Here is a 57,277-nt window from a genome sequence, read left to right on the forward strand (position 1 = left end):
TAGCAAAAACAGCTCCAAAAATAAGTAAGCCAGCAATAATTGCGAATTTTATTTGAAAATCAAAGTGTAGTGCTAAAGCAATAGCAGCGGGGATTATGGCAAGGTAACCAGCCCATATAAATGCTGTTTTACCAGTAGGGACTTTACTCTGTTTTTTTCCTGTAAAATGCGGTGCCACGGATTGCACTAAACCATAGCCAACTACCCAACAAGCCATGAATCCGCCTACCCACCAATGATCCCAATTAAAAGTTACTGCCAAAAATACAGGCAAAGCGACAACAAACCAGATATCTCGGGCGCCAAATAAAAATAACCGCGCCGCTGAAAGGATATTTATAGCCGGGCTTTTTGAAAATAAATCTTTAAATTTAGGTTTGTTTTTAGCTTTACCTAAATCCTGCTTTAACGCATATAAACTAAATAACCAAACGAGAGATAGTAGTACCAACATAATGGTAATAGCACCACGAAACTCAAACAGTGTTAACAGTAACCCGCCTAAAAAGAAACCAACGCCTTTTAAGGCATTTTTTGACCCTGTTAAAATTGCTATCCAGTGATATAACTTGCTTTGCGCATCATCAGGAACCAGAAGCTTAATCGAGCTCTTTGCACTCATTTTGTTTAAATCTTTAGCTATTCCAGATAAAGCCTGTGCCAACATGACATACAATATAGTCAGCAGTTCAGCAGGAACCGTGAGCATTGCAAGTGCTATTATTTGAATACCTAAACCAATGTTCATGGTTTTATTCAAACCTAGTCGAGCGCCTAACCAGCCACCAATTAAATTTGTGATCACGCCAAATATTTCATAAAACAAAAATAACATGGCAATATTAAGTGGGCTGTAACCTAATTGATGAAAGTACAACACCACTAACATGCGCAAAGCGCCATCAGTTAAGGTAAAAGCCCAGTAATTGCCTGTAATGACTAAGTATTGCTTTATTTGCGGCGATAGAGTCGCGAACAGCTGTGAAAAATAGCTCAATCTAATTATTCCTGATCTTTACTTCCAACCATGTGAGCTAATTCAGCGGTACGGTTTGCATAGCCCCACTCATTGTCGTACCAAACATAAAGCTTTACTTGAGTGTCGTTCACTACCATTGTTGAAAGAGCATCTATGATGCTTGAACGAGGATCTGTCTTGTAATCAATTGACACTAAAGGGCGCTCTTCAAAGCCCATAATACCGCTAAGTTCATTGTTAGCAGCATCTTTTAGCAGTTCATTTACTTCTTCCACGCTTGTACTGCGTTGAACTTCAAATACACAATCGGTGATAGACGCATTAGCAAGCGGAACTCGAATAGCATGGCCGTTTAATTTACCAGATAGTTCAGGAAAAATATGGGTAATAGCAGTAGCTGAGCCGGTAGTTGTAGGGATCAAGCTCATGCCACAAGCTCGAGCTCGGCGTAAATCTTTGTGTGGCGCATCTAAAATTGTTTGGGTATTAGTAATGTCATGAATGGTGGTCATTGAACCATGTTTGATACCAATTTGTTCATGTATAACCTTCACTACCGGAGCCAAACAATTTGTTGTACAAGACGCCGCTGTAACGATAGGGTGCTCATTTTTATCATAAAGGTGTTCGTTTACGCCTAGTACGATATTAAGAACACCATCTTCTTTTACTGGAGCTGTAACAACAACTCGTTTTACCCCTTGCTCTAAATAAGGCTGCAATAAAGCCTTGGTTTTTATTTTACCTGAAGCTTCAATAACAACATCACAACCTGACCAATCAGTGTCATTTATTGCCGTATTTTGCGTACAGGAAATGGCCTTACCATTGATCATCATATTATTATCTTGATGAGTTGCTTCATGGCGCCAGCGACCATGTACTGAATCGAATGTCATTAAATGCGCCAGAGTTTTAGCGTCTCCGGCAGGATCGTTAATGTGAACAATTTCTACGTCTTTCATGTCAAATGCTGCACGCATTGATAAACGACCCATTCGGCCAAAGCCATTAATACCTATTTTAATTGTCATGTTAGTTCCTAAATGTTTATACCAAGTCGATTAACTAATTGAATTGGTATTATTGCTTGTTAGTCACAACAGTTTTTCATACGTTCAGGGCGGTCACCCATTTTCATAAGATTAGTTAAACTGTTCTGAATGAATTCAGTATTGGCTGACGAGGTATCAGCAATAATTTTTTTTGCCCATTCTGCTAGGTTGGGATTAATTCGATAGTAAACCCATTGGCTTTGTTTTCTATCGACCAAAACGCCCGATTTTTTAAGTTGCGCTAAATGACGTGAAATTTTCGGTTGGCTATCTTCTAATGCAACCATTAGCTCGCAAACACAAAGCTCTTCCTCCAAATGAATAAGCATCAGGCTTTTAGTACGCGTATCATCGGCGAGGTTTTTAAAAAACTCTGTAGGCGACATTTCTATTACTCAGCATTAATATATGAAAATCATTATATATGTTTATACGTATATTAAAACGATAAATTTAAAATTTGTGATCTATTTAGTTTATACCAAGCAATTAAAACCATTCTAAAAATTAGAATGCTTATTATAATTTTTTACGCTTTTCTTTTATTCTATGAAACGTACAATAGCGATATTAGTAATTGAGACACAGCAACATATGACTAAACAAGCGATAAATTCTTACCCTCTGCTCAGCAAACTTGCACATTGGTTAAGTGCGATAACCATTATAGGTTTATTTGCACTGGGCTTCTGGATGGTTGACCTTACGTATTACAGCAGCTGGTATAAAACCGCGCCACATTGGCATAAAAGCATTGGTGTTTTATTACTGTTAGCAACTGCAATTAGATTAATATATAAGCTTAAGCAACCAAAAGTATTACCAATAGTTAGCCATTCCAAATTGGTTAAAAAAGCCTCCGCGCTTACCCATGTTATGCTATATCTAATGATGATAATTTTAATGATCAGCGGGTATTTAATTTCTACAGCCGATGGTAGGGCGATAGAGGTATTTAATTGGTTTTCAGTAGCAAGTGTTGGGGAATTATTTGCAAATCAAGAGGATATTGCTGGATTAGTGCACAAGTATTTAGCATACAGTTTAATTACTTTGGTTGTTGTTCATGCAGGAGCCGCAATTAAACACCATGTTATCGATAAAGATGACACATTAAAAAGAATGACTTCAAAATAACTTTCATATTAAAAGAGAATACAAATGAAAACATTATTAATAACTACAGCACTTCTTGGTTTAGTTGCTGTAATGCCAGCAAAAGCAGCAGATTACGTAGTAGATTATAAGGGAGCGCATGCTTCGGTGAATTTTAAAGTAAAACATTTAGGTTATAGTTGGTTAACAGGACGTTTTAACAAATTTGATGGCAAATTTAGCTATGATGAAAGCAATATAGCAGCGTCAAAAATAAGCATTACTATTGATACTGCATCAGTTGACTCTAACCATGCTGAGCGTGACAAACACTTAAAAACAGATGATTTCTTAGATGTAACTAAATTCTCTACCGCTACGTTTGTAAGTACTAAAGTTGAAGACAAAGGTAATGGCAAGCTTGCTATTACAGGTAACTTTACGTTGCAAGGTATCACCAAAGAGCTTGTAATTGACGCGATTAAAATTGGAGAAGGTGACGATCCATGGGGCGGTTACCGTCTAGGATTCAGCGGAACTACGTCAATTAAAATGAGTGATTTTGGCTATAAGATGGATTTTGGTGAGATCTTATTTGACCTACACATCGAAGGCGTACGCCAGTAAATTAAACTAGGGTCAGAGTCAGGTTTAAATAAACCTGACTCTGACCCTAATTTATTGCCCCTCAGCTTTCTAGCTCTTAACCCACTGCCAAATTAGACCTAAAGTTTCATACCAAAATGATTGGCTTTTTTGTAATTCATTTGCATCGGGAAAATGCTCCTGCCAACTTTTATTTCCAGAAAAGTTTTTTACATAGTAGCCTGTCGGGGCGGCAATTGGCTTAACTCCCTGGTTTTCAAAGTAAGTCATCGAGCGTGGCATATGGTTTGCATTGGTAATTAATACAAAGTTTTTATCTATTAATAATGGCGAAATATAAAGCGCTTCATCTTCCGTATCTTTAGGACGAGATTCGGTTATGATATTGTTGCCATCAAACCCTAGCTCAACTGCTGCTTGTTTTACTTTCTCTGCATTTGAGCTTATATCGTAAATGGCTGCGCCAGAGGTGATCATTATGGCTTCAGGATGCAAATTGGCAATTCTTAACCCTTCGGTCAAACGTTGTAATGAGCATATTTTTAATTCTTGCGTTGCCGCCAGTTTTGTATCGCTCGTATGTCCACAACCTAAAATAACAATGTAATCAAGTTTCTCTGCTATTGGTGTATAAACAGGAAATTGCTGCTCTAAATTTACAATCAATCGATTTGCTACTGGCATATAGGAAAGTAATAGCAGTGCTAGCGTTGCAATACTGAGAACAGCTTTGGCCATAGCCGGTCGGTGTTTAAATAATAATAGGCCAACAAGTAAGGTAATAATTATTATTGGCAGGGGCATTAGTAGCTCGCCAATAATCTTTTTTAAAGTAAACAAATCCACAACAGCATCCCTTTTATATATATTCGCACTATATCTAATCGACTAAATTAATTCCAATAAAGCGTTATTTTTACTGCTTTTTATGGCAAAAACAATCAAACATTAAATATATCTAATTTTTATAAATTTCACTGTTGATTTTGACGTTTAATTACTGTTTAATAGCGGCGTTGATTTAGAGTTATTGCTCAAAAATAACTTTAGACAACACCAGAAGAGGTTGCATTAGCCAGGTAAATAATTTGAGGGGCCACACCCTAAAGACAATTATTGAGGGGGACTAATGCCGAGGATGTTTATTGTAGTGGTAAATAACATTCGGTCATATAAGTTGAATCTTAGTGACTGTCACCATAGTGGTGGAGAGCTTCTGGCTGAAAACGTCAAGATTTCATATCTTTTTCATATCAGTCATGCTCTTCCTGGTACCAAGTTGGTTTATTAACTGCTCATTTTTAATGGTTAAAACGAATAACTACTGCGTTATAAAATTTTAAAGTAGAATAACTACTTACTAAATTTCATGCCTTGTATTTATCCATTTTTCCTCAGGAAAAAGTAGATCATTTAATCAATCAAATTGATACATTATTCATTGTAATGGTAGATTAACCATTGCAAGTTAGGGAGAAGATCCAATGTCAAATATCGCGTTAACTGTAGCCAAGTTCGGTGGAACTAGTGTTGCCGATCATGAAGCTATGCTTCGTTGTGCTCAAATTATTAAATCGCAACCTGAAACTCGTGTTGTGGTAGTGTCTGCTAGTGCCGGTGTTACAAACCATCTAGTAACGTTATCGCAGAAGGTTTTAAGCAATGAAGAGCGCACTGAAATTGTTGAAGCTATTCGACTCATTCAATACAACATTACTCAGAATTTATCAGCAGAAATAGAGTTAAATAGCCAAATTGATGATGTGCTTACGTCATTAACTGAATTAGCAGAACAACAAGATACGCTACAAACGGCAAAAACTGGCGATGCCATTTTAGCTTGTGGTGAACGTATGAGTTCTATCGTATTTGCTGAGGTGCTACGCAGTATAGGTGTAGAAGGCGTTGCCTTTGATGTACGTGATGTCATGCAAACTAACAGTTTATATGGTAAAGCTGTGGTCGATATTGATGCTTTAGCAGCTAATTGTGAGCACAGCTTAACTCCTTTACTTACCGAGCACGTTATTGTTACTCAGGGTTTTATTGGTAAAGATGGCTTAGGTAACACCACAACTTTAGGTCGTGGAGGCTCTGATTACTCTGCGGCATTAATTGCTGAAGCAATTGGTGCAACTGGTTTATCTATTTGGACCGATGTAGTTGGTATTTTTACCACCGATCCTCGTATAGCTAGTTCAGCCCGTGCTATTCCTGAAATTAGTTTTGGTGAAGCTGCGGAAATGGCAACCTTTGGCGCAAAAATATTGCACCCCGCAACCCTAATTCCTGCAATGCGTAGCTCTATTCCTGTCTTTGTTGGTTCAAGCCGAGAGCCAGAAGCCGGCGGAACACAAATTATGCAAGAAGTAGCGTCTAAGCCTACTTACCGCTCAATAGCACTGCGTCGTGAACAAACTCTAGTTACAGTAAAAAGCCCCGCGATGTTACATGCCAGTGGTTTTCTAGCGCAAGTGTTTGGCATATTAGCGAAACATGAGCTGAGTGTTGACTTGATCACTACTTCTGAAATTTCAGTAGCATTAACGTTCGATAACCCGACGGGATCAACGCAAGCATTGATCAATCAAGCGGTTGTCGAAGAATTAGAGCAACTTTGTGAAGTTTCTGTTGAACATGACCTCTGTCTAGTCGCCATTGTTGGTAATGGTTTAGATGCATCGTCAGGCTTAGGAAGTAGCATTTTTAATAATATTGAAGACACAAACATCCGCATGATTTGTCATGGTGCTAGTTCGAATAATTTATGTTTCTTGGTGAATGAAGCAGACGGTAATAACGTAGTAGAAACTCTGCACGATAAGTTATTTGTTTAATTTTTAGAAACGAGAAACGAAGACTGTATTTTCTCCAGTTCTCTGGAATATTCAAAAAGCCAATATCATTGATATTGGCTTTTGATTTTTAATGAAGTTGCTTTATTTAATTGGGTATACGTATTTAAGCCAAGCCATCATTCTAAGTAGAATTCTGCGTACTAATGATACATGCAAAATATCATGCTTATGGTTGATCACTACCGCTTGCCCTTGTACGCCTAATGGCAAGTTATAATTATTCAAATCTTCATCCAACTCAATGATACCAATAACAAAACCACCTTGGCTTATCATACTTGCAGGAATTAGAGTGCCAAAGGCCTGAATTTGCCCCTCAGCCATTGCCGGTAACACAGTAACTAACTTTCCAGTAAATACATGCCCAGGTACAGCATCAAGAATTACTTCTGCAGCTAAACCTTCTTCTAAACGGGGTAAAGAGTTTTGAAAAAACAATCCCGCGATACGGCGTTTCTCTGTTGGAATAAAGCTCATTACAGGAGCAATAGGCAAAGATGATGCCCTAGTGCCGGGCCTTATGCCTACTTGTGTTGGTGTGCCATCAACAGGGGCTTTTACAAAGGTACGGTCATAATCTAATTTAGCTTTATCTTTTGCCGCATGAAGTTGTGCAACCTGAGTATTTTCACCAAGGATTTTAGATTCAGTAATTAAGCGTAATCGGCGTTCTTCAGATTTAGCCGTTGTTAAGGTTGCAAGTGCAGATTGATAAAAACCAAGTTTATTATCAATTTCTTGTTGGGTAAAAGGTGAGTTTGCGCCAGCACTTTCATGACCTTCTTTTACTCGGTCGTATTGTGCCTTTGTTCTGTCATGTTCTGCCTGTGCTTTATTTACTTGAGAAATAGCAGCTATCAACGACTCATCTTTTTGCAATACTGCATTTTGAGCTTCAGCTAAAGCAGCTTCTGCCTGCTTTAATGCAATACTTTGTTGAGTATTTTCAAGGGTGAATAAAACAGTGCCTTTTTTTACTTCTACATTAGGCAGTACATCAACAGTTGCCACTGTACCGGTAACTTCAGGCACAATTGGAATGGATACAAATAAATCTTTCGCATATTTTGCATATGGGTGGTTATAGTTCATCATCAATAAAATTGCAGATAAAATCACTACTCCGCCAAGTACTGCGGTGGGAACTGTCCATTTATTAAGCGGTAAATTAAATATTTTGAAAATAGTGATACAAATTGCGGTGTACGTTAAAATAATAAGTAAGTCCATATTAGTCTTCCTTATTTAATTGTTGTTTTAATTCATTAAATTCAACTTTTAGTGAGTCTACTTGCGTGGTTAGAGCATCAATTTCTTTATTGCTGGAAAGATCTTTACCATGGATCGCGTCTCTATTTAGCGTTGCCCAAATCCATAAAAATGGCCATATCGCCCCTAAAGTAAATAAGCTTATCCAACCCGCGACATGAATCGCATCCTGCTGGGGGTGATTTCGATGCACGGCTATTTCATAGGGAATATCATGAATGACAATGATTCCATAAAAAACGACCAGAAAAACAAAGAAAACAAGGAATAATGCAAAATACTCAAGCATAGATAAGACCCTAAATTTATTGATGATTTTATTTATTAAGACTAGTATTACTAGGGGAAGATATCCACAATTATTTGTTTTATAATTTACTTAAATTATGACAATTTATTCTTTTTCACTAATTTCATTGCCATTAATCACTTACACATCTTTGCTTTAAACAGTTAATACTCTGAAACAGCATTTACTTCAACAAAATAATCTGACTCTGACCCTAATATTTATTGTTCAAAATAACAATTGCTATACTTGATATATCTTTATTAAAATAGCGATATATTATTTTAACTTGATGGCTATAATGCGCGTTTTACTTTTCTGTTTATCAATTTTCTCTTGCCTGTCTTGGGCTAACACTCCTCATTTTAAAATTGACTTAGTAAAAGTCGACAAATCAACCCGCACTATGTTTCTCTATGCTGGTGATACTATTGTGAAGGAATATCATATTGCGTTAGGAGAAAGCCCTAAAGGTCATAAAGAGCAAGAGGGGGATAATAAAACCCCTGAGGGCAGTTACAACTTAGATTATAAAAAAGAAGACTCACAATTTTACCGAGCAATGCACATTAGTTACCCGAACGAATTTGATATTGAACAGGCCCAACAAAAAGGTATTAACCCTGGTGGATATATAATGATCCATGGCCAAAAAAATGGCGATACTAAAAACCCAAAAATAACTCAACGGTTTAATTGGACTAATGGTTGTATTGCGTTAACGAATAATGAAATGGACGAATTTCTTAACCTAGTAGATTCAGGTACTCAAATTAAAATTCAGTGGTAGAGCTACTGAGGATAAATTAAAAACAGCCGGAGGCTGTTTTTAATTTAGTTAGGTTACTGTTTTGGTGGTAGCAAATGTTCAGGTAGGTTCTTTCTTCTTCCACTTTCCGTTGGACTATAGTGCTTTTCTAAATAGTCCAAAATAATAGCTTCATTTTGCATCAAAGGCCAAAGCCCTTGTTTCTCTTGCATCCAACGGATCGTGTCTAGCCAAGTTTCTCTCGACATCCTATTTTGAGTAACAAGCGCAGCACTATGACAAGCTGTACAGTTTGCTTTAACAATATCGAATCCGGCGTCTATAACTAAGCCAGTCTCTTTATCTAAGGCTTGGCCAGCATGGCTTAAGGCACTGAATGATAGTAGGCTAGATAAAGTTAAGAATACTAAGATTTTAGAGTTAATCATCATTGATTACACCACTTTAACGGCAATTCTGTGACATGCATTATTTAAATACCCTTTAGGATTCCAACCAGGCAAGATCATTGGCTGAGCAGTATCGTCAGAGTCGGTTGCTTTTGCCCATACTTCATAGTAACCAGCTTTAGGAAACTCTACTTTAGTTTGCCAATGCTGCCAGGCGTTACGATTAACCGGTTTAGAAATAGGAATGTCTTGCCATGTTTGGCCAAAATCTATTGATATTTGCATACCAGTGACTTCTTTATCACCAGCCCAAGCATGGCCATTAACTGAAAATTCTTTACCTAAGGTATGCAAAGTTCCTGATTTAGGGAAAGTGATCAATGATTTAACTGGCATACTATGAATAATGCACATATCTTCATCGGCAACTTTAGTTCCGGGTGCAACTGCTTCACATGGCACTCTATAGGCTGTCCCCGTCATTTTTGCACCGTCATGAACTTTATTACGAATATCGATACCTTTAAGCCATTTACCGCCAGTTGATGCAGGCCATCCACCAAACACTAACCGCAATGGAAACCCATTCATTACTGGTAAGTCTTCACCATTCATCGCCCAAGCGATTAATGATTCATCTTCTAAGGCTTTACGCATCGGTACGCCGCGAGATATAGCTGCTTTATTTGGATCGCCACTTAAATGTGAATCGGCGCCATGATAGCCAATATACACAGCATCATCTTTAATACCGCAATCAAGCAATACGTCTTTTAATCTAATACCAGTCCATTTAGGGCAACCAACTGCACCAGTTGTCCATTGGTTACCTTTGGCTGGAGGGTTAAACTCTGAACGACCGTTGCCGCCACATTCTAAGGTTAACTGATAAGTGTGATGCTTAAACTTTTGTTTTAGCTCGGCTAAGGTGTAGGTTTTGGAGTTTTTAACCGACTCACCACCAATGGTGAGAGTCCAATTTTCAATATTTACATTTTTTGGGGGAATACCGTTATTGCGAACAAATAACTTATCTGCTGGAGTAACGGCATCATTTAATAAGTGTGGTGGTGTTTCCGCATTAACTGGGCGATCGTTTAATACTAATAATCCTGGGTGCTTACCCTCAATAATAAAGTTTTCAGCGGTTTGAGCGAGCGCGGCAGGGATCATACCTGAAGACATAAAACGACTAAATACAATTTCGGCACCTAAAATGGTACTCATGGCGGTAAGGCCTTTTAAGAAGCCACGTCTGGTGAGTGGGTTTGAAGTTCTGCCAAATACCTTTAAATCTGCAGCAATCGGATCTTCACTATATAATTCTCCAATCCCTTGTTCCGTCAATGGCTTATTCTTACTTATTGGCATGGAGACTCCACATTTAATTTAATCTATTTTAATTTTTATGAGTGTAGAATATCTTCCTTGTTGTGGATTTTTAAGTAAAGAGTAAAATTTAACTTGGCAACCGTTATTCTCAATATGAATTAAAAAAGGCGAGCTTAATGCTCGCCTTTAATTGCAACCTATTGGTAGTTACATTACGCGTTGACCAGGTTGGGCACCGTCATCTGGGTTTAAGATAAAGATATCTTTACCGCCAGGACCTGCAGCAATTATCATACCTTCAGACATACCAAAACGCATTTTACGTGGTGCTAGGTTAGCTACTACTACAGTAAGCTTGCCAACTAAATCTTCTGGTTGATACGCGGATTTAATACCTGCGAATATCTGACGCGTTTCGCCACCTAAATCAACTTCTATGCGCAGTAGTTTATCTGCTTTTTCAACGTGTTCAGCAACAACAATTTTTGCTACGCGTAAGTCAACTTTAGCAAAATCTTCAAAGCCAATTTCATCAGCGATAGGGTCATCAGCAAGTGGGCCGGTGATAGGCGCAGCTTCTTGAGTTGCCACTAAGTTTTCCTTTGAATCTTCAACCATAGCGTTTACTTTATCCATTTCTACACGTTGTAATAACGCTTTAAATTTGTTTACTTTGTGATCAACTAATAGCGCTTTATGGCCATCCCAGATCAATTCGTCATTTAAGAACCCGGCTGTTTTAGCCGCAAGCTCTGGTAATACCGGTTTAAGATATATCATTAAGATGCGGAATAAATTAATACCTAAAGAACAAATGTCTTGAACTTCTTGTTGTTTTCCGTCTTCTTTAATTAGCTGCCATGGCTCTTTAACTGCGATGTATTCGTTAACCTTGTCGGCTAATGCCATGATCTCGCGCATTGCACGGCCAAACTCGCGTTTTTCGTATAACTCAGCGATAGAGTCGCCAGCAGCCATAACTTCATCTGCTAATTCTTGATTATCAATATTAGTTGATAACATGCCGTCAAATTTCTTTGAAATGAAACTTGCACAGCGCGAAGCTATATTTACAACTTTACCTACCAAGTCAGAATTTACTCGTTGCGCAAAATCTTCAAGGTTTAAATCTAAATCATCAATGCGGCTGGTTAATTTAGCTGCATAATAATAACGTAAAAACTCTGGGTTAAGATGTTCTAAGTAAGTTCGGCCTTTAATGAACGTGCCTTTTGACTTAGACATTTTACGACCATTTACGGTAACAAATCCATGAGCATAAACAGAAGTCGGTTGGCGATAATCTGCACCTTTTAACATTGCTGGCCAGAATAACGAGTGGAAATAGATAATGTCTTTACCAATAAAGTGGTATAGCTCAGCAGTTGAGTCTTTTTCCCAAAACTCGTCAAAGTTAATACCGCGTTTATCACATAGATTTTTAAAACTGCCCATGTAACCAATTGGTGCGTCTAACCAAACATAGAAGAATTTACCTGGTGCATTTGGAATTTCAAAACCAAAATAAGGCGCATCACGAGAAATATCCCATTGCTGTAAGCCTGAATCGAACCATTCAGCCAATTTGTTGGCCATTTCTTCTTGTAATGAACCACTGCGAGTCCATTCTTTTAGCATTGTTTCAAATGCTGGTAAGTCAAAGAAGTAATGTTCAGAGTCTTTCAATATTGGTGTAGCACCTGATACCACTGAAATAGGGTTAATTAAATCAGTTGGTGAGTAAGTTTCACCACAGTTGTCACAGTTATCGCCATTTTGATCTTCGCTTTTACACTTAGGGCAGGTACCTTTTACAAAGCGGTCAGGTAGGAACATTTGTTTTTCAGGATCAAACAACTGTGAAATCACACGAGTTTTAATATGACCTTTCGCATTTAAACGATTATAAATTTCTTCAGCAAAAACCCGGTTTTCATCACTGTGAGTAGAATGATAGTTATCGAATTCAATGTTAAAGTCAGCAAAATCAGCCATATGTTCTTCACGAACTTGGTTGATCATTTCTTCAGGCGAAATACCTAATTGCTGAGCTTTAAGCATGATAGGTGTGCCGTGGGCATCATCAGCACAAACATAATAGGTTTCATGGCCGCGCATTTTTTGAAAACGCACCCAAATGTCAGTTTGAATGTACTCTAATAAGTGACCTAAATGGATTGGACCATTAGCGTATGGTAACGCGCTGGTAACAAGAATTTTGCGTTTATTGCTAGTCATTGAACGAACTTGCCTAATTTATAAATATTTTAATGGAAATAATGGCTGTGATAGTACAGAATTTAGGGCGTATTTTCATTAATAATTATCATAAATCATAAGAAAAACTAGCGATTATGTTTAAAAACCCATTTAGCAGTAATAAATCAGAACAAAATGTTAGTGATAAGATCACCGAATTCCTTAATAAATATAAATCCGACCTATTTCCTGACGGCGTATTAAATACCGTAACAGCGTTTAATATCAAACTAAACAAACAAACTTACTTACTAGAGTTTACTTTGCCATTTCCATGTCAGGGCGAGCTTGAAATAATAGCCAAAGAACTTGTAACACTTTTTGATATCGACATTGAACTTTCGTTAACGTTAGATATTAAACCGGTACGAAGTCATTCAATATCTGGTATTAAAAACATAATTGCTATTGCATCAGGTAAAGGCGGAGTTGGTAAATCAACAACGTCAGTAAACCTTGCCTATGCGTTAATGGCTGAAGGTGCAAAAGTGGGCATTTTAGATGCCGATATTTATGGGCCTTCAATTCCTACTATGCTGGGGATTGAAAATCAAAGACCATCGTCAGTTGATGGGAAATTGATGCAACCACTTGTAGCTAATGGTTTAACTGCAATGTCTATTGGATTTTTAGTGTCAGATACTGATGCAACAGTATGGCGCGGTCCTATGGCAAGCTCTGCTTTTTCACAGATGTTGAATGAAACTGCTTGGCAAATTGATGGCGGGGCTCTAGATTACTTGATCATAGATATGCCTCCTGGTACTGGTGATATTCAACTTACTCTGGCTCAAAAGGTTCCTGTTGCTGGTGCTACTATTGTTACAACGCCGCAAGATATTGCCTTAAAAGATGCGGTAAAGGGCATTAATATGTTCGATAAGGTGAAAGTGCCAGTACTCGGTGTTATTGAAAACATGAGTTATCACCTTTGTGAAAACTGTGGACATCATTCGCATTTATTTGGAGAAGGCGGGGCAGAAAGCATCGCAACTCAATATAAAGTTGATTTATTGGGGCAATTACCGCTTAATGTCCACATTAGAGAAGACTCTGACGCAGGTAAATCGTCAGTACTAGTAAATACTTCTAGTGATATTACCAGCTTGTACCGTAAAATAGCTCGAAATATGGCCGCACAATTGTATTATCAATTAGATGCTAATAGCCCATATACACCTGAAATCATTACTGTAAAAAACATAGAAGAATAAAACATGAGACTTTCTGATAAAGATATTATCGAATTAATTGAACAAGAAAAAATTATAATTACACCAAAACCTGATGAATCCATGATCTCAGGGGTAAGTGTTGATATTTGTTTAGGTCATAAATTTCGTGTTTTTCAAGATCACACAGCACCTTTCATCGACTTAAGTGGACCTAAAGCTGATGTACAAGAAGCAATGAACACAGTTATGAGTGATGAAATTCATATAGATGATGGTGATGCTTTCTTTTTGCATCCAGGAGAGTTAGCACTTGCCGTGACTCATGAGTCAGTAACTTTACCTGCCAATATAGTGGGGTGGTTAGACGGACGTTCATCATTGGCGCGTTTAGGTTTAATGGTTCATGTAACTGCTCACCGTATTGATCCCGGTTGGTCAGGGCAAATTGTTTTAGAATTTTTCAACTCTGGTAAATTACCACTGGCATTAAGACCACTAATGAAAATTGCTGCATTAAACTTTGAAACCATGTCTGGGGATGCACTTCGTCCATACAACAAGCGTGTTGATGCTAAATACAAAGGACAACAAGGTGCAGTTGCTAGCCGTATTAGTGAAGACGATAAATCTTAGTTAATATTGGTATACCTCTTCAATAAAAAAGCACGCAACTGCGAGCTTTTTTTTAATTCAAGGATGAATTAACTTATAATTGCCATGGACGGCATAAATTCTGTACTTCAGGGACGAAGGAATGCCAATCTAACAGGGATGTTATGAGATTGGCTCAATTCAAGGATGAATTAACTTAGAATTGCCATGGACCGTTCCTACGCATCCCCGGCAATTGCTCCCTGCATTGCTCTAATATACAACATCCATGTTGAAAATGTGTTCACGGCATACGCAACTTCCATGTTGAAAACGGTTTAAATTCTGTACTTCAGGGATGAAGGAATGCCAATCTAACAGGGATGTTATAAGATTGGCTCAATTCAGGGATGTGTCTCGTTCTGAAACTCAAGCTAAGCTATTGATTGACCAGTTTAGGACTTTCATCGTCAGTATCATTATTAACGTTCTCAGCTTTCTCTTGATCAAAGGCTAGTAAACATTGTTCTAATGCGTCTACTAGTAAAACCTTGTCATGAAAATAATCCACTTTTTCACTGGCTAGCGGTGTTTTTACAAGGTCGACAAAACTTGATGTTGCGTCCATATTTTCAGTGACAACTATGTCTACCGGCTGACTACCAATATTGTAAGTTAACCACTCAAGTCTTTCGTCAATTGTTAATTCACCTGCAGGGCTCTGTTCTTTGGCAATATTGTCTATGAACACGCATTTGGCATTGCTGCTTGTTATAGCTTTAGAAATATCTCTTACCAATAAAGGAGGAACGATTGATGTTAAAAAACTACCCGGACCTAAAATAATTAAATCGGCATTATTAATGGCTTTTAATGTCTCAGGTAATGCTTTTACTAATGGTGCTAGCATCATATTTTTTGGCATTGTGGCCATATCATCTACTGATATTTCTCCAACACGGCAGCGGCCTTCAGCATAAAAAGCCATTAAATCAGTAGGAGTTTCAGACATTGGTTGTACACGAGTTCTTACTCGCAATATACGCCTGATAAGTTTGATTGAATCAAGAGGTCGCGAATGGATGTCGTTGAGGGCGTATAAAATTAAGTTTCCAAGATTATGTCCGCTTAACTCATCACTACCATCAAATCTAAAATTAAATAATTTAGAGCCTACTGAGTTTTGATCTACAAGTTGCATTAAACAATTACGTAAATCACCCCAGGCAATGGTGCTACTGCGCCTTCTTAATTTACCGGTAGAACCACCATTATCTGTTGTTGCAACTACTCCAGTTAATTGGTCACCTAGAAAGGATAGGGTAGATAAAACCCTTCCTAACCCATGACCACCACCAATGGCAACAACATTCATTTTTTTCAAACGCATAAATTAAAAATCCTATTTATAAACCTAGAAATAGAGAAAAGTAAAAGCAGGTTTATATAGTGAAATATAGGCTATTTTAATGCTAAAACAATAATTTACGCTACTGAAAAATTGTAATCAGAGTATGGCGAGTGTTATTTAGGGGGGAAATTATTAGCTTTTAAGGTTTTAATAATTAATTAACACTCATGATTTGAACATTTTCATCCAATTATTTTGTTAAAAAACAAGCAAACCGATCGATTAATGAACGAACATGCAATAAATCACACTTTTTTGCGTTTTTCTTCAAAAAATAGGTTGACAGTTTTGGGATGACTGCATAGAATTCGCCTCGCTTTCAACGAGTCTAGGTCACTCCTGAAAGTAGAAGTTTGGGGCCATAGCTCAGCTGGGAGAGCGCTTCGCTGGCAGCGAAGAGGTCTGCGGTTCGATCCCGCATGGCTCCACCAATTAACTTCTTTAGGTTTTGGCAAAAACCGACGTAAGAATTTTTACGAGATGGTATATATTTAGGTATATAACAATGCGAATGTTAACTTAATTGATAACACCAGCGTCCCCATCGTCTAGAGGCCTAGGACACCGCCCTTTCACGGCGGTAACAGGGGTTCGAATCCCCTTGGGGACGCCAATTTTTAAAAAATAAGTTGTGCCGAAAGGTATATACAAGTTCTTAGTGCCAGGTGTTTTAACACCGGACACAGAAAAACGTTTAAAAGAATGTGTTACAACATTTCTGCAAAAAATCAGGTCGCTCAGTTGAACAAGTTCAACATTCGCCCTAACGCAGAATTAACAAAACATGTTTTGTAAAACAAATTCTGCGTCCCCATCGTCTAGAGGCCTAGGACACCGCCCTTTCACGGCGGTAACAGGGGTTCGAATCCCCTTGGGGACGCCAACTTATTTTAGATGACTTAAGTGATTAAGTTCTAGTGCCAGGTGCTTGCACCGGACACAGAAAAACGTTTAAAAGAATGTGTTTGTAACATTTCTGCAATTTTTAAGGATTATTCAATCGGCGCAGAGCTTGATTGAATACCTACGCAGAAATAGTTTCTGCAAAAAATCAGGTCGCTCAGTTGAACAAGTTCAGCTTTCGCCCTAACGCAGAATTAACAAAACATGTTTTGTAAAACAAATTCTGCGTCCCCATCGTCTAGAGGCCTAGGACACCGCCCTTTCACGGCGGTAACAGGGGTTCGAATCCCCTTGGGGACGCCACTTATTTTATCAATACCGTTTTATCTTAGGTCTTATCAGTTTACTGGTATAGAAGGTAACAATCGATTTAATCGTTTGCTATCGATGTGAGGATTTATCCTTACGCTAAAGATGTTTTAAGTATATTAAACAAATTCTGCAAAGATAAAGGTTTGCTCAGTTGAACAAGTTCAACGTTCGCCTTAACGCAGAAACATAAAAATATATTTTTATAAACATGAAGAATTAATTTCTGCAAAATAATAAGGTCGCTCAGTTGAACAAGTTCAACATTCGCCCTAACGCAGAATTAACAAAACATGTTTTGTAAAACAAATTCTGCGTCCCCATCGTCTAGAGGCCTAGGACACCGCCCTTTCACGGCGGTAACAGGGGTTCGAATCCCCTTGGGGACGCCACTTTACAGTGATGAAAAAGCCGACGTAAGTCGGCTTTTTTGTGCGTGTAAGAAAATACCAATTAAATTTCTATAAAATTCATGTTTTAATTATACCAATTTTATTAAATTATTGCCCACTTGTGCTAGTTAAAATACTCCATGGCGGCGTTGCTCTCAATACCTATAGCCAGCTATAGGTCAATCGAGCGCCTTGCCCTGATTTATTTTCCCTACGCACAACAAGATCACAAACATAATGAAACTGGCATTAATGCTTTATTATTTTCAGTTTATAAGGTTTTATTTTGAATATTACTATCTTAGCCAATAGAGATATTGCGAGTAACTTTGCAATTAACCTTTTACTTCCTCATTTAAATAATCACAACATAACTATTTTTCTTTCTGCAAAAGTAGGGCAGAAGACAAATAAACCCGCTGCTCTTTTAGAGTTGGCATTTTATGAGCAGGAATTATTCAACCGAATATTGTCTCCTAAAATTAATGCTCAACATAGTGAACAAACTGGCTTTAATACTTTCGAACAGTTGCATGAAATTGTTGATGGCGGCGTTCGGGAATTAAATAATATAAATACTGAAGAGGGCTTAAATGTGTTTAAACCTTCTCAGCCAGACTTAGTCATATCTATCCGCTATGGCGTCATTATTAAATCAAATATTATAAATGTACCTCGAAACGGAGTTATCAATCTACATTCAGGGATTTTGCCTGATTATAGAGGCGTTATGGCAACTTTCTGGGCTATGTATAAAAAAGAACAAAGTATTGGCATGACACTACATTATATTAGTGATGGGACGATAGATACGGGTAGGGTGATTGGTAAATCATTTATAGATGTAAACTATCAAAAATCATATCTGTGGCATGTTCTCGAGCTTTACAAAGAAGGTACACAATTAATTATTAACGTCGTAAATAAAATAAATCAAAATTTAGCAATAAGCAGTACAGCCCAAGAAAAGGGCGGTGATTATTATTCATTTCCAACAACTGAAGAAGTCGAGACTTTCATCAATGCTGGCAACGCTATTATTTCAGAGTTAGAGGTTAATGAATTCATTAATCAGTATTATCGCTCCAATGTTAAATTGAGTGAACTTACCCAACCTGAGCAATAGTTTGGCTTAAATGATCTTTTTTGTATTTTATCTCGAACTTTTATTGACACTTCAGTCTAATCTCATTATTATGCACGCCATTGAACAGCAGGCCACTAGCTTGTTGTTCTAAACAGTTTTATCTTAGGTCTTAAATCAAGCAATTGATTAAAGAAAGTAGAAAGTAATTTCTACTAGATGTGAGGATTTATCCTTACGCAAGATAGTTTTTAATATGTAAGTTTTCTGCAAAAAGTTATGGTCGCTCAGTTGAACAAGTTCAACATTCGCCCTAACGCAGAATTAACAAAACATGTTTTGTAAAACAAATTCTGCGTCCCCATCGTCTAGAGGCCTAGGACACCGCCCTTTCACGGCGGTAACAGGGGTTCGAATCCCCTTGGGGACGCCACTTTACAGTGATGAAAAAGCCGACGTAAGTCGGCTTTTTTGTGTGTGTATGTATTTATCCACGTCAGGCAGGATGCCTTTTGAATTGGTTCTGTATAGAATACCTGCCTAATTCTTATACAGCTGTGCAAAATTGATCAAACAACCTCTTGTATTAATAATTAATTAGCAGTAAGTTGTAAGTTCTAGATTAAATATGGAACATTTGAATGACAGCGTCAGAGCTTAGCGATTACATCATGATATTGATGATAATAAATGGTGCTTTAAGCTACTATTACGGCCGTGGTAAAGTCCGATTTCCGTTGGTCGCGGTATTTTTTGGTGTGACGTTGTCAATAATCCCACCGCTTGGGATTATTTATGTGACAGTTTTGATGTTAAAAAATGAAAATGTAGATCCTGAAAAAGAACGAAAAAAAGATGAAAAGTACCAAAATGAAGTACCTCGCAGGCCTTACACTTAATTCAATTTAGATTTCCTTCAAATTTTAATAACGCGGCGTTTAATAATTTCTTCATTTCTTGGGCTAATAATGGTTGTGCTTCAATCGTTGGATGAATGCCATCCGCTTGCATAAGCTCTGGTTTACCTGCGACCGACTCAATGAAAAAAGGTAATAAGGTTACCGTACTTTCTTGGGCTGCATTGGCAAATACATCCGAAAACATTTTATTGTATCTTGGACCATAATTGGGAGGGATGCGAATAGCAGACAGCAAAACTTTTATGTTTTTTGATTTTGCTAATTCAATAATTTGTAACAAGTTATTTTTAATTAACTTTGGTGGAAAGCCACGCAAACCATCATTTCCCCCTAATTCAATCAATAAATAATCAATATTGTTTTTCTCTAAAATCCCCGGCAGCCTTGCTAATCCGCCACCGGTGGTTTCACCGCTGATACTAGCGTTAACTATTCGATACTCCGCCTTTTCTTGTTTTAGCATATTATTTAGTAACATTACCCAGCCATCTTTTTCTTGCATCCCATAACTAGCACTGAGACTATCACCTAAGAGTAAAATAGATTGTTGAGCCAGTACCGAAATTGAAAGGCTGCTGGTTAAGATGAACAATAATGAAAGAGTTAGTTTTTTAAGCATGAATACAAAACCTGAAATAATATTAGAATGTCGCGATGTTACTAAAACAGTGAAAACTGCCAGTAATAATCAACAAGAGAAATCATTAACTATCCTGAAAGCAATTAACTTACAAGTCAAGTCTGGAGAGAGTATTGCTATCATTGGAGCCTCTGGCTCAGGCAAAACTACGTTATTGTCTTTGTTAGCTGGATTAGACTTACCAAGTTCAGGGGAAATTTACCTAAACAACTTGGCATTGCACTCGTTTGACGAAGAGCGCCGTAGTAAGGTAAGAGCAGACCATGTAGGATTTATTTTTCAATTCTTTTTACTAATAAACAGTTTAACCGCACTAGAAAACGTAATGTTACCTGCCGAGCTTGCTAATGATAACAACGCTAAAGAAAAGGCGATTGCAATGCTTGATAAAGTTGGACTAGCAGATCGAGTTGAGCATTACCCTGGGCAATTATCTGGAGGTGAACAGCAGCGAGTGGCAATAGCTCGAGCTTTCATATCAAATCCAGCAATTCTATTTGCTGATGAGCCTACCGGTAATTTAGACAGTAATACTGGTGAAAAAATAACTGAATTATTGTTTGAGCTTAACCAACAGCAGGGTACAACATTAGTTTTGGTCACCCATGACTCTAAATTAGCACTTCGTTGTCAAAGGCAACTCACTATGCAAGCAGGAGAATTTATTGAGCCTAGAGTTGCAATGGCAGAGGTGAGCTAAGATGCCGATATGGGTTAAACAGTCTTTACGTTTATTTAGACATGAACTTAAGCGTGGTGAATTAACCATAATTTGCCTTGCTATTATATTAGCTGTAGCAACGGTTTTTTCGCTTTCAGGTTTTTCACAGCAAATACAGTCAGCATTGATCAATGAAAGTAACAGTTTTATTGCTGCTGATAGAGTGCTCCAATCATCGCGTCCGGCATCAAATAACATACTCGCTAAGTCGAAAGAACTACATTTAGACAATGCTGAGGTGATGTTATTCTCATCCATGGTCTTCGCTGGAGATGAGATGCAATTGGCGTCAGTTAAAGCGGTAAGTAGTTCATACCCGTTAAGGGGAGAGTTATTAATAAACGATCCTCAAAATTTGGAAGTTTTATCTAAGAGTGCACCAGCGAGCGGAACTGTTTGGGTGCAATCATCTTTACTTGAAAAACTTTCAATTACCATCGGAGATAAGCTCGAACTTGGCGCCGCAAAATTTACAGTGGCAGGGACAATCAATAAAGAGCCTGATGCTTCGTTTAGTGTATTTACCCAAGGACCACGAGTTTTTATAAATTTACAAGATGTTGAATCCACCCAAGTTGTGCAACCTGGAAGCCGATTAACCTATCGTTATTTATTTGCTGGTACTAAAGACGCTATTGATGAGTATGAGGAGTGGGTAAAACCTCACATTACTGATATCCAGCGTTGGTATGATGTTAAAAGCCAACAAACACCTCTAGCCAATGCATTAACTAGAGCTGAAAAATACTTATCACTAGCCAGTATGCTAGGTATCATTCTAGCAGCTGTTGCCGTATCTGTTGCCAGTAGACGATATGGTCAGCGCCATCAACCTATGGTCGCGGTGTTTAAAGCCATGGGAGCGAATAGGGCGCATATACGAAATTTATATTTGTTGCATTGGACCAGCCTATCACTTTTTTCAATCATCATTGGTTTAGTTATCGGTTTTGGCTTGCAAACATTAGGCTTGTCATTAATGGCTGATTATTTACCTAATTCAGCTAAAAATATATCTTCATATCCTTTAATTGTTGCAACGGTTACCGGTATCATCAGCGCTTCAGCTTTTGCTATAACACCAATGAAAATGTTGATTTCTACTCCTGTATTAGCGGTTATCCATGGCTTTGGTGACATTGATAGCAAAAAATCAATAGTTGGTAACATTCCTCCTGTTGTAGCTATTTTCGTCTTACTCATGTTATTTAGTCGTGATTGGGTTTTATCACTGGCCTTGATGGCAAGTGGTGGCGTAATTATTGCCATTTTATTATTGCTTGGGCGATTATTAATAAACACCGGACGTTCGGTTGGTAGTCAAGCAGGCCAGGCATTCCACCTAGCAATGGCGAATTTAAAGCGCCGCGGGAAACAAAATAATGTGCAACTGGTAAGTTTTACCATAGCGATTAACTTATTATTGTTAATGTTGGTTGTTCGTAATGATTTGATTAATGAGTGGCAGGCCCAACTTCCGGTTAACGCGCCTAATCAGTTTTTAGTTAATGTAAGCAAGCAGCAAGTTCCAAATGTTGAGAGCTTTTTAACCGAACAAGGTATGAATGCGAGTGAATTATATCCGATTGTAAGAGGTCGACTCACTGCTATTAACGAAGAGAAGCTATTAAAAACAGCCAGCAAAGAACAAACAGATAAAAGTGACCAAGGCAGACAAGGGATTGGTCGAGAATTGAATATGACTTGGCATTCAGTTTTGCCAAAAGAAAATATAATTGTACAAGGGCAGTGGTTTAGTCCAAACACTGATCTCGCGCAAGTCTCGATAGAGTCTAAACTTGCTGAGCGATTAGAGATAAAAATAGGTGATCAATTAAGTTTTCAAATTGGTAGCGAGCAAATAAATTTACCCGTAACCAGTATTCGAGAAGTTAATTGGCAGTCGATGCAGCCCAATTTTTACATGATCTTCTCTGAAAGCGTACTAACCGATTTTCCTGCTACTTATATTGCCGCAATGCATGTACCTGAAATTAAGCAAAAGGTAATGCAGAAATTTTTATCTCAATACCCAACCATCACTGTAATCGACGTACAAGCGATGATAAGTCAACTACGTTCGGTAATAGAACAAGTTTCCTTGGCAATTGAGTTTATTCTTGCGTTAGTGGTGTTAGCTGGTTCATTAGTATTGGTTGCACAAGTACAAGCCAGTATGGAAGAACGAGAAAGGGAGTTAGCAATATTAAGAACATTAGGGGCAAAAGGCAGTTTATTAAAAGGCGCTACCGTGCTTGAATTTGTCATTTTAGGGGCTATTGCTGGTTTTATGGCAAGTATCGCCATGGAGATAGGTGTTTATGTCATTCAAACCCAGGTATTTGAAATGCAGCCTTCATTGCATCTATTTTATTGGTTTGTTGGTATCGGTTTAGGCGCTTTATTTGTTGGCCTTGTTGGATTGTTTTCTTGTTGGCGATTGCTAAATTTATCTAGCTTAACGCTTATAAGACGTACTCTATAACTAAATCACTTACTATGTAATTCTGCCAGAGCAATATTAATATTTGGATAGTTAAATTTAAATTGCTCTGCCAAAAGGTGTTCTGGTAACACCTTTTGGCCATAAAGTAATAAGTCAGACATCTCCCCAAGCAGCAATTTTAATGCAATAGCTGGTACAGTCATAAAACTTGGGCGATGTAGAGATTTTGCTAAAGCCTTGGTAAATTCCTGATTAGTTACAGGTTTGGGCGCGGTTAGGTTAAAAGGCCCTTGGCAATTTTCATTATTTAATAAAAACTCTATTGCATCGACCATATCCGTAATGTGGATCCATGACATATATTGATGACCTGAAGATATTCTCCCTCCCAAACAAAACTTGAATGCGGGTAACATCTTTTGTAATGCGCCACCGGAATTAGCCAATACAATTCCGGTTCGCAATATACAGACTCTGGTCTTGTCACTTGCTAATAACGCTTTATCTTCCCAAACTTTACATATTTTATGACTAAATTCTTCATTTATATCTTTATAATGCTCATTGATTTCAGTATCTCCTTGTCGGCCATAATAGCCAACCGCAGAGCCTGAAATGAATACTTTGGGAGGCTTATTCGATTCATTGATTAATTGGCTTAGCTTGTTTGTTAACTTCCATCGACTTTGACAAATTGAACGCTTCTGTTTTAATGTCCATCGTTTGTCAACAATAGGCTCACCGGCTAGGTTTATCACCGTATCAAATTCATCTAACTCTGTTTTATCTGATAGGTTATCAATAAAATTAATGCTTTGTGAAGATGGCAAAAGGCGTTTGGCTTTATTTGGATCACGCGTTAATACCACAAATTTATATTTGTGTTGATATTTAGTTATAAAGGCTGAGCCTATGAGACCCGTGCCACCCGTTATTAAAATTTTCATGGTTCAATAATTTATTAAAAGTAGTTAATTTTTAAGAAAATCTTCCTCATTATTAATGATAGTCGAAAGGGCAGGGATATGACCATTTTACCCATATTGAAAATATCCATAAGATCATAGAGTGTAAACTTTGATAATATTTGTTATCTTATAACTATAAAAAAATAAGAGATTTCTCATGGACTTATCAACTAAAAACACTGGGATAGTGAAAGGCTTAATTACCTTAGCCTGCTTAGTAATAATCATGGCGGGTATAAAAACAGCAAGCAGCATTTTGATCCCGTTTTTACTTTCCCTGTTTATTGCCATCATGTGTAACCCGGTTATCAATAAAGCAGAACAATATAAGATCCCAAAAGGGATAGCTATTATATTGGTGATCGCTATTTTTGTAGGTGTTGGCATGTCCTTGGCCAGCTTGATTGGCAATTCACTTACAGAATTATCTGCGTTAATGCCAGAATACAGAGCACAGTTAACACATGATTTTGCCGGCCTAATTGACAAATTGGCAGACTATAATATTAAAGTGTCTTCTAAAATATTGATGCAGTATTTAGATCCCGCCGCGGCAATGGGCTTTGCCGCTGATATGTTATCTGGATTTGGTAATATTATGGCGAACCTATTCTTGATCATTATCACTGTCGTATTTATGTTATTTGAAGCGCCAAGCATTCCAGCAAAACTGCACTTAGCGCTTAAAGATCCGCAAATGAAGATGCAACAAATTGATAAATTCCTTAATTCGGTAAATCAATACATTGCCATTAAAACTTACGTAAGTATTGCAACAGGTTGTTTAGTTGGATTCATGTTATGGGCAATTGGTTTAGATTTCTTTTTGCTGTGGGGCGTTTTAGCATTTTTATTAAATTATATACCTAATATCGGTTCAATTATTGCGGCCGTTCCTGCTGTGTTATTAGCATTATTGCAACTTAATCCGTTTGCAGCGGCTATGATAGGTGCCGGCTATATGGCAATAAACACCGTCATGGGCAATATGGTTGAACCGCGCTACTTAGGCAGGGGCTTAGGCTTATCAACCTTGGTAGTATTTCTATCATTAATCTTTTGGGGCTGGTTACTAGGTACTGTTGGTATGCTTCTAAGTGTACCACTTACTATGATCATTAAAATTGGATTAGAAGGCTCAGCAGAGGCTAAGTGGTTCTCAATTATGTTGGGTGACGAAAATCAAGCAGCAGATGAATTAAAAGAGCAACAAGCGCAAATACAGTTAAACGAAGGGAAGTAAGGAACAATCGTGGGTATTATATTTTTATTGGTTATTAATGTGATTTGTATTTTTGTTTGTTACTTTTTCGCTAAGTGGCGTAAAGTTAATCCGAAGTACTGGGCAGTTATGGGAGCCATTTTAGGGCCATTAGCGTTACCATTCATCCTGTTTGCTAAAGTCGAAAAAAAATCAACTAACGATACCGTTAGTTGATTTCATTTAATAATTGTTTTAATCGCTGTTTGGTGAGTTGAATAAAACAGCTTTTATATTCAATAGCAGCACCAGAGCCCGGCATCATGGTTTGATATCTATATTGGCAATTAGCTTCTCTATATATTTTAAAAGCATCTAATGCACGATTAAATGCCTCTAATGCATCAATTCTACCTGTTACGGTTGCAAGTTCTTCAAGTTGAGCCGTTCGTTGATTGACGTAATAATTAAATTTTTGATTGAGGTTTTTTATTTTAATGTCTAAACATTGAGATAGAGCGACTTGATTATTTGTACTGTGCTGACACTTTAAAATGGGATCATTTGGATTAGCGCTTAGCTGAAAGCTAAAGGTCACTAATGACAAATACGCTAATGACAAAAGCATATTCAAAATATTATTATTCATCATTAGCGACCTTGTTTTTACGGATTTATTAGGCTGGTAATACCTTTTTATATGGTTTTACCGTTACCTTGTTGTATACGCCTGCTGCAACATAAGGATCATCGTCAGCCCAATTTTGAGCATCTTCTAAACTATTAAATTCTAAAACTAATAAAGAACCAGTAAAACCTGAACTGCCAGGGTCTTCACTGTCTATTGCGGGACAAGGGCCTGCAACAATAAGGCGCCCTTCATCTTGCAATTGTGTTAATCGAGCTATGTGTTGATCGCGAACACTTAACCGAAGTTCTAATGAATTAGGAACATCTTCACTGTAAATCACGTATAGCATAATTGTTTACTTCTCTATTTTATCTTGAGTTGAACTTTCAGCTTCATCTTGAGGAATGTATTTATATATCGACATTATTGAAACAATCGCAAAAGCAAAAGTTAATCCTGTTAAACCAAATACTTTAAAGTTAACCCACGTTTCTTGGTCAAAACTAAAGGCGATATATAAATTCAAAAAAGCACAGGTAAAGAAGAAACCTACCCACGCCAAGTTGAATTTACTCCAAATTGCATCTGGTAATTTAAGCTGTTCACCCATAAAGCTTTCTAATAGGTTTTTATTAAATGCGTATTTACTGACTAAAAGTGCAACACCGAAAAAGCCATTAATGATGGTAACTTTCCATTTAATGAAGGTATCGTCATGGAAAAATATGGTTAAGCCACCAAATACCGCAATTAAGCCAAAGAAAATCCAATGTCTGTTTAAGATAGGTTTACCTGTCGCTTTCATCACAACTAAATGTAATGCTGAAGTGACAATAAGTGCACCGGTGGCAATAAAAACATCAAACATTTTGTAAAATACAAAAAATACGATAAGCGGAATATATTCGAAAAAAGCAACCATTTGGACAGATACACTATTAATTTAAATTAGTTTTATTCTAACTAATCTTAGTATGGCTTACTAGAGGTGTAGGGCAGGAACAGTAAGTTTTATTTGGCTAGTTATCTTGGTTCAAAATACCAACCGCTATATCCCTAAGTAAGTGCTTGTCGATACGGCCTTTATTGGTGGACTCTATTTTATTAGGATGCTTAATATCTTTCCAAAATGTAACCTTACCGCCGATGTTAATTTTTACAAAATTATCATCGTTGGCAGGTAAATTTAAAAAGTTAAGTAATTCTTGATAACTGCCTTGTGATGCAACATTTAAATGCAGTAAATCGTTAGGTCTATTTTTAAAATATTGCTCTACGTTGCGTTTATGATCTAAATAGCATTGCTCAAGAAAATTACTTTCTTTAAGTTTTTCAATGCTAAAAGGATTAAATATATTAGTATAACTCTGCTTGATTATCGGGTTAAAGCCACCATCTTGACGTGCAACATTAGTGTGCATTCTTAACAATAATTGTTGTATTGAAGGGATCCAGTCTGCTAAGTCACGCTCAAGATAAATAAACTTAGAATTAGGAAAGGCAAGATCAAGTTCTTTAAAATGATAAAACACCGGAGCATCAGCAATAACTTGCGCGTTCTGCAAGCAATTAAAGGTATAGCAGGTATGGGCAACCTTAAAGCCTAAATCAAGCATGGCGACACAAATACTTGTTGTCGCCGTTCGAGGTAGGCCGATAATGAATATTTTCCCTGTAGTAGACATTAAGCGTTGTAGCCAAAGGGGTCATCAATAGAGTGTGCTGGCTCAGTAAACCATTTAGGACCATCTTTTGTTATGTAAAAATGATCTTCATGACGTATGCCAAATTCACCTGGGATACAAATCATCGGTTCGTTGGAAAAACACATACCAACTTCTAGAGGTGTTTGATCATTTAACACTAAGTATGGCCATTCATGAATATCTAAACCAATACCGTGTCCAGTACGGTGTGGTAAGCCAGGAATATTATAATCAGGGCCAAAGCCAGCAGTTGCAAGGTAGTCTCTTGCTGCTTGGTCTGCTGCAGAACATGGTCGCCCAACTTGTGCGGCTTCAAACGCTAAACGTTGAGCTTGTTTTTCATTGTTCCATACTTGAGTTTGACGTTCACTTGCGATGCCATATACATAGGTACGCGTAATGTCTGAGTTATAGCCTTCTAACTGGCAGCCGGTATCAATCAGAACCACATCATTTAATTCTAATGCCTTAGGGGTAGCAACACCGTGTGGGTAGGCTGAGTCTTCGCCAAACAGAACAATACAAAAGTATGAACCAGCAGGCGCGCCAACTCGTTTATGAGCTTCATTAATGAACGCCTCTACCTCCTTCGTCGTGATGCCTTCATGCAATATTTTTGCTGCCGCTTTGTGCACTTCTAACGTCATGTTCTTAGCACGTTGTAATAACGCTATTTCTGTAGTCGTTTTACACATTCTGCAGCCAGCGGTTACTTCTTTAGCATCAATTAAATTAAGGTGCGGTGCAGCCTTGTTTATACCATTAGCAATAAAGAATGCGGTAGATTCATCAATAGCGATGTTACCTGCAGTGATATCCATTGCCGCTAACGTTTCAGCAAATGTTTGAAAAGGGCTAATGTGCTCATGCCAACTACTAACACCACCTTTAATTATCATAAACTGTTCAAGGGTGCTTATTTCAAAATGTGGGGCAATATAGACAATATCACCTTTAGCCGGAATAATTGCACCCACCATGCGCTCTGATGCGTACCAACGAGTTCCAGTGAAATAATAAAGGTTTGTACCTGCATTTACGTAAGTTGCAGCAATATTATTTTCTTGCATAATCTGTTGGGCTTTACTGATACGTTGTTGATATTCATCAAGTGAAATTGCTTGAATATCAGCAGTCATAATTGTTAATTTATTTAACTGTTCTGTTGCAGTTGAGCCGCCAATGCCGTTGTTCATCATAGCTTGAAACTTCTGTTAATTATTGATGAAAAGAAAGTAGCGTAGAATTAATGCCAAGTCCATTAAAATAAGGATAAACATCAATATTAGAAAAATCTAATATAAGTGTTTTATATAAAGTAACTATTTACTATAATGGCGAAATATTAAGTAGAAAACAGGATTTTTAATGTTAAAAACAATCCCCGAGATTTTAAAAGAAGTAAGTAAAAATATCAGAAAGCTTAGCGCTGAACAGGCTAGCGTTGAATTAGCTGAAAACAACGGTTTGCTCATTGATGTGAGAGAGCCTGCTGAATATGCTGTTAGCTCGGCAACTGGTGCTGTTAATATTCCACGCGGTCTATTAGAAATGAAAGTGCTCGAGTTAGTAAAAGAAGAGAACACACCTATTTATTTACATTGTGCTTCTGCTGCTAGAGCAACGTTTGCTGCAGAGTCTTTAATGCGAGTAGGGTATACAAATGTTACCGTTATAAGCTGTAAGTTTGACGTTATTGAAAAATCTTTAAATCCTTAAAGCCTTAAAGCCTTAAAGCCTTAAAGCCTTAAAGCCTTAAAGCCTTAAAGCCTTAAAGCCTTAAAGCCGTAATGCTATAAGGCATGCCGTTTGAACCCTTACAGCCTTGAACCCTAGCAATCTTTACCTAAAACTATCGTTAATCGTTCCTAATACTCGCTCACCAGGGCAAAGTAGGTCTTGTTTTACCTGGTTCATTGGTGTGTCAGCGGTGTTATTCAATTCATGAAAAGTGCTTGCTGTAGGGTCTAAATACAGTAAGCCAGTTAATATTTCACCGCGTTGTTTATGCTCTTCTACATCGGTCATTGCTTTTAAGCGGTTTGATGTATCATAGTCTTTATCGAGCTTATGAATACGTAATATCGATCCATCATGCAAACAAATGTCTTCAAATTCGCCTTCTGGAATTTGCGCTGTAATTTCTTCTCTAGTAGGCACGAAATCGGTCACAGCCCCCGTTGTTACATGCTCTTGTACATAGTCATAAGAGCGTGTAGAACCAGGATGATTATTAAATGTAACGCAAGGTGAAATGATGTCGATAAAAGCAAATCCTTGATGGGCAATTGCCGCTTTTATAATTGGCACTAATTGAGCTTTATCACCAGAAAAGCAGCGTGCCACAAACGATGCACCAAGTTGTAAGGCCATGGTACACAAATCAATGTCATTAAATAGGCTAGTATCACCAACTTTATTTTTAACGCCTCTGTCAGATGTGGCAGCAAGTTGACCTTTGGTTAGGCCGTAAACACCGTTATTAGCAACCATGTAAACCATGTTGAGTTGGCGCCTGACGACATGAGCAAATTGACCTAAACCTATAGAGGCACTATCACCGTCACCTGACATAGCTAAATAGGTTAAATCTTTATTGGCCATATTTGCGCCGGTCGTCACCGATGGCATTCTGCCATGCACCGTATTAAAACCATGGGAGTTACTTAGGAAATAAGTTGGAGCCTTAGAAGAGCAACCTATGCCTGACATTTTAGCAATTTTGTGTGGTTCAATAGATAATTCGGCACATGCATGAATAATGGCGGATGAAATAGAGTCATGACCACAACCCGCGCACAGGGTTGATATTGCCCCTTCGTAATCACGATAAGTTAAGCCTAAATCATTAACTGGCAGTGCTTTATGTCTGAATTTAGATTTTGCAAAGCTCATACTACACAACCTCCTGGTTAGGTATTTGTTGTTCTATCTCGTGAATAATGTCAGAGCTTATTTGTTTAGCTGTTATCGATAAACCATCAAAACATAGAACTGGCGTCAAACGGTTTGGATCTATATTTAACTCAGTAGATATTAGAGTTCGCATTTGCGCATCACGGTTTTGCTCTATCACAAAAATTTGCTCATGCTGGTCAATAAATTTTTCTATCTCGCTACCAAATGGAAAGCCTTTTATTCTCATTAAATCAACGGGTATTCCTTGTTTATGGAGAATATGTTTTGCTTCACTTATTGCTTGCGCAGTGCTGCCATAGTAAATTAATCCTATCTGCGTGTTTTGCAATCCTGATGATATTTCTGCTTTTGGGATCAAAGTAGCAGCAGTAGAAAATTTACGCTCTAATCGCTCCATGTTTTTTACATAATCAGCAGATTTTTCAGAATAAATGGCATCTTCATTTCTCGATGTGCCACGGGTAAAGAACGCCCCTTTATTTGGATGAGTTCCAGCGAAAGTGCGATAACATATACCATCACCGTCAACATCACGGTAACGTCCAAAAGACTCCATATTGTCTAATTCTCGTATAGATAGCACTTTACCCAGATCGTACTTTTGTTTGTCATTCCAGATGAATGGCGCAGATAAATGATCATTCATGCCTAAATCTAAATCACTCATAATGATCACCGGTGTTTGCAATCTATCACTTAAATCAAAGGCTAGTGCGCTATGCTCAAAACACTCAGATGGAGATTCTGGAAATAATAAAACATGTTTGGTATCTCCATGGGAAGCATATGCACAAGCTAATACATCTGACTGTTGAGTTCGCGTTGGCATACCAGTTGATGGACCCGCGCGTTGAATATTGATCAATACTAGAGGGATCTCGGCAAAATAAGCCAAGCCTAAAAACTCTGCCATTAATGATATACCCGGACCACTGGTGGCGGTAAAGGCGCGAGCCCCATTCCAGCCCGCACCTATTGCCATACCAATGGCGGCTAATTCATCTTCAGCTTGTACTATGGCAAAATTCTTCTTACCAGTTGCTGGGTCTATCCTTAAGCGCTGGCAATAACTGGCAAACTTCTCAACAACTGAAGTAGAAGGAGTGATAGGATACCAACCAACAACGGTAGCACCACCATAAACGGCGCCTAATCCAGAACCTGTATTACCATCGACCATAATACGGTTGCCAATAAGATCGCGGCGTTCGACTTTATAATTAAGCGGACAAGAAAAGTTGTTATTTGCATATTGAAAGCCAAGCTCTAACGCATATACATTAGGGGTTATTAGTTTTTCTTTACCTTTAAATTGATCGCCAACTAAGGTTTTTAATACACCAAATTCAATATCAAGCAATGCTGCTAACGCACCAACATAAATGACGTTTTTAAATAATTGTCGCTGTCGTGGATTTTGAAATTCTTTTAAACATATGGCTGAAATAGGGATGCCAAGATAATTTATATCATCTCTTAATAATTGCTCTGGAATTTGTTTTGATGAATCAAATAGTAAATAGCCACCAGGTGCAACATCTTCAATATCAGCAATAAAACTTTGTGCGTTCATCGCGACAATAATTTCTGTTTTACCACCGCGCCGTCCTAAAAATTCATTTTCATTGAGCCGAACTTCATACCAAGTAGGCGAGCCTTGAATATTTGAAGGGAAGATGTTTTTAGCACTAACTGGAATGCCCATACGCATAATTGCTTTCGCAAACATGTTATTAGCACTGGCAGAGCCAGTACCATTAGTATTAGCGAACTTAACAACAAAATCATTTACTTTGCTTGTTGTATTAATCGTTGCGGCGTTGTTATTGATCATTTTATTGTCGCCTCTATATTATCAAGCGTAAGCTTTTGCATATCCCATGCTCCCGTTGGACAACGCTCTGCACATAATCCACAGTGCAAACACATATCTTCATCTTTCACCATAATATTGCCGGTTTTGAGATTGTCTGAAATAAAGTAGTCCTGTTCATCGGTAGCTTTATCTACCTTGAGTTTACCTTTCAACAGTTCTTGTGGGGGCGTATTGTTATCATTAATATCAGCAATAAAATTGATGCAGTCGGTAGGGCAGATATCTTCACATGCTGAGCATTCAATACACGTGCTTTCAGTAAATACTGTTTGTACGTCACAATTTAAACAACGGCTGGCTTCTTCTAACGCTAACTTTTCATCAAAGCCTAACTCAACTTCTGTTGCTAGCTCTTTAACCGCATCTTCCCAACTAATATGTGGTACAAGATTGCGGTTATCATGATCGATAATATTGGTATAACTCCACTCATGCATGCCCATTTTTTGGCTAACAAGGTTGAAATTACTGTCTGGTCTTTTTGTAGGAACTTTTCCCTGACAAAATAAATCGATAGATATCGCGGCTTTATGACCATGAGCAACGGCAGTGATGATGTTTTCTGGGCCGTAAGCTGCATCACCACCAAAAAATACTCTATCAATACTCGATTGTAATGTTTCCTCATTTAAACAAGGTTGATCCCAATCGTTAAAATCTAAACCTATATCACGCTCTATCCAAGGAAAGGAAGTATCTTGTCCTATTGCAACTAATACTAGATCACACTCTGCTAATAATGTATTTCCGGTATTTTTAAGTACACGCTTGCCGCCTCTGTCGTAAAACGATTCAACTTCATCAAACAATACGCCTTTTAACTTACCTTTTTCAATGACAAATTCTTTCGGTGTATGGTTAACAATAATGTCGATACTTTCAGCTTTCGCATCTTCCTTTTCCCAAGGTGAGGCTTTCATTGCTTCATAACTTGAACGTACAATTACTTTAACGTCAGTTGCGCCAAGCCTTTTCGCCGTTCGACAACAATCCATAGCAGTGTTACCACCACCAAGTACAACGACTCGTTTCGGCGCAGATTCATTATGACCAAAGCTAACATTAGATAACCAATCTATGCCAATGGCTATCTGTGGCTTAGCATCTTCATAACCAGGAATGTTTAAAGCGCGGCCTTTTGGTGCACCAGTACCAACGAATATCGCATCATAATTGCTTTGTAATAGTTTATGCAGGCTAGTAATAGGGGTGCCAAAATGGGTTTCAACGCCCATATTAAGGATATAATTTATTTCTTCATCAAGTACAGTTTCAGGTAATCTAAAAGCGGGTATTTGACTGCGCATCATACCACCGCCTTTTATGTCTCGATCAAAAATCGATACACGGTAACCTAAAGGTAATAAATCTCTGGCAACGGTTAATGACGCAGGGCCGGCGCCAATTAGTGCAATATGTTTACCATTATTTTCACTGGGAGCTTTCGGTAAACGTTCAGTAATATCATCTTTATAGTCTGCTGTTACGCGTTTTAATCTACATATGGCTACAGGCTCTTCTTCAACTCGGCCACGTCGACAAGCGGGTTCGCAAGGCCTATCGCATACTCTTCCTAAAACGCCTGGAAATACGTTAGATTGCCAATTAAGCATATAGGCATCAGTATAACGTTTATCTGCAATAAGGCGGATGTACTCGGGGACTGGAGTATGGGCAGGGCAAGCTTGCTGGCAATCAACTACTTTCATGTAATGGTTGTAGTTTGATACATCAGTTTTTTTCAAAGTAACACCATAAAGTTAATAAACTGTTACTTATAATGTACACAATTATTTCAAATAATTAAGTATTTCTTTGAAATATTTTTAAAGTCATACCTGATATTAAACTGACGAAAACAGCGAAGCCTATTCCTGTGGCGATTGCGGCAATATTTAATGGAATTGTTAACTGATAATCTTGTAAAGTTGCTCTGGCAATCTCTAAATCTAATTCAATAATAAAGTAATAAATTTGTAAAAAATAATCTGATTCAAATAAATGAGAAACATGTTTAGTTAATAATGAGATACGGTCTATTAAATCAAATACCACATCACCAGCAGCGTTTATACCCGGGTCACTATTCATTTGATAACGTCGTACCAATAATAAAATATCACCTTGGTAATGTTGGTCGGCAATATACTGATATTTTTGTAGTTGATATTGCGCTTCAGCTAAGTGACCAGATATACGTTGGCCGTATTGCTGGATAAAGCCAGGCAGCTGCATGGCAACTACTGCATTTACAGAAAACAATATTTTATCGAATGTGCTACAAATAAATCTCAACATATCATGCCGTTACAATGAGCCTTAGTAATTATAGTAACTTACCAATACGTATTAGCAAGTTTATGTATTGCCTTTGAATTAAATTTAAAATCTATTGGTAAGTGTTTAGGGTAAGTTGTTAAACTAGGAACTTGTAAACTACTTCCAATCAAGAATTCTATGTACAGCAATCAACAAGTCATTAATCAATGTAAACAATGGGTCGATAAAATCATTATTGGGTTAAACTTTTGTCCCTTTGCTAAAAAAGAGTTTGTCCAAAATACTATTGCCTATCCGGTAATTCGAAATGTTGATTTAGCGACGGCACTGCAATCATTGCTTGATGAGTGCAAACGTTTAGATAAGCACCCAGAAATTGAAACCTCTTTAGTAATCTATCCAGAAAATTTTCAATACTTTTACGATTACTTAGAGTTAGTTAACATGGCTGAAAACCTTATGGTGGCAGAAGGTTATGAAGGTATTTATCAAATAGCGTCTTTTCATCCTGATTATGTATTTAACGGTGTGGATGAAGATGATGAAAGCAATTTTACTAACCGATCACCATTTCCTATTTTACATGTTATTCGTGAACAATCGATGGAAAGGGCGGTAAACGCTCATCCTGATCCTGAAGGCATTCCGGATCGCAACATCGAATTATGCTATGAAAAAGGCAGTGATTTTTTTAAACAATTTCTGTTAAGCATAAGTAAAGAAAAATAAAGGATATTGAACATGGACTTTAGTCACTATTACGCTGAATTTTTAACGATTGCTTTGGTACACTTTTTGGCCGTTGCCAGCCCAGGTCCAGATTTTGCTGTTATCGTAAAACAAAGTTTAACCCGTGGTCGCCGCACCGCTATTATCACTAGCTTTGGCGTTGGCAGCGCGATACTTTTACATGTCACTTATTCATTAGTTGGTATCGGTTTACTAATTGCCAGTGATCCGATGTATTTTACCGTTCTATCTTACGTAGCAGCTGCTTATCTAAGTTATATAGGCATTCAAGGCCTTAGAGCTAAACCTAATAGTGGCCACAGTGATGATAAATTTGCGAAAAAACAGCAACAAAGCGGCACTAAAGCATTTTTTACCGGATTTTTAGTGAATGGTTTAAATGTAAAAGCCACATTATTCTTCGTATCGTTATTCTCTTTAGTGATCTCGCCTCAAACACCAACGCTTGTACAAGCATTTTATGGCGGGTATATGGCATTAGCTACGGCTGCTTGGTTCTGCTTTTTATCGATTATGTTAACTATTGGCAAATTTAGAGCGAAGCTATTGCAAAAGGCTCATATAATTGATCGCTGTATGGGCATAGTTCTTATCGCCTTAGCCGTTAAAATAATTGTCGGTTAGCCAAAAACACATAACTCATTACAAACTTAACCATACTTTGCTAATCAATTTGTTGATTACTTTGGTATAATCATTTCCATATTCCCAAAAGAAAATCATTATTGTGCAAGAAAAAAGATTCGTTGAAATAGGTTCCAACCTTGATAAAGCAGTTCAAGGTGATTATAAATTAGATGTTCAAGCGATTTTTAAGGAAGGTTGGACTTTAACCAAAACCAATAAGCAAGCGATATTATCAGGATTGGTATTTGTCTTTTTAATGGGCATTATTATAACTATGGTTGCCGCCGAGTATATGGGCGGTATTGAAACGGTTATGCAAAACAATCAATCGCAAGTGGCAATAAACTTAATCATTACAGTATTATTATGGCCCTTTATTGCAGGTATTGAAATGATGGGCATATCTCATGCCGTTGGCATTAAAACCCGTACAGGGTTTGTGTTTGCATTTTTAAAACGCAGCGCCTATACCGCTATTACAGCACTTATTATCGCAAGTATTACTTCCATAGGTTTTTATCTTATTTTACCCGGCATTTATCTAGCAGTAGCTTTATCATTAACAATTCCACTTATTGTCGAAAAAAATATGTCACCAATAAATTCTATTGTTTTATCGTTAAAAGCAACCCGATTCCAATGGTTTAAATTATTACAAATATACAGCTTACTTCTGTTGGCTGCATTGTTGTCTTTATTGCCGGGTTTTATCGGTTTTCCACCAATAATTGCTATGGTCATATTTTTTGTCGCCATGGGCTTTTTAGCGCCACTTTATTACAATATTAAAGGTATATTGTATCGTGAAATTTTTGGCGTTCGTATGCAGGTTATAGGCAAACCTGGCGAACAAGACACGTTCTTTTCTGCCTAATTCGAATGTGCATAAAGAAATAAGAAGGATCTTATAATGGTTAGCCCAAATAGAAAAAAACATAATACAATTAAAGGTGTATTACTTATTGCCATTTTTATGATGGCATTATTTCCTTTCATTTTTATCAGTGAAACTGATGTATTTATTAGCGATCATAAAATAGAAGATAGACCTGCAAAAAAGCTTAATAAACTTGTTGTCGTTGAAAAACCTTTACATGATGTACAGTTGCCTGACTTTATTGCTATTAAAGATATTCCTACTCGTAAGCAGCAATTCTTCAATTTTTTAAAGCCAGCAATCGATCATGAAAATAGCAAACTTGCTAAGCGTCGAGCAAAAGTAATTGCAATTTCAGCCGCGATAACCTCGCAGCAAACCTTAACTAAAAAACAACTTAAGTTTCTTACCAAATACGCTGAAAAGTATAAGTTAAAAAATACCTCTTCATCAGTAGCTATTGTTGAGCAATTGCTATTGAGAATAGATCAAATTCCAAGGGAACTTGTGTTAGTACAAGCAGCGAATGAGTCTGCGTGGGGCAGTTCTCGCTTTGCTCGCATAGGTTTAAATTTTTTTGGCATGTGGTGCTTTAAGAAAAATTGTGGCTTGGTGCCAAAAGGCAGGGATTCAGGATTAAATCATGAGGTTGCGGCTTTTGATGATTTAGAACAAATGGTTAATCATTATTTTCATAATATTAATACCAACCAAGCTTATGATTTATTCAGAACGATCAGGGGCCAGTTAAGAGACCATGGTATTGAACTTCGTCCAGATGTACTAGCCACAGGTTTACTACCGTATTCAGAGCGAGGCATGGATTACATTGTTGAGATTAATACTATGCTCCGTCACAACCATAAATATATTAAAGCGTAAATAAATTATATGAAACAAACTGCAAAGAAACCAACACCAAGTAAACTCAGTTCAATTAATAAATGTATTGCCGCTGGCGTACTATCACTTTGTACATTTGCTAGCCAAGCGGTAGATCTAGAGTATAAAGGTTTTTATCAGCGCTTAGACTTAATAAAAGAGCATAAACTTGATCAAATTACCATGGGCTTTTACTTAGTTGATTCTTATAAAAGAACACGTTGTGAACTAGTTAATGCAACAATGCTAGCGCAAGGTAAAGAACCTGCACAAATTGAAATAGCTAGTGATGGTCAGCTATTAGTGCCGTTATCGCGTGAGTTATACGACAAGTTCGCTTTGCTTCGAGTAAAATTAAAAGATGAATACCAAAACTGCATTTTGCAGATGCAGATGCAAGTTAAAGACAAAACAAAAACGGACTTTAGCTTTAGTGAATTAGCGCTAATAACAAAACAAATGCAAGAACTGGTTGACGAGTTCGGTTCATTTTTGTGGTTTATGATGCCTAACGTTAATGGCTTGCATATTGAGCTTAGCCGTGCGGAGAGCATTTCTTACATCGATGATGAATTGAAAAACTCTTTAAACTGTGAACAAAACAAATGTAAATTAAATATTGATCAAGATAATCAATCTACTGAAAAAGCGATAAGCTTTGATTTACCTCCAACCGTTATTTCGCCTTGGATTAAAGACGATTAAAATTAGAAAAAGTACGCCGTCATCCTGTGCGAGTATAAGCGAGACACGGGATCTCTTGACGCATATAGCGGTTAATAAAATTAAATTTATTTAGTCTCAATATAACTGGTGGAGGTCCCCGATGTCGCTTGAGCTCCTCGGGGATGACGTGGTGTAAGTTAACAAATATAGCGTTGTTTTTTATGTTAACGCCACGTAGTGGCATATGTAGAAATGCGCAGCAGATCTATTTAAAGATGAACTTTAACCATTGCACTAAATACTGATTCTGTATCAGGGAAAGTTAAACCAAACTTGTTAACCCAGTACGAATATTCAAATCCTGCTTCAAATTTCTTTGGAACGCCAAAGTATTTACCAATATCCATTCGTAACTGTGGATTAAAGTGAAAATCAGCAGTGTGTGTTTCTTCTGCAGACGACCAATCAATGTAACCATCAAACATAAAGTCTGCATTACCTAGGCTAAATGGCAATCCCCAAACAACAGTAAGCTGATTGTCGTTATCAATATTTTCATTGTTTACTTGGTAAAGGTTTATATTAAAAAATGCAAAACCAGGAAGCTTTAAATCAGCACCTACACCAACTAAGTAATTATCAAAACTCTGAGAAAAGAATTCGTTTTCATAGGTATCATGTTCCCAAGTTGTTGCCAAAAAGACATCAGTTACAATACCAAATTCCATTTTAGAACCCGTAGCGTAACTAAGGCTTAAACGAGGAGACACTTCTGTATAAGTTTCTTTTGTTTCTGGGTGGCTTGAATCAGACTTAAAGTTTAAACGGTCAGCAAACATGAACAAGTCGCCCCAATTGTGGCCTGATGCATGCTCTAAAGTTACTACTGTTACGTCATCGTTTGTATCAACCTCATATTCACTAAGGTTTTTTAATAGTGATATTGAGTTATCACTCCAGTGCATCTCCGCCTGAGCGTTAAATGCGACTAACGATGAACCTGCTAATAATACAGATGATAATACTTTTATTGTTTTATTCATGATTTTCCCTGAAATATATGAATGTTATAAATTATTTTGGGTATTTAAGATGGCAAGCTCATCAATATAATTTGATTTTAAGCTTGCCTAATAATTTGTAGTGATGAATTACATAAATGCGAATTTACTAACGAATAACGCTGCTAAAAACCATACGCTTGGACTTATATCAGCAAAACGGCCACTAAATATACGTACAGCTGTATAACTAATAAATCCAAAAGCTATACCATCGGCAATTGAGAATGTTAAGGGCATAGTCACTAAAATAACAACTACAGGCACTGCATCCAACAAGTCATCCCACTTAACGTGGACTAAACCGCCAATCATTAATACACCAACGAAAAATAATGCACCGGCTGTTGCATAAGCTGGGACCATGCCTGCTAATGGCGAGAAGAAAAGCGCAGCTATAAATAATAGACCAACGGTTACTGCAGTTAAGCCTGTACGGCCACCTGCGGCAACACCTGCGGTACTTTCAACATAACTTGTTGTCGTTGATGTACCTAACATAGAACCGGCAATAGTCGCCGTTGAGTCTGCTAGTAATGCTTTTTTCAAGCGAGGCAGGTTACCATTGTCGTCCAATAAGTTACCTCGATGAGCAACAGCAATTAATGTACCCGATGTATCGAACAAATCGACAAACAAGAAGGCGAATATTACGCTGATCATACCGATTTCAAAAGCACCAGCAATATCTAATTGGGCAAGGGTTGGCGCCAGTGATGGCGGCATAGACATGATGCCATTATAAGTAACATCGCCAAACATAAGACCAAGAATGGTAATGACGATAATAGCGATCATTACAGCACCATTAACATTTAAGCTAACCAAGCCAACGATAAGAAATAAGCCCAGCACAGCCATCATTGGACCAAATGAAGTGATCTCACCTAAAGTAACTAGGGTAGCCGGGCTTGCAACAATAATACCTGAGTTTTTTAACGCAATTAACGCTAAGAACATACCAATACCAGCTGCTATACCAAAGCGTAAAGCATGAGGTATTGAGTTGATTATCCACTCACGTACTTTAAATATACTTAATATGGTAAAAATCACCCCAGAGATAAATACGCCACCTAAGGCAACGTTCCAGGTATATCCAAGTTCCATAACAACGGTGAAGGTAAAGAATGCGTTTAAACCCATACCAGGGGCTAATGCGATAGGGTAGTTGGCATAAAACCCCATAATGAAACAACCAATAGCCGCAGCTAAACACGTTGCAACAAATACTGCTCCTTGGTCCATACCCGTCATTGCTAGCATGCTAGGGTTAACAAAGATAATATAACCCATGGTTAAGAATGTAGTGAAACCTGCCATGATTTCACGCTTTGTTGTTGTACCATGTTCTACTAGCTTAAATAGTTTTTCAAACATTTAAGTTTCTCTCTTATAACATTAGATTTTGATTAACTTATTGATATATTATGCAATTTATCCGGTAAATAGTAGCTAAAATCGTTTAACCACGGGTTATTTAATCAATAACTATTTAATTTCAACAATGTTAACAAGATCACCCTGTTCAAATTTAGGCTGAATAAAGTTAGTTGCAGGTGAGATCTCTTCTTTATCAAAAGCAATATCTCCGCCATTTACGACACCAGTATGCAAATCAACGTTTTTAAAGTCGAATAATTGATGATCAGCTAAATGCGAAGGCACAACATTTTGCATTGCAGTGAAAATAGACTCAGCTCGACCTGGAAATTTAATATCCCAATCGTTCAACATTGCTTTAACATTTTGTCTTTGTAAGTTTGGCTGACTGCCACATAAATTACATGGAATAATAGGGAATTGTTTTAGTGCTGAGAATTGTTTTATCTCTTTTTCTTTACAATATGCAAGGGGGCGAATGACCACATGCTCGCCATTATCGGATACTAACTTTGCTGGCATAGTTTTGGTTTTGCCATTAAAGAACATGTTCAATAATAGGGTCTCAATCATGTCATCGCGGTGATGACCTAATGCTATTTTGGTTACATGTAGCCTTTTTGCTGTACTGTATAAAATCCCTCTACGTAAGCGTGAACAGAGGCTGCAGGTGGTTTTCCCTTCAGGGATTTTATCCATAACAATAGAGTAAGTGTCTTCTTCTATAATGTGGTATTCGACACCTAACTCTTCAAGGTAATTAGGTAAAATATGTTCAGGAAATCCAGGTTGTTTTTGATCTAAGTTAACTGCAACGATATCAAAATGAATTGGCGCAGAAGCTTTAAGCTTTAGCAAAATATCCAACATGGTATAACTATCGGCACCACCAGATAAACACACCATAACCTTGTCACCATCTTCAATCATGTTGTAATCACTGATAGCTTTACCGACGTGATGGCGAAAACGTTTTTCAAGTTTTGCTTGCTGCTGCTTGGCAATTTTAACGTCAGTTTCGTTTAATAACTGATTGGGAGTCTGTAGTGACATGTTGCGTACCGTTTAGTTAACTTTAGGCGCGCATTATACCTAAGCTCCATTATCCTTAAAAGCTTTAATAAAAGCGTATATAAGGATTATTAAAGCTAAATAGTATTATTTAAGGAAAGGCGATTGGTAGCCGTCAGGCTTTAATGCCAATAAATCACAGTTGAGCCTGTCTATTACATGTTCTGCTGTATTACCAATAAGTACAGCAGACAGACCTGTACGGCCAATTGTGCCTAAAATCACTAATTCAGCATCTATTTGTTTAGCGACCTTTTCAATAACATCTTCTGGTAGACCTTCTTCAACGTGTAAATACTGCTCGGCCATGTCAAATTTGTCACCATGTGCTTTCATTACATCCACATGGTGCTGTTTCATTGCATCATTATATTCATTGGCATCAAACTCTGGAATTTCTATAGCAATGTTTATTGGTGTACCTGGATATGAATTAACAAAATGCACATCCGCATTTATCAGTTCAGCTAGATTGATTGCTTCTTCAGAAATTTTGTTATTCAACGATTGATGCTCTTCTTCTTCGCTGCCAGCATTCACAGCAGCTAAGATGTGGCCGTTATCAGGCCATGTATGTTCTTTTACTAACAGCAATGGTACCCAACACTTACGAATAAGATGCCAGTCGGTAGGAGTAAATATTACTGATTGTAAGGTAGGGTGTGCGTGTGTGCTTTTAATGACAACATCAAAATTATTATCTCTTACTTCAGCTAAAATAGCTTCAAAAGGTCGATTATGCCAAATAACCTTCGTTTGAATATCACAATCAAAATCTTCAATTAAATCAGTTAACCAATTTTCTCTACCTTTAACCACAGTTTCACGCATAGCTTCACGTTCTTCACCAGATAGCATTGTAGTCATTTCATAGGAAAAATCATAAATAGATAAAAAGGCGGTGACTTTAGCTCCGGAATGTTTAGCTAAGGTACATGCCCTTGCTAATGCTTTTTGTTCTTCCGTTGTAGGGTCAATAACGACTAATATATTCTGATAACTTTCCATACGTTCACCAATATAAAAATAATTAAGCTGATATAAGCTTAATATGATCTGGCGATTGTTACAAATATGTTATTAAAATTTATTGGAAGTTTATTAATACGTTGATTTAAATCAAAAAATCTATTTGGTATAAATCAACGCATAAATAGGTAGGTAGATGGGATTACTTGGTATAACCGGCCAGCTCAAATAAGCCGTCTTTATCTAGAATTGTAATGAATTTATTCTCGACCTTGATCAAGCCTTCTTTTTGAAAGCGTGTCATTAAACGAGAAATTGTTTCAATGGTTAAACCAATATAGTTACCAATTTCACTACGAGTCATTGGTAAGTTAAATTCAACTGAAGATAAATGACGATTACCTAACCTACGGCCATAGTTAGCAAGAAACGTTGCTAACTTCTCTTCAGCATTTTTTCGATTTAATAACAGCAACATTTCACTATTACATTGTATTTCATTACTCATTAAGCTCATCATCTGAGCTTTAAGTTTAGGGATTTTGCTTGATAGAGTATCAAGTACTTCAAAAGGTATTTCACATACCATTGATGTTTCTAATGCTTTAGCAAAGCTAGGATGGCTCTTCAGTGAAAGGGCGTCAAATCCCATTAAATCACCGGCTAAATGAAAACCAGTAATTTGCTCTTCACCTTGCTCAGAAATAATAAATGTTTTAAACGTACCTGATCTAATTGCATAAAGGGTTTGCAATTGTTCGCCCGCTTTAAAGATTTGGGTGTTTTTTTGAATTGGTTTTTTGCGTTGAATAATATCATCAAGTAAGTTCAACTCTGTTTCATTTAAACTAAATGGTAAACAAAGTTCACTGATACTACAGTTCTGACATTTAATGTTATTTGCAATAGGTATTATTTGCGGCATATTTCTTTACAATCTACTTCCAATGTTAATAGCGGAAGGGTACTAGAATATTTGTTCTAGAGCAATAAATAACGAGTATGAACCGTAAAAAATAAGTAAAATAGCTGTTAATTTACGAATTTGATCAGAGCGTAACATTTGGGTTACAAATTTGAAGCCAGATGCCAAAGTAAGCAAAGCAGGTAATGTACCTAAGCCAAAAGCTAACATGATTAATGCACCGTTGTACCAAGAAGCGCTAGCGATAGACCAAGTTAGCGTTGAGTAAACTAATCCACACGGTAACCATCCCCATACCATCCCCAAAAATAATGACTGTTTTACATTAGTTACCGGTATAAACTTTTTGCTTAGTGGCTGTAAATATTTCCATAGAACTTTACCTATATTTTCAACCTTTGCTAATGCAAATGACCATTTAGCAATATAAAGCCCTAAAAATATCACAAATAATGCGGCTATAACCTTTAACCATAATATAGGAAAACCAAGTGATTTAGCCGCTAACGAACCCGTAAAACCAGCAATAGCACCAGCAACTGCATAAGAGAATATACGGCCAAAGTTGTACGCTAAAATAAGGGGGATATTGGCTTTAGATTTGTCTGCGATTGATGCAGTAAGCATTGTCGTAATGCCTCCACACATGGCAACGCAATGGCCTGCGCCGGCAATGCCAATGAAAAATGCGGATAAAAAATCTAATTCCATAGAATGTTAATGATCAACTTTGTTTGATTTATCATCATTAGGTGATGAGGGTTTACTTTGTTCGATATTTGCATCATCGTCAAACAAAATACTCATCCCTTGCTTTTCTAAATCGTCAAATTGTTCTGTTTTAACTGCCCAAAAAAATAGATAAATTGCAATAGCCGTAAAAATGATAGCAATAGGAATAAGGATATAAATAACGCTCATGGTATATCTACTTTAATAATCTTAATGAATTGGTCACAACAATAATTGAACTTGCTGACATGCCTAATACTGCCATATATGGGGTAATAAAACCACAAACAGCAAGTGGTAAAATAATGGCGTTGTAAGCCAATGCCCAGGCAAAATTTTGTTTTACGATATTAGAGGTTTTCTTCGCTATTTGTTTAAGCCTTAATAGACTTGATAAATGATTGTTTAACAATATGACGTCAGCACCACTTTTAGCTATTTCAGTGCCGCTACCCATTGCAATTGACACATGTGCTTGCGCAAACACCGGCGAATCGTTTACTCCATCGCCAACCATAGCAACGGTTTTTCCTGATTTTTGCCTATCAGCTAGTATCTGTAGTTTGTCATTTGCGCTGCAAGTATCAAAGGTATGATCAAGGCTTACTTGTTGGTTAAAGTTTTTAACTCCGGCTTTGTTATCGCCACTGATCAGCAAGGTCTCAATTTTTGCTAAGCGCATGCTGTTGATTACAGATTTAGTATTATCACGTAAAGTATCTTCCATATAAAACGAAGCCACAAGAATATTGTCTACAGTTAGTAAGCATTGCGCTTTATGATGATGCTCGGCTATTTGGGTGAATTCTTTAACCCAGCTCACTTTACCTATGCATATTTGATGGCCATCTTTGTTGCCTTTAACACCACAGCCAGGTACAACTTCCACATCTTCTACATTGAGATCAAAGTTTCTATATTGGCTGAACGCTTTAGCTAAAGGGTGTTCAGAATGAGCTTCTAAAGCTGCAGCAATAGCTAGTACACTTTCTTTGTCATATTGCTTATTAAGTAAAACCACATCTGTAATAGCAAATTTGCCATTAGTTAACGTACCTGTTTTATCAAAAGCGAAGCAGTCTACTTTTGGCATAGTTTCTAACACGTGGGCATTTTTGATCATTATGCCGTCTTTGTTTAATCTAATTGTGCCACAGGTTAATGCCGTAGGAGTAGCAAGTGAAAGGGCACAAGGGCATGTTGCTACCAATACCGAAAGTGTTATCCAAAATGCTTCATCAGGTGAATGTATTGACCAATAAATTGCAGTAGCAATAGCGGTTAGTAATATTAGCGCGACAAAGTATTGTGCAATTCGGTCAGATAATTGTGCTATGGCCGGTTTATGAGCTTGTGCTGATTCACTTAAGCGAATTAAATTAGTCAAAAAACTGTCTGAATTTGTTTTAACTATTTCTATGGTTAAATTGCCATCGCCATTAACTGTTCCTGCAAATACAGTAGCACCTTTGATTTTTTGTACCGGCGCATGCTCACCAGTAAGCATAGCTTCGTTTACACTCGACTGGCCAGATGCTATTACTCCATCTCCTGGAATAGTTTCACCTGGCTTAACAATAACAAAATCGTTCAACTCTAATTGTTTAGCGCTAATCACTTGCTCTTGCTTTTTATCATTAACAGTGACAAGTTTTGTTGCGGTTAAAGGCATAAGTTTAAGTAAATTAGCCGATACTTCTGCAGCTTTAGCTCGCGCCCTAAACTCTAGATATTTACCAATCAGTAGTAAAAAGGTAAACATTGCTAATGATTCAAAATACACTTCGCCTGATTGGGTAAATGTTGCCCAGGTGCTAGCACAAAATGCTAATACGATTGCAATAGATACAGGAACATCCATTGATAACCTACGTGCTTTCAATGCCGAAATTGCACCGGTATAAAATGGAAAGGCACCAAATACAACGATGGGTAAGGTAAGAACAAAACTTGTACCACGTAAATAAGCCAAATTATGCTCTTCAAGATCACTAAACGCTCCAAAATACAAACCAAAGGCAATCATCATCACCTGCATGGTTAAAATACCGGAAACACCTAGGCGACGAACAAAGGCTTTAGCTTGTTGTTTATTTCGTTGCTCGGCTAAGTTAGCCTTAAATGGTAGAGCTTGATAACCAATTTGGTTTATCGCCGTTAATATATTACTGAGTTTAATCGCATCGTTTTGCCAAACAACCGTCGCACGTTGGGTTGTTGCGTTTACTTGAATTTTAGTAATACCTGGTTTTTGTGATAATTGTTTTTCTATGAGCCAAGCACAAGCCGCACAAGACATACCATCGATAGACAATATGGTTTCTTTGCAATTATCGACGTCAAAGGTAAATTCGCTTTGTAGGTTTTCGTCATCAATAAACTGATTGTTTAATAATGCATCAGGAACTTGTGCGTCAATTTTATTGCCTTTTTCACTACGAAAACGGTAATAGTCTTCTAGGTTATTAGCCACTATTGCTGAAGCAACCGCTTGGCAGCCGATACAACACATGTCTTGTGTTTTGTTGTCGACGACGACAGATAGTGAAAGACCCGGAGGGACTATTTCGCCACAGTGAAAGCAGTCTTTACTATTCATTTAAATGTTTGTTCATTAATACTGTAATTCAAAAGTCGTAAACTGTTGTTGTGGAAGGGCAACGGTCGTTTGCATTTTCCATTTGTTATCAAATGGAGTTACTAGTACTCGCCATTTTCCCTGCACATTTTGATCAAAACTTTGACGCATCCAACCTTTGCCATCAGGGGTTAATTTAACTGTAAAGTCTCGTTCAGCCATAGTCACGTGGTAAAAACTTACATTAAGCACAGGAAATGTTTTTTCAATGCCCGTTGGTTTTAATACCACTTCATTGTTTGTTACCTGCATATCAAAGCGAATACCGAGTTTTTGTGCAAGTTTGTATTTACGAATATCTTGGTTAATGGTTTTGCCTTTTTTATAGTAATCATCGACGACTACGGTATCTGCATTTTTATTAGCAATAAAAAATACTGTCGTCCCGACGAACACTGAAATTAAAGGAAGACCAAAGACTAAATAAGTCCACGGCTCTTTGTACCAAGGTGTATGCATGAAAAAGATCTCTGTTAAGTGATAAACCATTTTATCGTTTCATTAAGAAACAAGAAAGAGGGTGTTACATTAATTAAATTGTTATTTGTTTACGCTATGTTTATCAGCTTAAACAAATAATAACTTTTGCATGGCGATGGGTTTACATAAAACAAAACCCTGTCTAGCCGAGCTATACAGGGTTTTAATTAATTACTAGTTAGTTATTCTTGATTAGATAAACTATATACATAAGCACTAATTACACGCACTTTATCTTCGCCTAAAATACCTTTCCAAGCTGGCATCACACCCGCACGGCCATTAGCGATTGATTGCTGAACTGCACGCTCAGAACCGCCGTATAACCAGATATTATCAGTAAGATTTGGTGCACCTAATGGGATACCCATTGCAGTACTACCAGTACCAGCTGCGCCGTGACAAGCAGCACACATTGCAAACTTAGCTTCACCTTTAGCGGCTAAGGCTGAATCTACTTTAGCTGCGCGCTCAGGGTTCAAAGAAAGTACGTAAGCCGCAACTTCTTTAACTCCTTCTTCACCACCAACCATAGTGTCCCAGGCGATCATGCCTTGCCCTTTACGGCCATGCAAAATTGATTGCTCAATCGTTGCACCATCACCACCATATAACCAGTCGTTATCAACTAGGTTAGGGAAGCCTGTTGTACCTTTAGCATCAGAACCATGACATTGTGAACAGTTTTGTAAAAATAAACGTTGGCCAATTTTTAGCGCTTTTTTATCTTTACTTAATGTTTCTACGTCTTGTTTGGCAAACTCTGCAAAGATTGGACCAAATTTAGCATTTGCCCTGTCAATTTCACGGTCATATTGAACCGCAAAACCAGCTTCTTTCATTGAAGCAACTTGTGCTTTTGAGTCAGCGATGCTCATTACGTCTTGATTAGAACTCTTCCAGCCAAATAATCCCTTGTAGCTACCTAAACCCGGGTATAAAGCTAAGTAGCCAAAGCCCCAAATAATTGTTACTAAAAAGAATGTGCTCCACCATTTAGGAAGAGGGTTGTTCAGTTCTTCGATACCGTCAAACTCATGGCCCATTGATTCCCCTTCAGGAACGCCGGCGAAGTTTGTTAAACACCAACGTAACAGCAACCAACAACCAACTAAGGTGCCTAGTGTTAAAACAGATATCCATACAGTCCAAAATGTAGACATTAATTGTCTCCTTTGTTCGTATTCACTTTGTCGTTTTTATTTTCGTTTTCGTCAAAAATAGAATTAGCTGCTTCATCAAACGATGATTTACGATTTTTGTTATAAGCCCACACTACTATAATGATAAATAGAGCGAAGATTAATACCGTAAAAATGCCTCTTAATAAGCCAATATCCATAATTATTTCAACGCATGACCAAGTGATTGTAAATATGCGATAAGAGCGTCCATTTCTTGAAGACCGTTCTTACCAGTAATACTTTTTGTAGTTGTAAACTCTGAACCAGCGTTCGCAATATCGTCAGCAGAGTAAAGTGGGATAGGGTTGCCATCCGCATCTTTATGGCTACGATTTTTTGTAAGCATGTTAAAAATTTCCATCTTCCTGGCTGATAATTCATTTGACGCTGGTGTTTCAGCTAACCAAGAATACGATGGCATATTAGATTCAGGAACTACAGAACGCGGATCCATTAAATGCGCATAGTGCCAATCATCTGAATAACGTTGACCAACACGGGCCAAATCTGGGCCAGTACGTTTAGAGCCCCATAAAAATGGATGCTCCCATACCGACTCACCAGCAACAGAATAGTGACCGTAACGCTCTGTCTCAGCACGTAAAGGACGGATCATTTGTGAATGACAGTTGTTACAACCTTCACGAATGTAAATATCACGACCTTCCATTTCTAACGCCGTATAAGGACGCAAGCTTTCAACTGGCGTCGTTGTTTCTTTTTGGAAAAACAACGGGGTTATTTCAACTAAACCACCAATACTGATAGCAGCAATTGTTAAGGTAAAGAACCAACCAACGTGTTTTTCTACTTTTTCATGTTTATTTTGCATGGGGTTCTCCTTAAGCCATTACTTCTTGTTTTTCTAAACTATTGTCTTTAGCGCCAATAGTTTTGAACATGTTGTAAGCCATTAATAAGAAACCTGCAACTACTAAACAACCACCAACAAAACGGATGAAGTAGAACGGGTAAGAAGCTTGTAAACTTTCAACGAAACTATACGTTAAGGTACCGTCAGTGTTAACCGCACGCCACATTAAACCTTGCATTACACCAGATATCCACATTGCTACTATGTATAAAACGATACCGGTAGTGTGCAACCAGAAATGAACATTAATAAGTTTAACGCTGTACATACGACCTTGGTTAAACAGTACTGGAATTAAGTGGTACATCGCACCAATTGAAACCATAGCAACCCAACCTAGAGCGCCAGAATGTACGTGACCAACAGTCCAGTCAGTGTAATGTGATAATGCGTTTACTGATTTAATTGCCATCATCGGGCCTTCAAACGTAGACATACCGTAGAAAGACAGAGAAACAATTAAGAAACGTAAGATTGGATCATGACGTAGTTTATGCCATGCACCCGATAGTGTCATAATACCGTTGATCATACCGCCCCATGAAGGAAGGAATAATACGATAGACATTACCATACCAACACTTTGCGTCCAGTCAGGAAGCGCTGTGTAATGTAAATGATGAGGTCCAGCCCAAATGTATAAAGATACAAGAGCCCAAAAGTGAACAATTGATAAACGGTACGAGTAAACCGGACGTTCAGCTTGTTTTGGTACAAAGTAGTACATCATACCTAAGAAACCTGCAGTTAATAGGAAGCCTACGGCATTATGCCCGTACCACCACTGCATCATGGCATCGATGGCGCCAGGATATAATGAATATGATTTAGTCCAAGTTAATGGAATAACCATAGAATTACCAATATGTAAAACCGCTACGGTTAAGATGAAACCACCAAAGAACCAGTTAGCTACATAAATGTGAGATGTTTTACGCTTAAATAATGTTCCAAAGAATACTATTGCATATGAAACCCAAACTAAGGTGATTAAAATATCAATAGGCCATTCAAGTTCAGCATATTCTTTTGAAGACGTCAGCCCCATAGGAAGAGTAATTGCAGCTGATAAAATAACTGCTTGCCATCCCCAGAAGGTGAAAGCGATTAGTTTACCGCCAAATAGTGCTGTTTTACAGGTACGCTGTACTACATAGTACGACGTTGCGAACAGAGCGCTTGTACCAAATGCAAAAATTACGGCATTGGTGTGTAAAGGACGTAAGCGAGAGTATGTTAACCACGGAGTTTCGAAGTTAAGCGCTGGCCAGATTAACTGAGCTGCGATTAAAACACCGACTGCCGTACCAACAATACCCCAAATTACGGTCATTACAGTAAACTGGCGAACAACTTTGTAGTTGTAATCCATTTCTGTCAGATTGCTTTGACTCATATTAAAGGTTCCACATTTATAATTATAAAGTTGATGTGAGTGAATATAGTTACTAAAATATCTTCCACCCTGAAGCGTTAAAAAAACTTTTGTAACTACTTTAGTTATAGTTCAAAAAAACAACACTTTATAGTTTGTTTTTTTTCGAGGGCGATAATAAGGCTTGCAGGGCCAATTGTCACGTTTAACGTTTTAAAATATGACCTAGATCAACAAAATGTTACTGTTTGTAACTTTTATGTACAGTTTGTTTGTTTTATAACAAAGTATTCACAAATTTCAATGGTAAATATGCGTAATTTTTATACACCTATAATTCTAATTTTATTGATAATTTCGGTATATCTCGGTTATCAATTTATAGAATCTGATAACAAGCAAAATATTGGTCAAATTGATTGCGACTTTACTCGCTCAGGCTGTTTTAAAACTTATAATTTTGGTGTTTTTGAGCTAAATGCATCACCAAATATAATAAAAGCAGAAAATGAAATATTTTTTTCATTAATATCAAAATCAAAGCATCCAATTAAAATAAAATCGGCATGGCTTGAAGGTAAAGAGATGTTTATGGGGAAAATCCCATTATTTTTTGAAGAAAACAGCGGTGTTTTTACAACAAATACACTTATTGGTGCATGTACTAAAGAGCAAATGATTTGGACAATGTTCGTTGAAGTTCAAATTAACGACAAAATCGAAACTCTAATGTTTGATTTTGTCAGTTATCAATAATTTGTTAGCTACAAATTGAGTTAAATATTATGACAACATCAAGTTTTCGTGGTGGTATTACTTAACTTAATGCTAACCAAAGTGCCACACCCATCATTAATGTTCCTGAAATTCTGTTCATCAAGCGCACATTTTCAGCTTTAGCTAATAACAAACCTAATGATTTGCCGCCTGTAGCGTACAACATCATACAAACAAACTCAGAGAATAAAATAACCGCTACTAAAACACTTAACTGCACCGCAACTGGGTTTTGTGGGTTAATAAACGGTGGTAATAATGAAATCATAAAAGCCCAACCTTTAGGATTCGCAATTGCTGTAACTAATCCTTGCATAAACAATCCTTTACGAGAAACCGTAGGTGTAGCTTCTTTATTGTGGGTAATGGCCATTTTACCTTTAGATAACCACATTTGTATGCCCAGGTAAGCAAGATATAAAGCACCAACTATTTTAAAAATGCTAAATACTTCAGGTAGCTTAAGCATTATTGCGGCAACGCCTAAAACAGCTGCAACAGCGACTGAGGCTACACCTAATAACTCACCCATCATCATCCACATTGTACGGCGCACACCTATACTCATGCCCAACGTTAATGCAAGGGTCATGCACATACCTGGGGTAATGCTAACAAAGAAAAAAGTAGGGATGAATATAGCTAGTACTGTTAAGTCCAATTGTGTAAGCCTTTGTTTTGTATTGGCTTGTCGTGTCTATGCTGTTTTAGTGACTATTGAGTATAGTGACAAGCTTGGTGACAAAAAAATAGGTGAATTCAGTAAAATTCACCTAGTACGTTCTAGAAACGTTATTTTATCATTTTTAAGACTGAAAAAATAACTAAAAGTAAATTAAATTAATTTACTGATCGGTCACTTCATAACCCGTTACGCTATTTCTTGCATACGATAAAGTTCTGACTTGGCAGTTACAACACAGCCAAAATGAATCCTCATCATTCGGTTCGCATGACTTTGAGCTTCACGGGATGCGCATGCTGTAACCATTGTTAACATTCCTTTAACAATTCAATACAGTTCTGGCAGTACCTGCTTGTTATTATTATTGTAGAAATAACAAGCAGGTGCAGCTATGAGCAACGAAACAGAAAAGACATTAATGATTAAAGGTGTTGGCGATAAGGTTGCTAATTTCAATTCACTTTCCCTGAAGAAGACTATATTAAATTACAGTTTTTTAATATTAAGTTGTGTTGCTCTAATTGGAGTAAGCAATTTAATGCCAAATAGCTTTGAAGGTCGTAAGGTAGATTTAATTGAAAAGTATGATCAAAACAGAAAAGCAACGGGTTTGCGCTATTTCAACTCCTATGCACTGTAAACCACATTCATTTCAACATTTTCATCAACAAGCCTCTTTACTGGAATCGGAGGAGGCAACGGTTAAATAAATCCGTTATAATTTAACAATAAAAATCTAAAATAATGCTCAAGGACTGCGGTTGTCTGATAATAACAACATTGAAGCAAGTATACCGGTAGATAGTTCCAAACTAGTACCAAACTCATCCATCAAAATTGCCACGTTTAATTTGTTTAATTATCTTGAGCCTCCTTTTGCATTTTACGACTTTGAAAAAATACTAAGCAGTGAGCAATGGCAAAAGAAACAAAATTGGATTATAGATTATCTCGTTGAATTTAAGCCTGATGTTATTGGTTTTCAGGAAGTGTTTAGCCCAGAGCCATTGAAACAATTAGTTCAAGAGCAAGGTTATCCATATTTCCATGTTGTTGACCAAGCTGAAGTTGTTGATGACTTTATTTGTAAAAGTCCGGTAGTTGCGATTGCTTCAAAATATGAAATCACTGAAATATCTGCAGTACAACCTAACAAAGAATTAGCGCAAGTAATGGGCCTTAATGCCGAATTTTCATTTAGTAGAAAGGTATTAAGAGCGACTATAGACTTGCCTCATATTGGTCCATGTGATTGCTATGTGGTGCATTTTAAATCTAAACGGCCACTGATCGAACATGAGCAATGCTCTGAAATGTTGGCTGAAAAAAATATTATCGAAAAACTTAAGGCACAAGTGATAGGTGGGTGGGGCTCATCTATTCAACGCGGTAGTGAAGCGGCATTGCTGTTTGTTGAAATGATCAGCCAACGAGAACAATCGACCCGGCCAATTATGCTATTGGGCGACTTTAATAATACTTTACAAGATGGCGTACTAACTCACTTAATAACGGATAAGTTAAGATTCGCCTCTGCATTTGATGTAAATGCTTATCTTGAAAAATATTGTTTGAATGACGCATGGGATTTATTTCAAAACACCGATAATGATACACAACACATCAGTCGAAAACCTACCCATTATTATGGCGCTACAGGTTCAGTTCTTGATTATATTTTATTATCTTGCGAGTTTGATGCAAATTATCAGGGGAGCTTATTTGAAGTAAGTGGCTATGATACTTATGACAGACACCTTATAAACCCTATATTTGAGCGAGATGGGGAAAGTACCGATCACGGTGTTGTACTGGTAACGCTTTCACTTAGAGTATAACGGCATTGTTATAAACTATATTTCAATACTTTTGAATAACGTCCGATTAAAATCAGACCAACCAAGATTGGACCAACCATAGTTTGAAGTGTAAGCCGGTAATAGAAATAAAAAAAACCGCTAAATAGCGGTTTTTTGATTACTTATAAAGCTTTAATTAGCTGTTACAAGCATCTTTTAAAGATTTACCAGCTTTGAAGCCAGGAGCTTTAGATGCAGCAATTTGAATTTCTGCACCAGTTTGTGGGTTACGGCCAGTACGAGCAGCGCGGTCGCTAACTTTAAATGTACCAAAACCAACAAGTGCAACGTCACCGCCACTTGCTAACTCAGCAGTAACAGATTCGATTAGAGTATCTAATGCACGACCAGCTGAAGCTTTAGAAAGGTCTGCGCCTTCAGCGATTTTTGAAATCAATTCACTTTTATTCATTGTTTTTATTCCTTGTTGAATAATTAAAAAAAGTAACACTACTAAAATATATAATTATTAGCGAAGCAGAATCACTAACACTATAAAACACCACTTCTACAGCAAGATCAATAGTTTTTTTAAAAGAATTGAATATTTTTTGATAATTGACCGTATTTTGCCCTAAAACGAGTGATAGAGCGCGATGAAGCGCTAATGTTAAAGCAAAAATACACAATGGTGTGAATTACATCTAAAATAGTTTTACCAATTCTTGATTAATTTATCTACCATAATTGCGGTTTTGTCGGGTTGTTCTAATGGAAACATATGCCCTCCATTTTCAAACATCTTCAGTTCTATCTGATTCAATTTTGCGAAACGTTCGAAATAACGAACCGGTATAATATTGGTTTTTTCACCATAAATAAGCGCGGCTGGCACTGTAAGTTTGTTTTTGAACTTGAATAAATTGCATGGTAAATGTCTAAAAATGTCAGCTTCTACTTCAGGAGAAAACGTTAACTCTAAGCGTTTGTTCTTAATGGTTACTGCGCTATCAACATAATCTTGCAAACAACGGGGATCAAAATTTTGAAATAAACGTTTCCGAGCGAAGTTATTAACTAAGTTAGTTCCCTCAGGCCAATGCCTTCGACGATTTTTTGCTTGTCCTGCGGGAGATACTTTATCAATTATTGGAGTCTTCTTGGCTAAACTTAATAACCACGTGAGGCGTCCGGTGAATACCGGCGGATCTAACATTATTAAACCTCGAAAAAGCTCAGGATGTTGGCAAGCTGCAATAAAAGAAATCACTCCCCCAAAAGAATGCCCCACACATATAACTTTTTCGTCTTGTTTTTTAATATAATCGACTAATTCAGTGACCAAATATTGCCAGTTATTATTGATTGGATAATTACGATTATGGCCAAACTTTTCCTGTGCCATTGTCGTGTAATCCGAAGAGAACATATCTAAAAAAGTACGATAACTTCCTGCAGGAAAGCCATTTGCATGGACAAAATTGAGTAGCGGCTTTGACATAAAAATCTCTAAATGTGATATTTAACTGTGAAATTCAAACGGTTGTTTAAATTTATTATGCAGGGTATTTAACTCAATTGAAAGTGTAACCCTTCAATCATTAAATTTAAGTAATCAGATTCTGCTACTCTTAACATGTTGAACGCGAATGGTCTCATTTTTCGAGATTGTTGATGGTTAGTTATTAGCCACCAGGTTCTGTTGGTATCAAACTAAAGACCTGAGTAGAAGAGAGATAGCTAGTTTACTTTAACAAATACTCATACCTGCAACATCTAACACTAATTAATTATTATTTTTAGCAAAAAAATCCCAACTCATATTTCTATGTGTTGGGAGGCATTCGTTTCAATAAAGAGTAATTATTGATCTTCAGCTGTATGATTATTTTTTAGTCGATGACTTTTTCTTTGCTGGTTTAGCAACTGCCGGTTTAGCTGCAGCTGGTTTAGCAACTGCCGGTTTAGCTGCTGCTGGTTTAGCTGCTGCTGGTTTAACTGCTGCTGGTTTAGCTGCTGCTGGTTTAGCTGCTGCTGGTTTAGCTACTGCAGGTTTAGCTGCTGCTGGTCTAGCTGCTGCTGGTTTAGCTACTGCAGGTTTAGCTGCTGCTGGTTTAGCTGCTACAGGTTTAGCTATTGTTGGTTTTTCTTTTTTTACAACTACTGGTTCAACTTTCTCTGTTTTTACCGCGACTGACTTAACAGCAGGTTGAACTTTTTCTTTGATTGCTTTTACATTTTCAGTTCCAGTTTTTACAGCTTGCTTTAAAATTTTATTTGGAACTTCAGTAACTTTATTTGTCGCTTCTTTAATGGCATTTAAGGCCGGTTCAGAAATTTTACTTACCGAACTTAAAATTGAATTATCAAGAGCAACTACAACAGGCTCTGATGGGTTACCAATGCGTGAAAAAACTTCTTCTACATTTTTTAATGCCTGGTCGCTTGA

Annotated in this window: 59 protein-coding genes, 6 tRNA genes and 1 riboswitch (2 of these 66 cut by a window edge); of the genes, 27 read left to right on the top strand and 38 right to left on the bottom strand. The window is 37.4% G+C overall.

All coding sequences use genetic code 11. From position 1 onward, the window contains the following. The 3 genes in view from arsJ to RGQ13_RS08825 are tightly spaced (at most 59 nt apart) and all read right to left on the bottom strand, a layout consistent with a single transcriptional unit that may run on beyond the window. On the bottom strand, positions 1–997 hold the 5' portion of the coding sequence (gene arsJ / locus RGQ13_RS08815) for an organoarsenical effux MFS transporter ArsJ (RefSeq protein ID WP_348393186.1). 233 nt of this gene lie to the left of the window's left edge; 997 of the gene's 1,230 nt are visible here — the first part of the coding sequence; the start codon lies at positions 995–997; the stop codon falls past the left edge of the window. A gap of 5 nt (positions 998–1,002) precedes the next feature. Next, positions 1,003–2,013 (bottom strand): ArsJ-associated glyceraldehyde-3-phosphate dehydrogenase, encoded by a 1,011-nt coding sequence (locus tag RGQ13_RS08820; protein WP_348393187.1) that lies wholly within the window; start codon positions 2,011–2,013, stop codon positions 1,003–1,005. 59 nt (positions 2,014–2,072) lie between these two features. After that, complete coding sequence (locus tag RGQ13_RS08825; RefSeq protein WP_348393188.1) at positions 2,073–2,420, bottom strand: metalloregulator ArsR/SmtB family transcription factor; 348 nt, start codon at positions 2,418–2,420, stop codon at positions 2,073–2,075. A gap of 208 nt (positions 2,421–2,628) precedes the next feature. Here RGQ13_RS08825 and RGQ13_RS08830 point away from each other — a divergent pair, with 208 nt between their 5' ends. Together RGQ13_RS08830 and RGQ13_RS08835 are read left to right on the top strand one after the other, a co-directional pair. Continuing rightward, entirely contained in the window at positions 2,629–3,171 is a 543-nt protein-coding gene (locus RGQ13_RS08830) for a cytochrome b (protein ID WP_348393393.1), read from the top strand. A gap of 24 nt (positions 3,172–3,195) precedes the next feature. After that, complete coding sequence (locus RGQ13_RS08835) at positions 3,196–3,756, top strand: YceI family protein (RefSeq protein ID WP_348393189.1); 561 nt, start codon at positions 3,196–3,198, stop codon at positions 3,754–3,756. Between the two features lie 69 nt (positions 3,757–3,825). On the opposite strand, the gene elyC is transcribed toward RGQ13_RS08835, so the two are convergent. Next, positions 3,826–4,581: an envelope biogenesis factor ElyC gene (gene elyC, locus RGQ13_RS08840; protein ID WP_348393190.1), complete on the bottom strand. Its 756-nt coding sequence runs from the start codon at positions 4,579–4,581 to the stop codon at positions 3,826–3,828. A 206-nt stretch (positions 4,582–4,787) separates the two neighbouring features. After that, a riboswitch (Lysine riboswitch) is annotated at positions 4,788–4,959 on the top strand. A 260-nt stretch (positions 4,960–5,219) separates the two neighbouring features. Here elyC and lysC point away from each other — a divergent pair. Further along, on the top strand, positions 5,220–6,572 hold the full coding sequence (gene lysC / locus RGQ13_RS08845) for a lysine-sensitive aspartokinase 3 (RefSeq protein WP_348393191.1): 1,353 nt from the start codon (positions 5,220–5,222) through the stop codon (positions 6,570–6,572). A gap of 102 nt (positions 6,573–6,674) precedes the next feature. On the opposite strand, the gene RGQ13_RS08850 is transcribed toward lysC, so the two are convergent. Both RGQ13_RS08850 and RGQ13_RS08855 read right to left on the bottom strand, forming a co-directional pair. Further along, entirely contained in the window at positions 6,675–7,823 is a 1,149-nt protein-coding gene (locus RGQ13_RS08850) for an HlyD family secretion protein (RefSeq protein ID WP_348393192.1), read from the bottom strand. Between the two features lies 1 nt (position 7,824). Continuing rightward, complete coding sequence (locus RGQ13_RS08855) at positions 7,825–8,151, bottom strand: DUF3302 domain-containing protein (protein ID WP_348393193.1); 327 nt, start codon at positions 8,149–8,151, stop codon at positions 7,825–7,827. A 301-nt stretch (positions 8,152–8,452) separates the two neighbouring features. Between RGQ13_RS08855 and RGQ13_RS08860 the strand changes: the two genes are divergently transcribed. Continuing rightward, a complete protein-coding gene (locus RGQ13_RS08860) occupies positions 8,453–8,941 on the top strand; it encodes a L,D-transpeptidase family protein (RefSeq protein ID WP_348393194.1) in 489 nt (162 codons plus the stop codon). A 53-nt stretch (positions 8,942–8,994) separates the two neighbouring features. Here RGQ13_RS08860 and RGQ13_RS08865 read toward each other — a convergent pair whose 3' ends face one another. The 3 genes from RGQ13_RS08865 to metG form a co-directional block, all read right to left on the bottom strand. Further along, a complete protein-coding gene (locus tag RGQ13_RS08865; RefSeq protein ID WP_348393195.1) occupies positions 8,995–9,351 on the bottom strand; it encodes a hypothetical protein in 357 nt (118 codons plus the stop codon). Between the two features lie 3 nt (positions 9,352–9,354). Beyond that, positions 9,355–10,680, bottom strand: a complete 1,326-nt coding sequence (locus RGQ13_RS08870; RefSeq protein WP_348393196.1) for a sulfite oxidase — start codon at positions 10,678–10,680, stop codon at positions 9,355–9,357. A 168-nt stretch (positions 10,681–10,848) separates the two neighbouring features. After that, positions 10,849–12,879, bottom strand: a complete 2,031-nt coding sequence (gene metG, locus RGQ13_RS08875; RefSeq protein ID WP_348393197.1) for a methionine--tRNA ligase — start codon at positions 12,877–12,879, stop codon at positions 10,849–10,851. A gap of 116 nt (positions 12,880–12,995) precedes the next feature. On the opposite strand from metG, the gene apbC reads away from it, so the two are divergent. Beyond that, positions 12,996–14,114 (top strand): iron-sulfur cluster carrier protein ApbC, encoded by a 1,119-nt coding sequence (apbC, locus tag RGQ13_RS08880; RefSeq protein ID WP_348393198.1) that lies wholly within the window; start codon positions 12,996–12,998, stop codon positions 14,112–14,114. A gap of 3 nt (positions 14,115–14,117) precedes the next feature. After that, positions 14,118–14,708, top strand: a complete 591-nt coding sequence (dcd, locus tag RGQ13_RS08885) for a dCTP deaminase (protein WP_348393199.1) — start codon at positions 14,118–14,120, stop codon at positions 14,706–14,708. Positions 14,709–15,105: 397 nt separating this feature from the next. On the opposite strand, the gene RGQ13_RS08890 is transcribed toward dcd, so the two are convergent. Beyond that, entirely contained in the window at positions 15,106–16,056 is a 951-nt protein-coding gene (locus tag RGQ13_RS08890) for a gluconeogenesis factor YvcK family protein (protein WP_348393200.1), read from the bottom strand. A gap of 376 nt (positions 16,057–16,432) precedes the next feature. Between RGQ13_RS08890 and RGQ13_RS08895 the strand changes: the two genes are divergently transcribed. The 8 genes from RGQ13_RS08895 (at position 16,433) to RGQ13_RS08930 (ending at position 19,664) form a co-directional block, all read left to right on the top strand. Then, positions 16,433–16,508: transfer RNA gene (locus RGQ13_RS08895), tRNA-Ala, on the top strand. Between the two features lie 106 nt (positions 16,509–16,614). Further along, positions 16,615–16,690 (top strand) — tRNA-Glu (locus tag RGQ13_RS08900). Positions 16,691–16,884: 194 nt separating this feature from the next. Next, a tRNA-Glu gene (locus RGQ13_RS08905) sits at positions 16,885–16,960 on the top strand. Between the two features lie 247 nt (positions 16,961–17,207). Then, a tRNA-Glu gene (locus tag RGQ13_RS08910) sits at positions 17,208–17,283 on the top strand. Positions 17,284–17,605: 322 nt separating this feature from the next. Further along, positions 17,606–17,681: transfer RNA gene (locus tag RGQ13_RS08915), tRNA-Glu, on the top strand. 286 nt (positions 17,682–17,967) lie between these two features. Then, complete coding sequence (locus RGQ13_RS08920) at positions 17,968–18,807, top strand: formyl transferase (protein WP_348393201.1); 840 nt, start codon at positions 17,968–17,970, stop codon at positions 18,805–18,807. Positions 18,808–19,122: 315 nt separating this feature from the next. Further along, positions 19,123–19,198: transfer RNA gene (locus RGQ13_RS08925), tRNA-Glu, on the top strand. Between the two features lie 208 nt (positions 19,199–19,406). Beyond that, a complete protein-coding gene (locus tag RGQ13_RS08930; protein ID WP_348393202.1) occupies positions 19,407–19,664 on the top strand; it encodes a hypothetical protein in 258 nt (85 codons plus the stop codon). A gap of 1 nt (position 19,665) precedes the next feature. Here RGQ13_RS08930 and RGQ13_RS08935 read toward each other — a convergent pair whose 3' ends face one another. Then, complete coding sequence (locus RGQ13_RS08935; RefSeq protein ID WP_348393203.1) at positions 19,666–20,304, bottom strand: arylesterase; 639 nt, start codon at positions 20,302–20,304, stop codon at positions 19,666–19,668. Between RGQ13_RS08935 and RGQ13_RS08940 the strand changes: the two genes are divergently transcribed. Beyond that, positions 20,303–21,025: an ABC transporter ATP-binding protein gene (locus tag RGQ13_RS08940; RefSeq protein WP_348393204.1), complete on the top strand. Its 723-nt coding sequence runs from the start codon at positions 20,303–20,305 to the stop codon at positions 21,023–21,025. The genes RGQ13_RS08935 and RGQ13_RS08940 overlap by 2 nt on opposite strands. 1 nt (position 21,026) lies before the next feature. Further along, positions 21,027–23,531, top strand: coding sequence for an ABC transporter permease (locus tag RGQ13_RS08945; protein ID WP_348393205.1), 2,505 nt, complete (start codon positions 21,027–21,029; stop codon positions 23,529–23,531). Between the two features lie 5 nt (positions 23,532–23,536). Here the strand turns inward: RGQ13_RS08945 and RGQ13_RS08950 are convergent, their stop codons facing one another. After that, positions 23,537–24,439: a TIGR01777 family oxidoreductase gene (locus tag RGQ13_RS08950; protein WP_348393206.1), complete on the bottom strand. Its 903-nt coding sequence runs from the start codon at positions 24,437–24,439 to the stop codon at positions 23,537–23,539. A 178-nt stretch (positions 24,440–24,617) separates the two neighbouring features. On the opposite strand from RGQ13_RS08950, the gene RGQ13_RS08955 reads away from it, so the two are divergent. Both RGQ13_RS08955 and RGQ13_RS08960 read left to right on the top strand, forming a co-directional pair. Beyond that, positions 24,618–25,703: an AI-2E family transporter gene (locus RGQ13_RS08955; protein ID WP_348393207.1), complete on the top strand. Its 1,086-nt coding sequence runs from the start codon at positions 24,618–24,620 to the stop codon at positions 25,701–25,703. Positions 25,704–25,712: 9 nt separating this feature from the next. Beyond that, a complete protein-coding gene (locus tag RGQ13_RS08960; RefSeq protein WP_348393208.1) occupies positions 25,713–25,898 on the top strand; it encodes a hypothetical protein in 186 nt (61 codons plus the stop codon). Here the strand turns inward: RGQ13_RS08960 and RGQ13_RS08965 are convergent. From RGQ13_RS08965 to RGQ13_RS08985, 5 genes are all read right to left on the bottom strand, one after another. Next, on the bottom strand, positions 25,891–26,313 hold the full coding sequence (locus tag RGQ13_RS08965; RefSeq protein WP_348393209.1) for a lysozyme inhibitor LprI family protein: 423 nt from the start codon (positions 26,311–26,313) through the stop codon (positions 25,891–25,893). The two genes, RGQ13_RS08960 and RGQ13_RS08965, sit on opposite strands and share 8 nt — an antisense overlap. A 25-nt stretch (positions 26,314–26,338) precedes the next feature. Continuing rightward, positions 26,339–26,641, bottom strand: a complete 303-nt coding sequence (locus tag RGQ13_RS08970) for a YciI family protein (protein WP_348393210.1) — start codon at positions 26,639–26,641, stop codon at positions 26,339–26,341. Positions 26,642–26,647: 6 nt separating this feature from the next. Next, the gene (locus tag RGQ13_RS08975; RefSeq protein ID WP_348393211.1) at positions 26,648–27,214 is read right to left on the bottom strand and encodes a septation protein A; all 567 of its coding nucleotides are present in this window, start codon (positions 27,212–27,214) and stop codon (positions 26,648–26,650) included. A 97-nt stretch (positions 27,215–27,311) separates the two neighbouring features. Further along, entirely contained in the window at positions 27,312–27,977 is a 666-nt protein-coding gene (locus RGQ13_RS08980) for a sulfotransferase (protein ID WP_348393212.1), read from the bottom strand. Continuing rightward, a complete protein-coding gene (locus RGQ13_RS08985; protein WP_348393394.1) occupies positions 27,977–29,194 on the bottom strand; it encodes a M24 family metallopeptidase in 1,218 nt (405 codons plus the stop codon). Before RGQ13_RS08985 ends, RGQ13_RS08980 begins: the two co-directional genes overlap by 1 nt. A gap of 172 nt (positions 29,195–29,366) precedes the next feature. Here RGQ13_RS08985 and RGQ13_RS08990 point away from each other — a divergent pair, with 172 nt between their 5' ends. Further along, a complete protein-coding gene (locus RGQ13_RS08990; protein ID WP_348393213.1) occupies positions 29,367–29,717 on the top strand; it encodes a rhodanese-like domain-containing protein in 351 nt (116 codons plus the stop codon). A gap of 123 nt (positions 29,718–29,840) precedes the next feature. Here the strand turns inward: RGQ13_RS08990 and RGQ13_RS08995 are convergent, their stop codons facing one another. The 4 genes from RGQ13_RS08995 to RGQ13_RS09010 are packed head-to-tail and all read right to left on the bottom strand — an operon-like array spanning position 29,841 to position 35,091. Then, positions 29,841–30,893, bottom strand: coding sequence for a 2-oxoacid:ferredoxin oxidoreductase subunit beta (locus tag RGQ13_RS08995; protein WP_348393214.1), 1,053 nt, complete (start codon positions 30,891–30,893; stop codon positions 29,841–29,843). A 1-nt stretch (position 30,894) separates the two neighbouring features. Further along, positions 30,895–32,751, bottom strand: coding sequence for a 2-oxoacid:acceptor oxidoreductase subunit alpha (locus tag RGQ13_RS09000; protein ID WP_348393215.1), 1,857 nt, complete (start codon positions 32,749–32,751; stop codon positions 30,895–30,897). Then, positions 32,748–34,538 (bottom strand): FAD-dependent oxidoreductase, encoded by a 1,791-nt coding sequence (locus RGQ13_RS09005; protein WP_348393216.1) that lies wholly within the window; start codon positions 34,536–34,538, stop codon positions 32,748–32,750. Before RGQ13_RS09005 ends, RGQ13_RS09000 begins: the two co-directional genes overlap by 4 nt. 58 nt (positions 34,539–34,596) lie before the next feature. Continuing rightward, the gene (locus tag RGQ13_RS09010) at positions 34,597–35,091 is read right to left on the bottom strand and encodes a DUF2937 family protein (protein WP_348393217.1); all 495 of its coding nucleotides are present in this window, start codon (positions 35,089–35,091) and stop codon (positions 34,597–34,599) included. 159 nt (positions 35,092–35,250) lie between these two features. On the opposite strand from RGQ13_RS09010, the gene RGQ13_RS09015 reads away from it, so the two are divergent. The 5 genes from RGQ13_RS09015 to RGQ13_RS09035 all read left to right on the top strand — a co-directional run bounded on the left by RGQ13_RS09015 (position 35,251) and on the right by RGQ13_RS09035 (position 38,914). Further along, positions 35,251–35,802, top strand: coding sequence for a DUF1415 domain-containing protein (locus tag RGQ13_RS09015; protein WP_348393218.1), 552 nt, complete (start codon positions 35,251–35,253; stop codon positions 35,800–35,802). A gap of 12 nt (positions 35,803–35,814) precedes the next feature. Next, on the top strand, positions 35,815–36,447 hold the full coding sequence (locus RGQ13_RS09020; protein WP_348393219.1) for a LysE family translocator: 633 nt from the start codon (positions 35,815–35,817) through the stop codon (positions 36,445–36,447). 103 nt (positions 36,448–36,550) lie between these two features. Further along, entirely contained in the window at positions 36,551–37,324 is a 774-nt protein-coding gene (locus tag RGQ13_RS09025; protein WP_348393220.1) for a hypothetical protein, read from the top strand. A 36-nt stretch (positions 37,325–37,360) separates the two neighbouring features. Further along, a complete protein-coding gene (locus RGQ13_RS09030) occupies positions 37,361–38,209 on the top strand; it encodes a glucosaminidase domain-containing protein (RefSeq protein ID WP_348393221.1) in 849 nt (282 codons plus the stop codon). Between the two features lie 9 nt (positions 38,210–38,218). Then, positions 38,219–38,914 (top strand): DUF2987 domain-containing protein, encoded by a 696-nt coding sequence (locus RGQ13_RS09035; RefSeq protein ID WP_348393222.1) that lies wholly within the window; start codon positions 38,219–38,221, stop codon positions 38,912–38,914. 230 nt (positions 38,915–39,144) lie between these two features. Here the strand turns inward: RGQ13_RS09035 and RGQ13_RS09040 are convergent, their stop codons facing one another. From RGQ13_RS09040 to ccoN, 13 genes are all read right to left on the bottom strand, one after another. Next, on the bottom strand, positions 39,145–39,918 hold the full coding sequence (locus RGQ13_RS09040) for an outer membrane protein OmpK (RefSeq protein WP_348393223.1): 774 nt from the start codon (positions 39,916–39,918) through the stop codon (positions 39,145–39,147). Between the two features lie 108 nt (positions 39,919–40,026). Continuing rightward, positions 40,027–41,316 (bottom strand): NCS2 family permease, encoded by a 1,290-nt coding sequence (locus RGQ13_RS09045; RefSeq protein ID WP_348393224.1) that lies wholly within the window; start codon positions 41,314–41,316, stop codon positions 40,027–40,029. 111 nt (positions 41,317–41,427) lie between these two features. Then, positions 41,428–42,372, bottom strand: coding sequence for a tRNA 2-thiocytidine(32) synthetase TtcA (gene ttcA / locus RGQ13_RS09050; protein ID WP_348393225.1), 945 nt, complete (start codon positions 42,370–42,372; stop codon positions 41,428–41,430). Between the two features lie 105 nt (positions 42,373–42,477). After that, positions 42,478–43,398 carry a universal stress protein UspE gene (gene uspE, locus RGQ13_RS09055; RefSeq protein WP_348393226.1) on the bottom strand — a complete coding sequence of 307 codons (921 nt, stop codon included), beginning with the start codon at positions 43,396–43,398 and terminating at the stop codon, positions 42,478–42,480. Between the two features lie 163 nt (positions 43,399–43,561). Then, positions 43,562–44,284, bottom strand: a complete 723-nt coding sequence (gene fnr, locus RGQ13_RS09060; protein WP_348393227.1) for a fumarate/nitrate reduction transcriptional regulator Fnr — start codon at positions 44,282–44,284, stop codon at positions 43,562–43,564. Positions 44,285–44,326: 42 nt separating this feature from the next. Beyond that, positions 44,327–44,995: a sulfite exporter TauE/SafE family protein gene (locus tag RGQ13_RS09065; protein ID WP_348393228.1), complete on the bottom strand. Its 669-nt coding sequence runs from the start codon at positions 44,993–44,995 to the stop codon at positions 44,327–44,329. A 6-nt stretch (positions 44,996–45,001) separates the two neighbouring features. Beyond that, positions 45,002–45,205, bottom strand: coding sequence for a cbb3-type cytochrome oxidase assembly protein CcoS (gene ccoS / locus RGQ13_RS09070; RefSeq protein ID WP_348393229.1), 204 nt, complete (start codon positions 45,203–45,205; stop codon positions 45,002–45,004). Between the two features lie 7 nt (positions 45,206–45,212). Continuing rightward, positions 45,213–47,615, bottom strand: a complete 2,403-nt coding sequence (locus RGQ13_RS09075) for a heavy metal translocating P-type ATPase (RefSeq protein WP_348393230.1) — start codon at positions 47,613–47,615, stop codon at positions 45,213–45,215. 15 nt (positions 47,616–47,630) lie between these two features. Next, on the bottom strand, positions 47,631–48,113 hold the full coding sequence (locus RGQ13_RS09080; protein WP_348393231.1) for a FixH family protein: 483 nt from the start codon (positions 48,111–48,113) through the stop codon (positions 47,631–47,633). A 203-nt stretch (positions 48,114–48,316) separates the two neighbouring features. Then, positions 48,317–49,297, bottom strand: a complete 981-nt coding sequence (ccoP, locus tag RGQ13_RS09085) for a cytochrome-c oxidase, cbb3-type subunit III (RefSeq protein WP_348393232.1) — start codon at positions 49,295–49,297, stop codon at positions 48,317–48,319. After that, entirely contained in the window at positions 49,297–49,476 is a 180-nt protein-coding gene (locus tag RGQ13_RS09090; protein WP_348393233.1) for a cbb3-type cytochrome oxidase subunit 3, read from the bottom strand. The genes ccoP and RGQ13_RS09090 overlap by 1 nt, the downstream gene beginning before the upstream one ends. A gap of 2 nt (positions 49,477–49,478) precedes the next feature. Continuing rightward, positions 49,479–50,150: a cytochrome-c oxidase, cbb3-type subunit II gene (gene ccoO / locus RGQ13_RS09095; RefSeq protein ID WP_348393234.1), complete on the bottom strand. Its 672-nt coding sequence runs from the start codon at positions 50,148–50,150 to the stop codon at positions 49,479–49,481. A 10-nt stretch (positions 50,151–50,160) separates the two neighbouring features. Then, a complete protein-coding gene (gene ccoN, locus RGQ13_RS09100; protein WP_348393235.1) occupies positions 50,161–51,588 on the bottom strand; it encodes a cytochrome-c oxidase, cbb3-type subunit I in 1,428 nt (475 codons plus the stop codon). 291 nt (positions 51,589–51,879) lie between these two features. On the opposite strand from ccoN, the gene RGQ13_RS09105 reads away from it, so the two are divergent. Next, positions 51,880–52,323: a hypothetical protein gene (locus tag RGQ13_RS09105; RefSeq protein ID WP_348393236.1), complete on the top strand. Its 444-nt coding sequence runs from the start codon at positions 51,880–51,882 to the stop codon at positions 52,321–52,323. Between the two features lie 61 nt (positions 52,324–52,384). Here RGQ13_RS09105 and RGQ13_RS09110 read toward each other — a convergent pair whose 3' ends face one another. Further along, complete coding sequence (locus RGQ13_RS09110) at positions 52,385–53,005, bottom strand: LysE family translocator (RefSeq protein WP_348393237.1); 621 nt, start codon at positions 53,003–53,005, stop codon at positions 52,385–52,387. Between the two features lie 415 nt (positions 53,006–53,420). Between RGQ13_RS09110 and RGQ13_RS09115 the strand changes: the two genes are divergently transcribed. Beyond that, a complete protein-coding gene (locus tag RGQ13_RS09115) occupies positions 53,421–53,669 on the top strand; it encodes a hypothetical protein (protein WP_348393238.1) in 249 nt (82 codons plus the stop codon). Between the two features lie 121 nt (positions 53,670–53,790). Next, positions 53,791–54,867, top strand: coding sequence for an endonuclease/exonuclease/phosphatase family protein (locus tag RGQ13_RS09120; RefSeq protein WP_348393239.1), 1,077 nt, complete (start codon positions 53,791–53,793; stop codon positions 54,865–54,867). Between the two features lie 157 nt (positions 54,868–55,024). On the opposite strand, the gene RGQ13_RS09125 is transcribed toward RGQ13_RS09120, so the two are convergent. The 3 genes from RGQ13_RS09125 to RGQ13_RS09135 form a co-directional block, all read right to left on the bottom strand. Next, a complete protein-coding gene (locus RGQ13_RS09125; protein ID WP_348386062.1) occupies positions 55,025–55,300 on the bottom strand; it encodes an HU family DNA-binding protein in 276 nt (91 codons plus the stop codon). A 243-nt stretch (positions 55,301–55,543) separates the two neighbouring features. Continuing rightward, the gene (locus RGQ13_RS09130) at positions 55,544–56,329 is read right to left on the bottom strand and encodes an alpha/beta fold hydrolase (protein ID WP_348393240.1); all 786 of its coding nucleotides are present in this window, start codon (positions 56,327–56,329) and stop codon (positions 55,544–55,546) included. A 384-nt stretch (positions 56,330–56,713) separates the two neighbouring features. Continuing rightward, positions 56,714–57,277, bottom strand: partial view of a hypothetical protein gene (locus RGQ13_RS09135; RefSeq protein WP_348393241.1) — the 3' portion only. Its footprint extends 258 nt past the window's final position; 564 of the gene's 822 nt are visible here — the last part of the coding sequence; its start codon lies off the right edge, out of view; it ends in the stop codon at positions 56,714–56,716.

It is taken from the genome of Thalassotalea psychrophila, assembly GCF_031583595.1.
GTDB classification, from domain to species: Bacteria; Pseudomonadota; Gammaproteobacteria; order Enterobacterales; family Alteromonadaceae; genus Thalassotalea_A; species Thalassotalea_A psychrophila.

Excerpts from the sequence above, each read along its gene's own strand:
- RGQ13_RS08930 (WP_348393202.1), top strand. The coding sequence starts at position 19,407 with ATGACAGCGTCAGAGCTTAGCGATTACATCATGATATTGATGATAATA.
- RGQ13_RS09105 (WP_348393236.1), top strand. The coding sequence starts at position 51,880 with ATGCGTAATTTTTATACACCTATAATTCTAATTTTATTGATAATTTCG.
- RGQ13_RS09115 (WP_348393238.1), top strand. The coding sequence starts at position 53,421 with ATGAGCAACGAAACAGAAAAGACATTAATGATTAAAGGTGTTGGCGAT.
- RGQ13_RS08935 (WP_348393203.1), bottom strand. The coding sequence starts at position 20,304 with ATGCTTAAAAAACTAACTCTTTCATTATTGTTCATCTTAACCAGCAGC.
- RGQ13_RS08855 (WP_348393193.1), bottom strand. The coding sequence starts at position 8,151 with ATGCTTGAGTATTTTGCATTATTCCTTGTTTTCTTTGTTTTTCTGGTC.
- RGQ13_RS08950 (WP_348393206.1), bottom strand. The coding sequence starts at position 24,439 with ATGAAAATTTTAATAACGGGTGGCACGGGTCTCATAGGCTCAGCCTTT.
- uspE (WP_348393226.1), bottom strand. The coding sequence starts at position 43,398 with ATGGAAAGTTATCAGAATATATTAGTCGTTATTGACCCTACAACGGAA.
- RGQ13_RS09015 (WP_348393218.1), top strand. The coding sequence starts at position 35,251 with ATGTACAGCAATCAACAAGTCATTAATCAATGTAAACAATGGGTCGAT.
- metG (WP_348393197.1), bottom strand. The coding sequence starts at position 12,879 with ATGACTAGCAATAAACGCAAAATTCTTGTTACCAGCGCGTTACCATAC.
- RGQ13_RS08945 (WP_348393205.1), top strand. The coding sequence starts at position 21,027 with ATGCCGATATGGGTTAAACAGTCTTTACGTTTATTTAGACATGAACTT.
- RGQ13_RS08965 (WP_348393209.1), bottom strand. The coding sequence starts at position 26,313 with ATGATGAATAATAATATTTTGAATATGCTTTTGTCATTAGCGTATTTG.
- RGQ13_RS09075 (WP_348393230.1), bottom strand. The coding sequence starts at position 47,615 with ATGAATAGTAAAGACTGCTTTCACTGTGGCGAAATAGTCCCTCCGGGT.
- RGQ13_RS08970 (WP_348393210.1), bottom strand. The coding sequence starts at position 26,641 with ATGCTATACGTGATTTACAGTGAAGATGTTCCTAATTCATTAGAACTT.
- RGQ13_RS08975 (WP_348393211.1), bottom strand. The coding sequence starts at position 27,214 with ATGGTTGCTTTTTTCGAATATATTCCGCTTATCGTATTTTTTGTATTT.
- RGQ13_RS08865 (WP_348393195.1), bottom strand. The coding sequence starts at position 9,351 with ATGATGATTAACTCTAAAATCTTAGTATTCTTAACTTTATCTAGCCTA.
- lysC (WP_348393191.1), top strand. The coding sequence starts at position 5,220 with ATGTCAAATATCGCGTTAACTGTAGCCAAGTTCGGTGGAACTAGTGTT.
- RGQ13_RS08985 (WP_348393394.1), bottom strand. The coding sequence starts at position 29,194 with ATGAACAACGGCATTGGCGGCTCAACTGCAACAGAACAGTTAAATAAA.
- RGQ13_RS09065 (WP_348393228.1), bottom strand. The coding sequence starts at position 44,995 with ATGGAATTAGATTTTTTATCCGCATTTTTCATTGGCATTGCCGGCGCA.
- RGQ13_RS09030 (WP_348393221.1), top strand. The coding sequence starts at position 37,361 with ATGGTTAGCCCAAATAGAAAAAAACATAATACAATTAAAGGTGTATTA.
- RGQ13_RS08835 (WP_348393189.1), top strand. The coding sequence starts at position 3,196 with ATGAAAACATTATTAATAACTACAGCACTTCTTGGTTTAGTTGCTGTA.
- RGQ13_RS09000 (WP_348393215.1), bottom strand. The coding sequence starts at position 32,751 with ATGATCAATAACAACGCCGCAACGATTAATACAACAAGCAAAGTAAAT.
- RGQ13_RS08890 (WP_348393200.1), bottom strand. The coding sequence starts at position 16,056 with ATGCGTTTGAAAAAAATGAATGTTGTTGCCATTGGTGGTGGTCATGGG.
- RGQ13_RS09020 (WP_348393219.1), top strand. The coding sequence starts at position 35,815 with ATGGACTTTAGTCACTATTACGCTGAATTTTTAACGATTGCTTTGGTA.
- ccoS (WP_348393229.1), bottom strand. The coding sequence starts at position 45,205 with ATGAGCGTTATTTATATCCTTATTCCTATTGCTATCATTTTTACGGCT.
- RGQ13_RS08990 (WP_348393213.1), top strand. The coding sequence starts at position 29,367 with ATGTTAAAAACAATCCCCGAGATTTTAAAAGAAGTAAGTAAAAATATC.
- RGQ13_RS08980 (WP_348393212.1), bottom strand. The coding sequence starts at position 27,977 with ATGTCTACTACAGGGAAAATATTCATTATCGGCCTACCTCGAACGGCG.
- RGQ13_RS09010 (WP_348393217.1), bottom strand. The coding sequence starts at position 35,091 with ATGTTGAGATTTATTTGTAGCACATTCGATAAAATATTGTTTTCTGTA.
- ccoO (WP_348393234.1), bottom strand. The coding sequence starts at position 50,150 with ATGCAAAATAAACATGAAAAAGTAGAAAAACACGTTGGTTGGTTCTTT.
- RGQ13_RS09045 (WP_348393224.1), bottom strand. The coding sequence starts at position 41,316 with ATGTTTGAAAAACTATTTAAGCTAGTAGAACATGGTACAACAACAAAG.
- apbC (WP_348393198.1), top strand. The coding sequence starts at position 12,996 with ATGTTTAAAAACCCATTTAGCAGTAATAAATCAGAACAAAATGTTAGT.
- ccoP (WP_348393232.1), bottom strand. The coding sequence starts at position 49,297 with ATGTCTACATTTTGGACTGTATGGATATCTGTTTTAACACTAGGCACC.
- RGQ13_RS08955 (WP_348393207.1), top strand. The coding sequence starts at position 24,618 with ATGGACTTATCAACTAAAAACACTGGGATAGTGAAAGGCTTAATTACC.
- RGQ13_RS09125 (WP_348386062.1), bottom strand. The coding sequence starts at position 55,300 with ATGAATAAAAGTGAATTGATTTCAAAAATCGCTGAAGGCGCAGACCTT.
- RGQ13_RS08850 (WP_348393192.1), bottom strand. The coding sequence starts at position 7,823 with ATGGACTTACTTATTATTTTAACGTACACCGCAATTTGTATCACTATT.
- RGQ13_RS08830 (WP_348393393.1), top strand. The coding sequence starts at position 2,629 with ATGACTAAACAAGCGATAAATTCTTACCCTCTGCTCAGCAAACTTGCA.
- RGQ13_RS09035 (WP_348393222.1), top strand. The coding sequence starts at position 38,219 with ATGAAACAAACTGCAAAGAAACCAACACCAAGTAAACTCAGTTCAATT.
- ccoN (WP_348393235.1), bottom strand. The coding sequence starts at position 51,588 with ATGAGTCAAAGCAATCTGACAGAAATGGATTACAACTACAAAGTTGTT.
- fnr (WP_348393227.1), bottom strand. The coding sequence starts at position 44,284 with ATGCCGCAAATAATACCTATTGCAAATAACATTAAATGTCAGAACTGT.
- RGQ13_RS09130 (WP_348393240.1), bottom strand. The coding sequence starts at position 56,329 with ATGTCAAAGCCGCTACTCAATTTTGTCCATGCAAATGGCTTTCCTGCA.
- RGQ13_RS08870 (WP_348393196.1), bottom strand. The coding sequence starts at position 10,680 with ATGCCAATAAGTAAGAATAAGCCATTGACGGAACAAGGGATTGGAGAA.
- dcd (WP_348393199.1), top strand. The coding sequence starts at position 14,118 with ATGAGACTTTCTGATAAAGATATTATCGAATTAATTGAACAAGAAAAA.
- RGQ13_RS09090 (WP_348393233.1), bottom strand. The coding sequence starts at position 49,476 with ATGGATATTGGCTTATTAAGAGGCATTTTTACGGTATTAATCTTCGCT.
- RGQ13_RS09040 (WP_348393223.1), bottom strand. The coding sequence starts at position 39,918 with ATGAATAAAACAATAAAAGTATTATCATCTGTATTATTAGCAGGTTCA.
- RGQ13_RS08825 (WP_348393188.1), bottom strand. The coding sequence starts at position 2,420 with ATGTCGCCTACAGAGTTTTTTAAAAACCTCGCCGATGATACGCGTACT.
- ttcA (WP_348393225.1), bottom strand. The coding sequence starts at position 42,372 with ATGTCACTACAGACTCCCAATCAGTTATTAAACGAAACTGACGTTAAA.
- RGQ13_RS08940 (WP_348393204.1), top strand. The coding sequence starts at position 20,303 with ATGAATACAAAACCTGAAATAATATTAGAATGTCGCGATGTTACTAAA.
- RGQ13_RS08995 (WP_348393214.1), bottom strand. The coding sequence starts at position 30,893 with ATGAGCTTTGCAAAATCTAAATTCAGACATAAAGCACTGCCAGTTAAT.
- RGQ13_RS09080 (WP_348393231.1), bottom strand. The coding sequence starts at position 48,113 with ATGCATACACCTTGGTACAAAGAGCCGTGGACTTATTTAGTCTTTGGT.
- RGQ13_RS08820 (WP_348393187.1), bottom strand. The coding sequence starts at position 2,013 with ATGACAATTAAAATAGGTATTAATGGCTTTGGCCGAATGGGTCGTTTA.
- RGQ13_RS08860 (WP_348393194.1), top strand. The coding sequence starts at position 8,453 with ATGCGCGTTTTACTTTTCTGTTTATCAATTTTCTCTTGCCTGTCTTGG.